Here is a 55125-nt window from a genome sequence, read left to right on the forward strand (position 1 = left end):
GTTCTTCCTTGAGGGGGTTGAGCGTCCGCAATCTACAGGCACTGAGCCCGTGGGAGAGTTCATTCGCGACGCTTTTGCATCGGTGCGTCGAGGCACCTGTAGGGGCGACTTCAGTCGCCAAGCGGTGCGCAGCACCGCCAAAGGCTTCGCGAGCAGAGCTCGCTCCTACGGTCAATTCGGCTTGGGCGGCAGCGGGTCATCGGTGACCTCGAAGCGCAGGGTGCCGATCATCTGCCCGGCTTCGGTGACCACACGCACCTGCCAGCTGCCCACCGGGTTGGCGGGGAAGTTCTGCTTGTGGGTCCAGGCGCGGTAGCCCTTGTCGCGGCCGCCGTGGATGTCCAGGGCGATGCGGTCCACTTCCTTCCCCTCGAAACGCCACAGGTGGTAGATGCGCTCGTTCAGCCCCCGCGGCGCGTTGATCGCGGTGTAGGCGTAGAGGCCATCGCTGCGCAGCTCGGCGGCGGTCACGGTTTCCACGCCCTTGCCCGGGGTGCGCTGGTGGTCGTCCAGCTCCGGGGTCACCGCCACTTCGGTCAGCCACAGGGTGGCCGGCGGCACCATCACCCGGGTCAGCCAGCCGGTGGCGCCCAGGGCCAGGGTCAGGCCGACCAGGGCCAGGCCCCGCCACCAGCGCTGCACGCGGATGGTGCTGTAGAGGCTGAGGAAGGACAGCAGCACGGCGATGCCGAGGGACCACTCGAAGCTTTGCGCGGTGGTCAGGTGGAGGATGATCGGCAGCGCCGTGAGCAGCACCGCGAACAGGGTCAGGGTGTGGTAGGCGAGGAACAGCCAGCGGTGCGGCGCGAGGAAGCGGTTGTACAGCGGGTCGACGATGGAGATCACCGCCGCCACCGCCAGCAGCCCGGTGAACAGCGACTGGCCGCTGTTCCAGCTGGTGGTGATGAGGAAGAAGGGCAGCACGAAGAACAGGCTTTCCTGGTGGATCAGCTGGGTCAGGAAGCGCGTCAGCGGCGGTGGCAGCTCGATCTTGAACAGGCGCTCGATGCTGCTGCGGAACAGGTTCTCCAGCAGCAGCCAGACCCAGCTCACCAGCATGACGATGGCGATCACCTTGGCCAGGCGCGCGCCGCGATCCACCAGCAGGAAGCTGCCGACGCCCGAGCAGAAGCCGTAGAGCGCGATAAGCCGCGGGTGGCGCTGGATCAGCGCGATCAGGGCGAGCAGGCGGTTTTTCCAGATCGACATGGGCAGGTCGGCGAAAGCTGCGGGGGCCGCAGGATACTGCCCGCTCGCCGGACTGAGAAGGCGCACGGCGCCGCAGCCGACGGCCAGTGCATCAGGCGGGCGCGGGGCGCGTGCCCGGGCGCCGGCCGCGCCACAGCAGGGCGGCGAGCAGGGCCAGGCCCAGCAGGGCCGGCAGCAGCCAGGCCAGCTGGTCGTAGCCCAGCAGCGGTTGCTCGACGCGGATGTAGCCCGGTTCGTGGAACAGCTCGCGGGCGATGGCGTTGACCTGCTGCAGGGTCACCGCACGCAGGGCGTCGGCTTCGTTGCCGAAGCGGCCTTCCTGGTAATCGCCCAGGGAGTTCCAGTAGTAGTCGGCCAGCGCCGAGTTGCCCTGTGCCGACCAGGCCTGGCGGCTGATGGCGAGGTTTTTCAGGCGCTCGAAGCTGTCGCGGTCCAGCCCCTGGTCGCGCAGGCGCGTGGTGAGTTTGCCCAGCACCTGCAGCGCCGGTTCCACGTCGCTGCGCTCCAGGTCGGCGTTGAGGCTGAGGAAGGTTTCGCCGCCGAAGGCGCGGCGCTCGGTCCAGGGCCCGTAGGAGAGGCCGTTCTGGATGCGCAGCTGCTGGTAGAGCTCCCAGTCCAGGTAGTCCTTGAGCAGCTCCCAGGCCGCGTAGTCGGCGCCGTCCACCTCCGGCTCGCGGTAGATCCAGTGCAGCGTGGCGCTCTGGCCCACCAGGCCGCGGCGCAGGGTGCGGCGCTCGGCGGCGTTGTCGTTGCTTTCCGGCAGGGCCGGGTGCTCGCGCACCTCCACCGGAGCCAGGGCGCCGAAGCGCCGCTCGATGAAGGCCGGCAGCAGGCGGTCGAGGTCGCCGACCACGATCAGGCTCATGTTGTTGGGGGCGTACCAGTCGCGGCGCAGGGCTTCCAGGGCCTCGCGCTGCAGGTGCTCCACCTGGGGGCGCTCGGCGCAGGCCAGGCCCAGTTCGACGGCGAGCTGGTCGTGGGCTTCGCGGCCGAGGTCCTGGCGGTCCAGCAGGCGTTCCAGGTGCGAGTAGTGGCCGCCGCCCTCGCGTTGCACCACCTGCTTGGCGGTGGCGATGCGGGCGTCGGTCAGCTGGGTGTCGCCGAGCACCTGCAGCAGCAGGTCGAGCACCTTGCGCTGGTTCTGTGCCGGCGCCTCGATGACGAAGGCGGTGTCGCTGGCGCTGGTGAAGGCGTTCCATTCGCCGCCCAGGGCCTGCATGCGCGCTTCCAGGTCCGCCTCGCCGGCGCCGCCCAGGCCACTGAAGAACAGGTGTTCCAGCAGGTGCGGCAGCTCCTTGTCGGGGCAGGCGAAATCGTCGAAACCGACACCCACCACCAGGCGGATGGCGACATGGCCGCGCTCGGGGGTGGGCTTGAGGATCACCTGCAAGCCGTTCTGCAGGTCGTAGCCCTCGACCCGGTCGCGGTCGAACGCCTGTGCCGAGGCACCGAGCAAAAGCAGCAGGCAGAGCAGGTAGCGCATGGCGAGGGTCTGGCTGGGAGGAAGCGCCGAGCATAGCGGATCGCCCCCGCCCTTGCGCAATCACCCCAGGCCGCGGCGGCTGCTCCAGAACTGCAGGGCCAGCTGGCGCAGGTCGGCGGCCAGGCCGGCCACCTCGCCCGCGCTGCGCTGGCTGCACTGGCCGCTGGCGGCATTGTCGTCGGCGGCGCGGCGGATGGTCGCCAGGCTGCGCTGGATCTCCTCGCTGGCGGCGCTCTGCTGCTCCACCGCGCTGGCGATCTGCAGGCTCATGCCGTTGATGGCGCCCACCTGCTGGTTGATCCGCTCCAGGGACTCGGCCGCGCGCTGGGCCTGGGCCAGGCTGCTTTCGGCCTGCACGCAGCTGCGCTGCATGGCCGCAACGGCCTGCTCGGCGCCGCTCTGCAGGCTGTTGATCATCTGGTTGATCTGCGCGGTGGACTGCTGGGTACGCCCGGCCAGGGCGCGCACCTCGTCGGCGACCACGGCGAAGCCACGCCCGGCGTCACCGGCCCGTGCGGCCTCGATGGCGGCGTTGAGGGCCAGCAGGTTGGTCTGCTCGGCCACGCCCTGGATCACGTCCAGCACCTGGCCGATCTCGCTGCTGTGGTCTTGCAGCTCGCGCACCACGCGGGTGGCGTTGCGCACTTCCTCGTCCAGCTCGGCGATGCGCGCGCGGGTGGCGCCCACCTCGTGCTGGCCGATGCGCGCGGCGTCGTCGGTCTGGTCGGCGGCGCAGGCGCTCTGCTGGGCGTTGCGCGCCACTTCCTGGACGCTGCCGGCCATCTGCCCGACGGCGGTGGCCACCTGGTCGGTTTCCAGCTGCTGGCGATGGCTGCCGGCGCTGCCGTGGGCGACGGCGGCGGCCAGTTCCTCGGCGTGCTCGGCGAGCTGGCGCGAGGACTCGGCGATGCGCCCGACCAGCGCGCCGGTTTCCATCTCCAGCATCTGCAGGCAGAAGCCCAGCTGGCCGAACTCGTCGCTGCGCTGCCCGTACACGGCCTGGCTCAGCGGGTTGTCGGCGATGGCCCGGGCGTGGCGCAGCAGGTCGCGCAGGGGGCGCAGCTGGCGGTGCAGGAACAGGCCCGCGCAGCCCAGGGCGATGGCCCAGGACGCGGGGCCTGCGAAGGCGCCCCAAGGGGCCAGCGCCGGGTACAGGAACAGGCCCAGCGCACTGCCCAGGGCGGGCCCGGCGAGCAGGCGCAGGTGCAGCGGCAATTGCGGCGCGCGCAGGCGGAGGGGCGTGCGGCCGGCCTCCAGTTGCCCGTAGAGCTGTTCGGCGCGGTGGATCTGCTCGGCGTTGGGGCTGGTGCGCACGGATTGGTATTCCAGCACCTGGCCGTCGCGCACCACCGGGGTGACGAAGGCGCTGACCCAGTAGTGGTCGCCGTTCTTGCAGCGGTTCTTCACCAGGCCCATCCAGCTGCGCCCGGCCTTGAGCGTCTGCCACAGGTGGGCGAAGGCGGCGGCGGGCATGTCCGGGTGGCGCACCAGGTTGTGGCTGTGGCCGATCAGCTCCGGGCGGCTGAAGCCGCTGACGTCGACGAAGTCCTGGTTGACGTGGGTGATCACGCCCTTGAGGTCGGTGGTGGAGAGGATGTTGGCGTTGGCGGCGAAGGCGATGGCGCGGCCGCTGACCGGCAGGTTGCGTTTCATGAGGTCGCTCTCGTGGTGGCTTCGGGCAGCAGGCACCAGTGCCCGTCGAAACATTCTTCGCCGTTGAACAGGCGTTCCAGGGCCTGGGGCGGGCGCGGCCGGCTGAACCAGTAGCCCTGGGCGTAGTGGCAGTCCTCGGTGGCGAGGAAGTCCAGGTGTTCGGGGCGCTCGACGCCTTCGGCGATCACTTCCAGGCCGAGGCTGGCGCCCAGGCCGATGATGGCGCGGGAGATGGCGCGCAGCTCGGGGTCTTCGGGGGCGCCGTCGATGAAGCTGCGGTCGACCTTGAGGATGTGCAGCGGGAAGCGCTTGAGGTAGCCCAGGGACGAGTAGCCGGTGCCGAAGTCGTCCAGCGCCAGGCGCACGCCCTGGCAGGCCAGCTCGCGCAGGCAGGCGAGGGTGTCGGCGCCGTCCTGCATGAGCAGGCTTTCGGTGATCTCCAGCACCAGGCTGGACGGCGCCAGGCCGGATTCCTGGAGTATCGCCTTGAGCCGCCCGGCGAACCCCGGCTGGTGCAGCTGGCGGCTGGAGAGGTTGACCGAGCAGCGCAGGTGCTGCTGGCCGTCCAGCTGCCAGGCGCGGGTCTGGCGGCAGGCCTCGCGCAGCACCCAGTCGCCGACGGCGATGATCTCGCCGGATTCCTCCAGCGCCGGGATGAACTGCGCCGGCTGCACCAGGCGGTCGCCCTGGCGCCAGCGCAGCAGGGCTTCGACGCCCACCAGCAGCGGCGGGCCCTGGTCGATGCGGCAGATGGGCTGGTAATGCAGCTCGAACTCGTCGCGGGCCAGGGCCTGGGCCAGGGCGCTTTCCAGGTCGAGGCGGTTCTTCGCGGCGGCCTGCAGCTCGCTGCTGTAGCGGGCGATCTGCGCCTTGCCGGCTTCCTTGGCGCGGTACAGGGCGAGGTCGGCGGCCTGCAGGGCATCGATGGTCTGGCCCTCGGCCTGGAGGCCGGTGATGCCGATGCTGGCGCTGACCACCAGGGTGCGCTCGTCGAGGTGCAGGGGCTGGTGCAGGCTGTCGAGCATGCGCTGGGCGACCACTTCGGCATCGCCCAGGCAGGCGAGGTCGTCCAGCAGCACGACGAACTCGTCGCCGCCGAAGCGCGCCAGGTGGTCGCCCGGGCGCAGGCAGCGTTCCAGGCGGTGGGCCACTTCCACCAGCACGCGGTCGCCGACGGCGTGGCCGAGGCTGTCGTTGATCAGCTTGAAGCGGTCGAGGTCGATGAACAGCAGCGCCGCCTGGCGCGCGCCGGGCTTGAGCTGGCGCTGCAGGGCGTGCTGCAGCAGCTCGTCGAGGCGCAGGCGGTTGGCCAGGCCGGTGAGCGGGTCGTGGCGCGCCGCGTGGTTGAGCTGGTGCTCGGTGGCCTTGCGCTGGCTGATGTCGGTCTGCGAGCCGGCCATGCGCTTGCCTTCGGCGACGCCGCGCACCAGCACCCAGAGGTAGCTGCCGTCCTGCTGGCGCATGCGGTACTCGTGGCTGAGCCAGGGGCTGTCGCCCCGCAGGTGGGTGTCGATGGCCTGGCGCAGGGCCGGCAGGTCGTCGGGGTGGACGCGGGCGAACCAGCCGGCGCTGCTCTCGCCGAAGGCATCGCGGGAGCGGCCGAGCATGCTCGCCCAGCGCTCGGAGATGTACAGCCGGTCGTGCTCCAGGTCCCAGTCCCAGAGGCCGTCGTTGGCGCCGCGCAGGGCCCGGGCGAAGCGCGCCTCGCTGTCCTCCAGGGCCTGGCGCTGGGCGGCACTGTAGGTGTCGATGGCCAGGGCGATGTCGAAGAACACCGCCTTCATCAGGCTGCCCAGGGTGCGGGTGGTTTCGCTGTCTCCCAGCAGGCCGGTGAGCATCTGGTCGAGGTACAGGCGGTAGGCGCCCAGGTACCACTTCAGCTCTACGCCCACGCGCTGGTGCACCAGGCCGACCTGCAGGCGGTGCATGACGTAGTCGCGGTTGTAGGGGCCTTTCCACAGGCGCTGGTAGTAGTCCAGCTGGCTGGCCTTGAGGCGCGCCAGGGTGGCCGGGTCGCGGAGGATGCTGGCGGTCGGCTCGAAGTTGTCGAGGTGCGCATAGAGGCTCTCGACGAACACCTTGTGCAGGGCTTCCACCGCTTCCGCCTGGCGGTTCAGGCGTGCGGCGTCGAGCGCCTGCCAGTCCAGGTAGCGGCAGCGCTGGTCGATCTCGCGGCGGCCGAGGCCGATCCTGCCGAGCATCCCTTTGAGTTGTGTTTCCAGCCCCATCCCTCGTCCCTCGTGAAAACCTGCAGGCAATAAAAAAGGCGCCACGGGTGGCAGTTCTGGGTGAACTGCCACGCGTGGCGCCTTGTCTTGCAGGCCCTTGCGTCCTGCCCGGCAAAGCCGGTTCCCGCCCTTGGCGGAACCTTGCAGCGCGAGGTTGTACACCAGTCAGGCCGGGCCCGACAACTCTTCCAGCGCCTGTTCCAGGCGTCGGCGCAAGCGCCCGAGTTCCCGGGACTTGAAGGCGTGGCGGGTGCGGTCGAGTACCGTCACTGTCTCGTCGAGGAGCATGCGCAATCGGGTCGTCTCGCTGAGGGGAGCGTCCTTGAGCCATCGGCACAGGGGCGCCCGCTGGCATTGGCCGGTCTCGGTGAGCACTTCGCAGACGACGCCCATGGCGGGCAGCATCTCGCGCAGCAGGCAGGCGAGCGCAGGATCGGTGATGGCGGCGATCGGCGGATCGGAGCTGTCCATGGTCGGGGCTACGGCTGATGGCAATTGGCTATGAACTCTAGCCATCGCCCGGTTGGCGGGCATTGACCGGCGTCAGTCTGTCGCGAATCGCCACGCCGCCTGGCGGGCTCGGCCACTGCCGGTGCGCCGTGGCTACCGCTAAAGTGGCGGCCATAACAAGAACCACGGGCGCCTTGCCATGAACTACGACGCGAACCAGCAGCTCATCCTCGGGCTGGTGCTGGCGGTAATGATCTTCGGTGTTTCCCTGGAACTGCGCATCGGCCAGTTCTTCGCCGTGCTGCGCCAGCCGCAGCCGGTGCTCGCCGGCATGCTCGGGCAGTGCCTGATCCTGCCCTGGGCCACCCTGGCGGTGACCCTGCTGGTGGACCTGCATCCCGGGCTGGAGCTGGGCCTGCTGCTGGTGGCCTGCTGCCCGGGGGGCAACCTGTCCAACGTGATGACCCACCTGGCGCGTGGCAACACCGCGCTGTCGATGAGCATGACGGCGCTGTCCAGCCTGCTGGCGCTGGTGCTGCTGCCGCTCAACTTCGCCCTCACCAGCGGCCTCAACCCGGAAGCCTCCGCCTACCTGGCCGGACGCCTCAGCGCCTTGCAGATGGACCGCGGCAGCATCCTCGTCAGCGTGGTCCTGCTGCTGGGCCTGCCGCTGCTGGCGGGGATGCTGGTGGGCAACCTGTGGCCGCGCCTGGCCGAGCGGGTGATGCCCTGGTTCAAGCGCTTCTCGCTGGTGGCCTTCGTGGTCTTCGTCGGCGGCGCGGTGGCCGGCAACTGGCGCATGTTCGTCGACAACCTCGGCCTGGTGTTCTTCATCGTGGTGCTGCACAACGCCAGCGCCATCGTCCTCGGCTGGGCCATGGCGAAGCTCGCCCGCCAGCGCGGCGCCAACCTGCGGGCCATGGTCATCGAGATCAGCATGCACAACTCCGGCCTGGCCCTCGGTCTGATCTTCGCCCAGTTCGGCGGTGAGCCGAACATGGCCCTGGTGGCGGCCTTCTGGGGTACCTGGCACCTGGTCAGCGGCCTGCTGCTGGTGGCCTTCTGGCGCAACCGGCCATTGCCAGTCGCCGAGGGGGGTGTGCCATGCGCGTCCTGATCACCGGCGCCGCCGGCTACATCGGCCATCAACTGCTGGAGGCGCTGGCTGCCCGGCATCCCGACTGGAGCCTGGTGGCCGCGGACATCCGCCCGCTGCCGGCGTCCGCCCGCGCGGCGAACGTCGAGGAGGTGCAGCTGGACATCGCCCAGCCCGAGGCGGTGGACGCCTGCATCGCCCACTGGCAGCCCCAGGCCATCGTCCACCTGGCCTCGGTGGTGACGCCGCCGCCGGGGATGAGCGAGGCGACCCTGCACGCCATCGACGTCGAAGGCACCCGCGCGGTGGTCACGGCCGCCGCCGCCCATGGCGTTGGGCAACTGGTGGTGACCAGCTCCGGCGCCGCCTACGGCTACTACCCGGAAAACGCCGAGTGGATCGACGAGGCCGACCCGCTGCGCGGCCATGACGCCTTCGCCTATGCCCGCCACAAGCGCGAGGTGGAGGAGCTGCTAGCCGAGGCACGGGAACGCCACCCGCAGCTGCGCCAGCTGGTGCTGCGCCCTGGCACCATCCTCGGCCGGCGGGTGGACAACCAGATCACCGCGCTCTTCGACAAACCTTCGGTGATGGGCGTGCGCGGCCATGACAGCCGCTTCGTGTTCATCTGGGACCAGGACGTGGTGGCGATCATCCTCCAGGGCCTGGAGCGCGGTGCCGAAGGCATCTACAACCTGGCCGGCGACGGTGCGCTGAGCATGGCCGAGATCGCCGCCATCCTCGGCAAGCCCTACCGGCCACTGCCGGCGACGCTGATCCTCGCCACCCTGGCGCTGCTCAAGCCCCTCGGCCTGACCCGCTACGGCCCCGAGCAACTGGATTTCCTGCGCTACCGCCCGGTGCTCGACAACCGCCGCCTGAAGGAGGAGTTCGGCTACCAGCCGCAGTACTCCAGCCGCGAAGCCTTCCTGGCGTTCCTCGATGCGCGGGGTGTGGCGACCAAGGCCTAACCCCGCCCTGTGAGCCTTCTCCAGGCGTATATGCTCGACCTATATATTTTCAGGGAGGGCCAGCCATGGCATTCGCACGGGTATTCCAGTCAGGCAACAGCCAGGCGGTTCGCCTGCCCAAGGAGTTCCGCCTGGAGGTGGACAGGGTCGAGATCTTCCGCCGTGGCAACGAGATCATCCTGCGCGAGGTGCCGGAGGATGCCACCGTGATCTTCGACACCCTGGCCGAGTTGTCCCGGGATTTCCTCGGGGAAGGCCGCGAGGAGCTACCGATCCAGGATCGAGAAGCGCTTTGATCAAGAAGCTGGAAAGGCTTACCAGCCTGATACGCGTCGAGTTCCTGCCGGAGGTCGCCGCCCATGCCTGCTCCAGGGGCTGGGTGCTGATCACCAACAACGAGCGTGAATTCCTCCGTGTGCCGGGGCTCGTGGAGAACTGGGTCGCGCCCGCTTCTTCGGGGCGCTAGCGGGGCTGCAGGCCCTGGCGATATTCCCCCGGCGTCTTGCCGGTCCACTGGCGGAAGGCGCGGAAGAACACGCTGGGTTCGGAATAGCCCAGCAGCACGGCGATTTCGGCGATGGGCAGGCTGCCCTCCTGCAGGTGGCGCTCGGCCAGTTGCAGGCGGGTGTCGCTGAGCAGCTGCTGGTAGCTGCTGCCCTCTTCGGCCAGTCGCCGTTGCAGAGTGCGCTCGCTGAGGCCGAGGCCGGAGGCGAGGGCGCCGCGGTCCGGCTCGCCATGGGCCAGCTGGGCGCTCAGCAGGGCCACCACGCGGGCCCGCAGGCCTTCGCTGGGCAGTCGCGCGAGCAGGGCTTCGGCGTGCTGGCGCAGCAGTGCCTGGAGGGGCGGGTTGGCCTGGCGCAGGGCGGCGCCGCGCAGTTTCAGCGGCAGCACCAGGGCGTAGTCGGCGGCGTCGAACTCCAGCGGGCAGGCGAAGCAGTCCTCATAGGCGGCCAGGCTTTCAGGTTGCGAATGGATGAAGCAGGCGCGCAGCAGGCGGAAGTCATCCAGCAGCGGTTGCATCAGGCGCATCCAGAAGGCCATCAACGCCAGCACCCGCGCGCGGGTGGCGGGCAGCTGCGGGTGCAGCGGGCGGTAGAGGGTCCAGAGTTCGTCGCCACGGTTCTCCACCGCCAGGGTGCCGCCCTCGCCCACCAGGCGCTGGTAGCGCAGCTCGGCCTCCAGGGCGTCGCCCAGGGTCGGGCTGCTCTGCAGCAGGTAGCCGAGCACGCTGAACTGGCCGGGCGCCAGGGCCTGGCCCAGAACCAGGCCGGGTTCGGGATGGGCGAGGCGCGATTCGATGGCGCTCCACAGCGCTTCCTGGGCGGGAAAGGGGATGCGCGCGTCGGGGTCGCGCAGCTGGGCGTCGTCCAGGCGGCTGGCGGCCAGCAGCTCGGCGCGTGGCAGGCCAAGGCTCTCGGCGGCGTGGAGGATGGCCTGGGTCAGGCTGGCGCTGACCGAGGCCTGGTCGGGTGCTGCGGCGGTTGGGCTCATGGGGGGATTCTGCCCAAGCCGCCGTGACTCAGGAAGGGCCCTGTTCAGCGATGGGAGCCGACATCCGGCTGATAGTCCACATCGTCCTCCACCAGCGGCTCGACGCCACCGTCCTCCAGGGCCACCGGCGGCGCGTCGGGGTTGTCCAGCACCGCATAGGAGATGGCGCAGAACAGCGAGTTGAGGCGCTTCATGTCGCTGATCAGGCCCAGGTGCAGGGCGCTGGTCTCGATGCTCTGCACCACCTGGTGATGCAGGCGCTCGACGTGGGCGTGGGACAGGCGCCGTTCGAGGATGCGGAAGCGCTGCTTGGCACGACGCAGGCGCTTGGCGTTCTCCAGGTCACCGTTGAGGAACACCGAGAGGCTCAGGCGCAGGTTGTTCACCAGTTGCTGGTGCAGCTCGGCGATATCGGCCAGGCCGGCTTCGGAGAAGGAGCGCTGCTGGGAGGTCTTCTTGTGCTGCACGTCGCCGACCATGCGTTCGATCAGGTCGCCGGCCTGCTCCAGGTTGATGGTCAGCTCGATGATCTCGGCCCAGCGGCGGCTGTCGCGCTCGCTCAGGTCTTCCCGCGGCATGCGCGCCAGGTACAGCTTGATGGCGGTGTAGAGGGCGTCGATATCGTCGTCGAGGCGGTGGATCTCCTTGCCCAGCAGGGCGTCGCCGCCGCGCATCAGCTTGAGCAGGTTGTGCAGCATCTGCTCGACGATATCGCCCAGGCGCAGGGTCTCGCGCACGGCGTTGGCCAGGGCCAGGCTGGGTGTGTCCAGGGCGCTCTTGTCCAGGTGGCGGGGTTTGGCCACGTCGGTGGCCTGCTCGCGGTCCGGCAGCAGCCAGTCGCAGAAGCGCGCCATGTAGGGCGTGAGCGGCAGCATCAGCAGGCAGCGCCCGCTGTTGTAGAGAACGTGGAAGGCGATCACCAGCTCGGCGGTGGAGAAGCTCCAGCTGTCCAGCCACTCCGCCGCCGGCCCCACCACCGGCAGCACCAGCAGGCAGCCCACCAGCTTGAACAGCAGGCTGCCGAGGGCCACCCGGCGGCCGGCGGCGTTCTGCGAGGTGGCACTGATCATGGCGAGGATGCCGCTGCCGACGTTGGCGCCGATCACCAGGCACAGGGCGACCTTGAGCGGGATCACCTTGGCCGCGGCCAGGGTCGCGCTGAGCAGCACGGCGGCCAGGCTGGAGTAAGTGACCATGGCGAACAGCGCGCCGGTCAGGGCGTCCAGCATCACGTCGCCCGTGAGCGAGGAGAACAGCACCTTCACGCCCTTGGCGGTGGTGATGGGCTCGGCGGCGGCGACGATCAGCTGCAGCGCGAGGATGATCAGCCCCAGGCCGATGGCCACGCGGCCGAGCTGGCCCACGCGGGTCTGTTTGCGCGAGAGGAAGAACACCACCCCGAAGAAGATCAGCAGCGGCGACAGCCACGACAGGTCGAAGGTCAGCACCCGCGCCATCAGCGCCGTGCCGACGTCGGCGCCGAGCATGATCGCCAGGCCCGAGGACAGCCCCATCAGCCCCTGGGCGACGAAGGAGGTGACCAGCAGCGCCGTGGCGTTGCTGCTCTGCACCAGGGCGGTGACGCCGATGCCGGCGGCGAAGGCCATGGGCGCGCGCTTCATGCTGTGGCTGAGCCAGCGGCGCAGGTCGCTGCCGAAGACCCGGAGAATGCCGGTGCGGACGATATTGGTGCCCCACACGAGCAAGGCCACGGCGGAGAGCAGGTTGAGCAGTGTCAGCATCGGTTCCCTCCTTAAGGTAACGACATGAGCCGCTCCTGGAGGTGGAGCGGCTATTTGGGGGTGGGGTTGTAACATGATCGTCATATTCTGACTTGCCGGCCCGCGTCCCGTTCACCCGTGCCCGTCACCTTTTCTACTTGCAAGTTAAGTCGTAAAACCGCCGCCCTGCCTTGTTCATCGACGGCGACAGGCCTTGTCGCGCGGTGCCGGTAGCCTCGTCGAACTGATAACCTGTACCGACCCGGCGGACGCGACCTCTCGATGCTCAACCTCTACCACGCCAATGACCTGGAAAGCCTCGGCGAGCTGGCCTGCAGCCTGCTCGTGCAGCCCCAGCGCGACCCGCTGGCGCCGTCCCGCGTGGTGGTGCCGAGCCAGGGCATGGGGCGCTGGCTGACGCTGCAACTGGCGCGACGCCAGGGCATCGCCATGCAGCTCGATATCCAGCTGCCGGCGCGCTTCATCTGGGACCTCACCCGCCAGGCCCTCGGCGAGCTGCCGCCGCAGTCCGCCTTCAACCCGGTGACCCTGACCTGGCGCCTCTACGACTGGCTGTGCGAGCCGGACAACCTCGAACGTACCCCGCGTCTTGCCCAATACCTGGAGGGCGGCGACGAGCGCCGGCGCCTGACCCTGGCGGCGCGCATCGCCGACGTGCTCGACCAGTACCTGTTGTACCGCGACGACTGGCTGGCCGCCTGGGAACGTGGCGAGCTGCTCGGCCTGGGCAACGACGAACAGTGGCAGGCGCTGCTCTGGCGTGAGCTGACCGCCGACGGCCACCCGCACCGCGCGCGCCTGCTGGGCGACCTGCTGGCGCGGCTGCGCGACGACGCGCCCATCGACGGCCTGCCGGAGCGCCTCATCGTCTTCGGCATCAGCAGCCTGCCGCCGCACCATATGCGCGTGCTAGAAGGGCTGGCGCGGCATTGCGAGGTCATCCTCTTCGCCCTCAACCCCTGCCGTGAGGCCTGGGGCGATATCCGCGACATCCGCGAACTGGCCGCCCTGCCGGAGCCCGGCATCGACGACTGGTACCTCGACGTCGGCCACCCGCTGCTGGCCAGCCTGGGCAAGCAGGGGCGCGACTTCTTCGACGCCCTGTTCACCCTCGGCGGCCAGGAAGTCGGCATCTACGCCGAGAACGAAGACCTGGCCGACGGCAGCCTGCTGCAGGCCATCCAGAACGACATCCTGCGCCTGCGCACCCGCCACGCCGACGAGCGCCTGGCCCTGCGTGAGGACGACCGCTCCCTGGAAGTGCACGTCTGCCACTCGCCCCTGCGCGAAGTGGAGGTGCTGCACGACCAGTTGCTGGCGCGCTTCGCCGCCAACCCCGGGCTGACCCCCGACCAGGTGGTGGTACTGACCCCCGACATCGAGCGCTACGCCCCCTACATCGAAGCGGTGTTCGCCCCCCGCGAGGGCGTGCCGCGCATCCCCTTCAGCCTGGCCGACCGCAGCCTGCGCGCCGAGCTGCCGCTGGTAGAGGCCTTCCTCGCCCTGCTCGACCTGGCCCAGAGCCGCTTCGCCGCCGAGGAGCTGCTCGGCTGGCTGGAGCAGCCGGCCCTGGCCGTGCGTGCCGGCATCGAGGCCGAGGATCTGCCGCTGGTGCGCGACTGGCTGCGTGAGGCCGGCGTGCGCTGGGGCCGCGATGGTCGCCACCGCGCCCGCCTGGGCCTGCCGGAAGAGGACGCCTTCAGCTGGCGCCAGGGCCTTGAGCGCCTGGTGCTGGGCTTCGCCGCACCGCCGCGGCTGGCCGGCGATGCCCCGCCGCTGCTCGGCGACAGCTGGCCGCTGGATGCGCTGGAAGGCGCCCGTGCTCAACTGCTCGGGCGCCTGGCCGGTTTCATCCAGCGCCTCGGCCATCTCGCCGACGACCTGGCCCGCCCGCGCCCGCTGGCGGACTGGGCCGAGACCCTGCAGGGCCTGATCGACCAGCTGTTCGACGAGCGGGAAGCCGGCGACACCCTGCTGTTGCTGTCCCAGGTCTGCGGCGATCTGCGCAAGCAGGCCGAGGCGGCGGGCATCGAACGGCCCATCGACATGAGCCTGGTGCGCCAGCAACTGGTGGCCGCGCTGGACGCCGGCAGCGGCGCCTCGGGCTTCCTCACCGGCGCGGTGACCTTCTGCACCATGGTGCCCATGCGCAGCCTGCCGTTCCGCCTGGTGTGCCTGCTGGGCCTGGACGACGGCGCCTTCCCCCGCCGCACCCCGGCCGCCGGCTTCGACCTGATCACCCGCAAGCCGCGCCGGGGTGACCGCGCGCGGCGCCTCGACGACCGCTACCTGTTGCTGGAAACCCTGCAATCGGCGCGCGATGGCCTCTACCTCAGCTACGTTGGCCGCGACCCGCGCGACAACGCGCACCTCCCGCCCTCGGTGCTGATCAGCGAACTGCTGGAAACCATCGACCTCACCGCCACCGCCGGTGAGACCAAGGCCAGCCAGCGGGTGCTCATCAGCCACCCGCTGCAGCCCTTCGCCTCCGGCAACTTCGCCGGCGGGCGCCACGCCGGTTTCTCCGCCCCCTGGTTCCGTGCCGCCCAGCGCCTGGCGGAGGTGCCCCGGGAGCCGGATGCACCCTTCGCCCTGCCCTTGCCGGAACCGGACGCCGACTGGCTGACCCTGGAGCCGGCGCAACTGATCCAGTGCTTCCGCCACCCGGCGCGCTTCCTCCTCGAACAGCGCCTGGGCCTGCGTTTGGCCGAAGCCGAGGAGGCCCTGGCCAGCGACGAGCCCTTCGCCCTGGAAGGCCCTGCCTGGCGCGGCCTGCGCCAGCTGGCCCTGGACGCGGTGGAGCGCGGCTGGTCGGAGCTGGACGAACGCCGCATCGCCCGTGCTGCCGGCTGGCTGCCCACCGGCGAGCTGGGCCATGCGCTCTGGGGCCAGCTGCGCGGTCCGGTGCGCGCCTTCGCCCCGCGCCTGTTCGAGGCGCGCCCGGACAGCGCGCCGCAGCCGCTGCTGGTGGACATCAGCCTGGCCGGCGTGCGCATCCACGGCTGGCTGGACGGCGTCACCGAGGACGGTCTGTTCGGCTGGCGCCTCAACCGCCTCGGCGAATGGGAGCTGGCGCCCTTCTGGCTGCGCCACCTGCTGCTCAACCTTTCGGCCACCCCCGGCATCGCCCGTGAAAGCCGCCTGCTCTCGCCCGTCGGCGACTGGCAGGCCGGCCCCCTGGCCAATGCCGCCGCGTTGCTGGAGCCCTGGCTGCATGCCTACCGCGACGCCCTGTGCGAACCCCTGCCGCTGCTGACCAAGGCCAGCCACGGCTTCGCCTCCGGCTGGCGCAAGCCCGGGCGCAAGGAGCCTATCGACGCCGCCCGCAGCAAGGCGCGCATCGCCTGGGACGGCATCGACTTCGGTCCCGTGGGCGAATCCCGCGACCCCTGGTACGCCCTCGCCTTCCGCGACCGTGACCCGCTGGACGAACGCTTCGAGCGCCTCGCCGAAACCCTCCTCGGCCCGGCGCTGGACGCCCTGGCAGATGACGAGGAGGACGACGCGTGAACCGTGGCGACAGTGATGCGTTTGTGCATATCCCTATGCAGGTCAGACGCGACATGTATAGGAATCGGCCCTTTTCTATACGTATGTGTATTGATATGTCGGAAAATCGCGACTTCCTATGCATGAAGGGAGTCGGTCGTCATGACTGATCTGCGCGGGTTGCACGAACTCGATCCGCTCCGTTTCGAGTCTCGGTCGATACTTCGCAAGCTGACCACGGCCAGCCGAGCGTTGGCCGAGCTCAAGGGGGTCGCCTCTTCCATTCCCCACCAAGGCATCCTCATCAATACGCTGGGCATGCAGGAAGCGAAGGACAGCTCGGCCATCGAGAACATCGTCACTACCCACGACGATCTTTTCCGGGACGATGCATTTCCGGATGCCTCCAACAGCCCCGCTGCCAAGGAGGTCCTGCGCTATCGACAGGCCCTCCATGTCGGCTATGCGTCCGTGCGCGATAGCGGGCTGCTGACGACCAACCAGATCATCGATATCCAGGCTGAGCTGGAGCGTAACAACGCAGGGCTGCGTCGCCTCCCTGGGACCACGCTGAAGGACGGACTGGGAAGAGTGGTCTATACGCCGCCGCAAGATGCCGAGCGTGTCATCGAATTGATGCGGGACTTGGAGCGTTTCATCAACGACGACGAGCTGTTCGACGCCGATCCGCTGGTGAAGATGGCGCTTATCCATCACCAGTTCGAAAGCATCCATCCTTTCTACGATGGCAATGGCAGGGCAGGTCGCATCGTCAATGTGCTCTACCTGCTCAAGTGCAAAATGCTCGACATACCGGTGCTCTACCTGAGCCGCTACATCGTTCGCCACAAGGCCGAGTACTACCGCTTGCTGCAGGCGGTGCGTGATGAGGAGCAATGGGAGGACTGGGTGCTGTTCATGCTGGCTGCCGTCGAGGAAACCGCGCGCCAGACAATCGGCACCATTGAGGCGATCAAGGCGGCATTGCTCGATTACAAGCATCGGATAAGGGCGCAGCACAGGTTCTACAGCCAGGACCTGATCAACAACCTGTTCACTCATCCGTACACCAAGATCGAGTTCGTCATGCGCGACCTTGGGGTCTCTCGCCTCACCGCCACTCGTTACCTGCAGGAACTCGCCGATAGCGGTTTCCTTGAGAAGCGCCGAATCGGCCGCTCCAACTACTACAGCAATCTGGCGCTCAACGCGGTACTCACCGGCGACGATCTGAGGGATGGAGCATGAGCCTCGACCTGCTCAACGACCCCTTCACCGGGCGCAGCCTGATCGAGGCCAGCGCCGGCACCGGCAAGACCTGGACCCTGACCGCGCTCTACGCGCGGCTGCTGCTGGAGCGCAAGCTGGGGGTGGGGCAGATCCTGGTGGTGACCTACACCACCGCGGCCACGGCCGAGCTGCGCGAACGCATCCGCGCGCGGCTGGCGGCGTTGCTGGCCATGTACGAAGGCGCACCGGCGCCCGACCCGGTGCTGGCCGGCCTGCATGCGCAGTACCCGGGCGAGGATGCCCACCGCCGCCTGCTGCTGGCAGTGCATGGCTTCGACGAGGCGGCCATCTTCACCATCCACGGCTTCTGCCAGCGCGCCCTGCAGGACGCGGCGTTCGAAGCCGGTGGCGATTTCGACAGTGAGCTGACGGCAGACGACCGCGAGGTGCTCGACGGCCTGCTCGCCGACCTCTGGCGTGCTGAGCTGGCGGCGGCCGAGCCGGCCTGGGCGCGCTTCCTCGCGCAGAAGCGCCTCACCCCGCAGGTCCTGCGCCAGCGCCTGCGTTCGCACCTGGGCAAGCCCTACCTGCGTATCGAACCTCGGGAAACCGAGCTGGGCGACCTGGGCGCGGCCGGCGAGGCCTGGAACCACGCCCGGGATACCTGGCTGCGCGATGCCCAGGCCTGCCTCGCCGACCTGGCGGCCTTCGACGGGCTCAACAAGCGCAGCTACGACGCCGCCAAGTTCGCCCTCTGGCAGGGTGAGCTGGACGCCTATTTCGCCGACCCGGCGGCGCTGTTCGCGGCGCCCACAGGCCTGGAAAAGCTCGGCCGTGAGGCGCTGCTAAAGGCCTGCAAGAAGGGCTTCGAGCTGCCCGAGCACGCCCTCTGCGCTGCGCTGCAGGGGCTGTTCGATGCATTGGAAGAGGCCAAGCCCGCCGGTGAGGCGCGGCTGATCGACCTGCAGGTGCGCCTGCTCGACACCCTCAACCGCGAGCTGCCGGCGCGCAAGGCGGCGCAGCGCATGCTGGCCTTCGACGACCTGCTCAACCGCCTCGACCAGTCGCTGCAGGGCCCCGCCGGCGAAACGCTGGCCGCCGCCCTGCGCGAGCGCTACCCGGTGGCGCTGATCGACGAATTCCAGGACACCGACCCGGTGCAGTACGCCATCTTCCGCTGCATCTACCCGGGCGGCGAGCAAGGCGGCGACCTGTGCTTCGTCGGCGACCCCAAGCAGGCGATCTACGCCTTCCGTGGCGCCGATCTGGCTACCTACCTCAAGGCCCGTGACGAGGCGGCGCGGCAGTACAGCCTGAACACCAACCACCGCTCGGTGCCGGCGCTGATCGCTGCGCTCAATCAGGTGTTCGACCGACCCCTGCCCTTTGCCGAGCCGGGGCTGACCTACCCGCCCGTGGGCGCCAGCGACAAGGCCCGCGCCCAGCTGGTACTGCCTGAAGCGGGGGCGCCGCTGGAGCTGGTGTGGCTGGGCGACGAACCCTTGGGCAAGGGCGAGGCCGGTAACGCCGTGGCCATCGACACCGCCCGACGTATCGCCGCCCTGCTGGCCGCCAGTGGCCGGGGCGAGGCCTATTTCGACGAGGCCGGCGTGCGTGCGCCCCTGCGCGGCGGCGACATCGCCGTGCTGGTGGCCAGCCACCGACAGGCTGGCGATGTGGCCGAGCAGCTGGCCGCGCGCGGCGTGCCCAGCGTGCGCCGTGGGCGTGACAGCGTCTGGCACAGCGCCGAGGCCGAGGAGCTGGCCGCCGTGCTCGCCGCCTATGCAGAGCCCGGCCGCGAAGGCGTGCTGCGCTACGCCCTGGCCACCCGCCTGCTGGGCCGCGACGCCCAGGCCCTGGCGCGCTGCCAGGACGACGAGCACGCCTGGGACCAGGAGCGCGAGGACGCCGAGCGCTACCACCAGTTCTGGCAGCAGCAGGGCTTCATGCGCGCCTTCCGCGCCTGGCTCGACGAGCAGCGCGTGGCCGAACGGCTGATCGCCCTGCCCGACGGCGAGCGCCGCCTGACCAACCTCCTGCACCTCGCCGAGCTGCTGCAGGCCGAGAGCCTCCAGCGCCCCGGCCTGGAACCGCTGCTGGCCTGGTTCAACGCCCAGCGCGCGGCGGAGAGCCACGGCGACGACGCCCTGCTGCGCCTGGAAAGCGATGCCGAGCGGGTGCAGATCGTCACCGTGCACACCAGCAAGGGCCTGGAATACCCGCTGGTGTTCTGCCCCTACCTCTGGGACGGTGCGCTGCTGCGCCGCGACGAAGACATCACCTGCCACGCCGAGGACGGCACGCCGCTGCTGGACCTGGGCGGCGCCGACTACGACGACAACCGCGAGCGCGCCCGCCGTGAACGCTTCGCCGAGCGCCTGCGCCTGGCCTACGTGGCGCTGACCCGCGCCCGGGATCGCCTGTGGCTGCACTGGGGCCCGGTGGCCCTGCCCAAGGCGAAGAAGGACGGCGAGCTGCCCGAGGACGGCCTGCATAGCAGCGCCCTCGCCTGGCTGCTGCACGGCCGCGAACTGCCCGGCGATGCCCTGCTCAGCGAGCTGGGCAGCCACCTCGCCGCGCTGGATGGCGCCGGGCTGCGCCGCGAGTTGCAGGGCCTGGCCGATGCCAGCGGAGGCACCATCGCCCTGGTGGCCTGTCGCGACGCCGAGGCCAGCGCCCAGGGCGAGACCCGCGCTGCGCCGCCGGCCGCCCTGTCGCACCTGCAGCGTGGTTTGCACAGTGCCTGGCGGGTGGGCAGCTTCTCCGGCCTGGCCGCCGGCATGCACATGGAGGCGCCGGACCGCGACGCCTTCTTCGTGCCCCCGGCCACCGATCCGGGAGCCGGCTTCTACGGCTTCCCCCGGGGCGCCCGTGCCGGTACCTGCCTGCACGCCATCCTCGAAGACTGGGTGCGCGGCGAGGGCGAGCTGGAGGCCCTGGTGCCGCTGCACCTGCTGGGCCACGGCCTGCCCGAGGACTGGGCGGCGATCGCCATCGAGCATCTGCGCAAGGTGCTGGATTCCGACCTCGACGGCCAGGGCCTGAGCCTGGCTGCCCTCGAACCGAGCCGGCGCCTGCCGGAGCTGGGCTTCACCTTCCCTGTGGCGCAGCTGGATATCCAGGGCCTGCGCGCGGTGCTGGCCGACCCCGCCCACGGCCTGCCGGAGCCCATGCGCCTGGCCGCCGAGCGCCTGGAATTCGATCAGTTGAATGGCTTCATGAAGGGCTTCATCGACCTGACCTTCGAGCACCAGGGGCGCTGGTACATCGCCGACTACAAGTCCAACTGGCTCGGTCCGGACGCCAGCTACTACGGCGGCGAACGCCTGGAGCAGGCCATCGCCACCGAGCACTACCACCTGCAGTACCTGATCTACCTGGTGGCGCTGCGACGCTTCCTGCGCCTGCGCCTGGACGGTTTCGCCAGCGAGGGGCTGGGCGGCGCCTACTACCTGTTCCTGCGTGGCATGCCGGAGGCCGGCGTGTACTTCCACCGGCCCGACGACGCGCTGCTCGACGCCCTGGACCGCCTGTTCGAGGAGGGCCGCCCATGAGGCTTGCCGAATGGCCCCTGGGCCCGCTGGAGCGTTTCTTCGCCGAGAGCCTGCTGCGCCTCGACCCGGATGCCGGCGAGGCGGTCACCGCCGCCGCCGCGCTGTGCTGCCAGGCCCTGGCCAATGGCGACGTGTGCCTGCCCCTGGCGCGCCTGGCCGGGCAGCGGGTGTTCGACGAAGGCGCCGCCGGGCTCGACCTGCCGGCCCTGCCCACCTGGCTCGCCGCCCTGCGTGCTTCCCCTCTGGTGGCGGAGCCTGGCGGTTATGCGCCGCTGACCCTGGACGGCGAGCGCCTCTACCTCAGCCGTTACCACGCCTACGAAACGCGCCTGGCGGCGAGCCTGCTGGCCATGGCCGGCGCCCGCCCGCCGGTGGATGAAGCGCGGCTGGCGGAATCCCTGGCGCGGCTGTTCGCCCGCAATACCCAGCAGCCGGACTGGCAGCGCCTGGCCGCTGCCCAAGCGGTACGGCGCAACCTGGCGGTGATCTCCGGCGGCCCCGGCACCGGCAAGACCACCACCGTGGTCCGCCTGCTCGCCGCGCTGCTGGAACAACCCGGTGGCGAGCGCCTGGCCATCGGCCTCGCCGCACCCACCGGCAAGGCCGCCGCGCGCATGGCCGAGGCCATCCGCAATGCCAAGGCCGAGCTGCCAGTGGACGATGCGATCAAGGCCCTGCTGCCCGAGGAGGCGCGCACCCTGCACCGCCTGCTGGGCAGTCGCGGCGACAGCCCGCAGGTGCGCCACCACGCCGACAACCCGCTGCCGCTGGACGTGCTGGTGGTGGACGAAGCCTCGATGGTGGACCTGGCGCTGATGGCCAAGCTGCTCGACGCCCTGCCCCCCGGCGCGCGCCTGGTGCTGCTGGGCGACAAGGACCAGCTTTCGGCGGTGGAGGCCGGCGCGGTGTTTGCCGAGCTCTGCGAGGGCCGTGGCCTGGATGCCACCGCCAGTGCCGACCTGGAGCGCATCACCGGCCAGCGCGTGCCGGTGGAGCAGCCGCGCTCGCGCCTCGGTGACGCCGTGGTGCTGCTGACCCACAGCCACCGCTTCGCTGGCGACAGCGGCATCGGCGAGCTGGCGCGGCGCATCAACGCGGGCGACGCGCGGGGCACCCTGGAGTTGCTGCGCGAGGCGCGGCCCGATCTCGGCTGGAACCCCGGCCCGCTGCAGGGCCCGTTGCTGGAACGCCTGGACTCCGGCTACGCGCCCTTTATCGTCGCCGCGCGCACCGGTGATGCCGAGGCCGCTTTCGCCGCCTTCGCCGACTTCCGCGCCCTCACCGCCCAGCGCGAGGGGCCCTGGGGGGTGAACGGCATCAACGAGGCGCTGGAGGCGCGCATCAAGCGGCGCCTGGGCATCGCCAGCCGCGAGCGCTGGTACCCGGGCCGCGCGGTGATGGTGCGACAGAACGACTACGCCCTGGGCCTGTTCAACGGCGACATCGGCATCTGCCTGCCCACGCCCAACGGCCTGCGGGTGTTCTTCGAGGGGGAAGGCGGCCACCGGCCCTTCGCCCCGGCGCGCCTGCCCAGCCACGACAGCGCCTTCGCCATGACGGTGCACAAGAGCCAGGGCTCGGAGTTCCGCGAGGTGCTGCTGGCGCTGCCGGAACAGCCGAGCCCGCTGCTCAGCCGCTCGCTGTTCTACACCGGCATCACCCGCGCCAAGCAGCGGGTGGAGATCTGGGGCCTGCCGCAGCGCCTGGGCGAGGCGGTGAATACCCGCGCCGAGCGCGCGGCCGGGTTGGCCGCGCGCCTGGCCAGTGCGGAGCTGGCACCCGTCATGGCGCCGCCACCCGCCGCACCACCCGCACCTCCGGCGGGTGGGCAGCTGGACCTGTTCTAACGGGTCTCCCTCACAGGGTGACGAAGCGCTGCAGGCCGCCGGCGAAGCTGGCCTGGATGTAGCTGTACACCGCCCCCGCGCGCTTGTAGCCGCCATGGTTGGAGACCACCTTCTTGCAGTTGGCGACGAACACCGTGCTGGTGGCCACTTCGATGTAGGTCTTGTCTTCAGGGCCGTAGAGGCCCAGGGCCAGGTCATGCTCGGAGGAGGCGTAGGCGAAGCGCAGCACCTCGTCCCGCGAGGAGTGGAAGATGTACACCCGCTCGCAGGAGGGGATGGCGTCGGCGAACTCCTCGTCGCTTTCGAAGCATTCGTTATCCACAGCAGGCGCCGTGCAGAAGTAGTTGCGCACGATGCGCCCGGGCGAGCCCTTGAGGGCCTTGAGGGTGACCCGTGCGCCGAGGCTGTGGGACATCACGTCGACGGCGGTGGCATTCCCATAGAGGTTGTCCAGCAGGAAGCGGAACATCCGCGCCACGGCGTTGGCGCGCTTCTTCGCCTGCCACCAGTCGAGCTTCTGGTCGCCGCCGGGCCAGGAGTAGCCGAGCACCATGTCGTAGGCATTGGCGAGGTGGACCATGGCCTGCTGCTCGATCACCTGGTAGGAGTCGAACACCTCGAACTGTTCGTTGTTGTAGCCGTGCACCAGCAGGAGCAGGCGCTTGCCCTTTACCAGGTGCAGCAGGTCCTTGAAGTCCAGCACCGCCGTGACCGTGTCGTTGGCCAGGTCCATCTCGCGTATCAGGTGGCCGGTCTCGGAGAGCTGGTCCGGGTTGGAGAAGTCCTTGCGTGAACTGATGATGATCATGAGCGACTCCGCGTTCCTTGCGGCGAGGGGCCGGCCACGGCCCGGCGATGTGTGGCCGAGACCGGAACCCGTGAGACACCGCAGCGTTGATGAGGGGGTTCAGCACGGGAGGCCGACGGCATCGCACGCCAGCGCCGGGGACCAGGCGCAAGCGAAACGGCGGGTGCAGGTGAACTCTAGATCAGGGATGTGCGGTCAGGGGGAGGTTGAGGCGGGGGATCGATGGAGAGCGGTGGGCTGAAGCGGAGCGCCGCCCGGCCCACCCTACGCCGCACCTACGCCCATCCTGTGCCCAGGCGGGAACGAGAACGGGGCCCGTGGGCCCCGTTTTTCGTAGCGAGTGGCGGGTCAGTCGATGCTGACCACCTTGGCGAGGACGATCTTCGGGCCCTTCATCTTCTTGACGATGATGCGCAGGCCTTCGGTCTCCAGCACTTCCTCTTCCTCGGGGACGCGGTTGAGGGTTTCGTAGATCAGGCCGGCGAGGGTGTCCGCCTCGACGTGGTCGAGGTCGATGCCCAGCAGGCGCTCCATCTTGAACAGCGGGGTGTCGCCACGCACCAGCAGCTTGCCGGGCTGGTAGGCGAGGATGCCGCGTTCGGTCTTGCGGTGTTCGTCCTGGATGTCGCCGACCAGCACTTCGAGCACGTCTTCCATGGTCAGGAAGCCGACCACCTTGCCGTCGGCCTCTTCGACCAGGGCGAAGTGCGCGCCACCCTGGCGGAACTGCTCCAGCAGGCGCGACAGCGGCATGTGCTTGGTGACGCGCTCCACCGGACGGGTCAGCTCTCCCAGGTCGAAGGACTCGGGGAGGCTGTCCAGGGCAGAGAGGGCCAGGAGCAGGTCCTTGATGTGCAGCACGCCGATGAACTCGCCGGTCTGGGCGTTGTGCACCGGGTAGCGGCTGTACTTGTGGCGACGGATCACGCTGAGGATGTCGGCCAGCGGGGCATCGTGCTCCAGGTAGATCAGGTCTTCGCGGGAGTTGGCCCAGTCGACCACTTCCAGTTCGCCCATCTCCACGGCGGAGGCGAGTACGCGCATGTCCTGGTCGCTGGGGTCACGGGCGCGGCTGGAGTGGAGGATCAGCTTGAGCTCGTCGCGGCTGTAGTGGTGCTCGTGGTGCGGGCCGGGCTCGCCCTGGCCGGCGATGCGCAGGATGGCGTTGGCGCTGGCGTTGAGCAGCCAGATGGCCGGGTACATCAGCCAGTAGAAGAGGTACAGCGGCACCGCCGTCCACAGCGACAGCAGCTCGGGTTTGCGGATGGCCCAGGACTTGGGCGCCAGCTCGCCGACCACGATGTGCAGGTAGGAAATGATGAAGAAGGCGGTGAAGAAGGAGATGCCGTGGGCCAGCTTCTCCGACTCGATGCCGAAGGCGCTGAGCAGCGGGCCGAGCAGGTGGGCGAAGGCCGGTTCGCCAACCCAGCCGAGGCCGAGGGAGGCGAGGGTGATGCCCAGCTGGCAGGCCGAGAGGTAGGCGTCCAGCTGGTTGTGCACGGTGCGCAGGATGCTGCCGCGCCAGCCGTGCTTGTCGGCGATGGCTTCCACGCGGGTGGCGCGCAGCTTGACCATGGCGAACTCGGCGGCCACGAAGAAACCGTTGAGCACGACGAGGAACAGGGCGAACAGAACGAGGCCGAAGTCGGCGAAATAGGAAGAGAGTGAACTAGCGGGGGAAGGGTCCATTGGGGGCTTTGGCTGGCGAATGATCGGCTAAGGGTGAAGGCTCGACCCGGAGTTTGCAAGACGCCGGGCCACGTCGCGGCCCGGTGCTGCGTGGCGCGCTCAGGCGCGCTGTACCACCTGGGCGGGCGGGAAATGGCAGGTGAAGGTGCTGCCGTGGTTGAGCACCGAGCTGATGTCGAGGCGGCCGCGGTGGCGGATCAGCACGTGCTTGACGATGGCCAGGCCCAGGCCGGTGCCGCCGGTGTTGCTGGCGCGGCTGGAGTCGACCCGGTAGAAGCGCTCGGTGAGGCGCGGCAGGTGCTTGCTCTCGATGCCGATGCCGGAATCCTGCACCGCCAGGTGCGCGCCCAGTTCGTCGCCCCACCAGCGGATGCGCACGTCGCCGCCATCGGGGGTGTACTTGACGGCGTTGAACACCAGGTTGGAGAAGGCGCTGCGCAACTCGGCCTCGCTGCCGCGCAACTGGTAGCTGGCGTCGGCTTCGAGGGTGATCCTGTGCTGGCGGCTGCCGGACAGGGCGACGGCATCGTTGCGGATGCTCTGCAGCAGGGTGTCGACGGCGATGGGCTGGTTGTCCGAGGGGTAGTCGGTGGCTTCCAGCTTGGCCAGCAGCAGCAGGTCGTTGAGCAGGTTCTGCATGCGCCCGGCCTGGGAGTTCATCTGCTGCAGGGCGCGGGTCCAGCGGGGGTTCACGTCTTCGACGTTGTCCAGCAGGGTTTCCAGGTAGCCGGCGATCACCGTCAGCGGGGTGCGCAGCTCGTGGGAGACGTTGGCGACGAAGTCCTTGCGCATCTGTTCCAGCTGGTGGATGCGGGTGACGTCGCGCACCAGCATCAGGTGTTCGCGGTTGCCGTACTGGGTGATGTGGAACTGCAGGCGCAGGCGGTCGTTGACCGGCGACGGCAGGTCGAGGGACTCGCGGTAGTTTTCCTGCTCGAAGTATTCCTTGAAGCGCGGGTGGCGGATCAGGTTGGTCACCGGCTGGCCGCTGTCCTGGGGCGTCTTCAGGCCCAGCAGGTTTTCCGCGGCGCGGTTCCACCAGTCGAGGTTGCCCTCGCTGTCGAGCATGACCACGGCGTCCTTGAGGGCGGCGGTGGATTCCTGCACGCGGTCGATCACCGCTTGCAGGCGGCCGCGTACGCGCTGATCACGGCGCTGCAGGTGATAGATGCTGTCGAACACTTCGCCCCAGAGGCCGTAGCCATCCGGCGGCGGCTCGTCGGGTTTGTGTTCCTTGAGCCATTTGTGCAGGCGCAGGAGCTGGCTGAGGGTCCAGCCGAGGTAGCCACCGAGGCCGACGGCCAGGGCCCAGCCGTACTCGCCGGTGATGAAACCGCCGAGCAGGCACGCGACGAGGAGGAGGAGCAAACGGCGAATTACGGCGCGACGCCAGTCCTGGTTCAACGGGTGCGTCCTTGTGCGGGGTCAGCCTTTGGTGGAGAAACGATAGCCGGTGCCGCGTACCGTCTGCACCAGGTTTTCGTAGGCGTCGCCCAGCGCCTTGCGCAGGCGGCGGATGTGCACGTCGACGGTGCGCTCCTCGACATAGACGTTGCCGCCCCAGACCTGGTCCAGCAGCTGGCCACGGGTGTAGGCGCGCTCCTGGTGGGTCATGAAGAACTGCAGCAGGCGGTACTCGGTGGGGCCCATCTCGGCGGGCTTGCCGTCGATGGTCACGCGGTGGCTGATGGGGTCCAGCAGCAGGCCGCGGATTTCGATCGGCGCTTCGCTGTCGGTGGGGCCGGCGCGGCGTAGCACGGCCTTGAGGCGGGCCACCAGCTCGCGGGGCGAGAAGGGCTTGGTGATGTAGTCGTCGGCGCCGACTTCCAGGCCCTGGATCTTGTTGTCCTCTTCGCCCTTGGCGGTGAGCATGATGATCGGGATGTCGCCGGTCAGCTCATCGCGCTTCAGGCGCCGGGCCAGCTCGATGCCGGAGGTGCCTGGAAGCATCCAGTCGAGGAGGATCAGGTCGGGTTTGCGGTCGACGATGATGGCGTGCGCCTGTTGGGTGTTCTCCGCTTCCAGGCACTCGTAGCCGGCCATTTCCAGGGCCACCGCGATCATTTCGCGGATGGGCGCTTCGTCGTCGACTATCAGGATGTTCTTGCCAACCATGTATCCGCCTCGGGTCGCTTGTTCAGCTGGTTTGCGCGCATTAGATAACGGAATTATTGCAGCTATATGACACCGGCATGTAGCGGGATGGCCTCGCCCGGGCAGCGACGGGCGGCTCGATGGCCTCGACTATGCTCAACGGGCCACCGGCACACAGCCGGAGCCGGCCTGACGCGGCACCCTGCGAGGGTGCCGGCTGCCTGCCCGCCGCACCCCGTCCCGGGCCGGCGGTTGCCGGGCCGAAGCGGACCCTTGCGAGGAGAAATGCGATGAGCAGAACTTATCCACAGGCGCTGGCCCTGCTGGCCGGGGCGTTGCTGTCCTGGCCGCTGCTGGCGGCGGAGCCGGCGATGGAGAAGGATGGCGTGCTGGTGGATCACCACGGCATGACGCTGTACACCTTCGACAAGGACGCCATGGGCATGTCCCACTGCAGCGGCGAATGCGCGAAGAACTGGCCGCCGCTGATGGCCGAGGCCGGTGCCAAGGCCGAGGGCAAGTGGAGCCTGGTCAAGCGCGATGACGGCACCAGCCAGTGGGCCTATGACGGCAAGCCGCTCTACACCTTCATCATGGACAAGAAGGCCGGTGACAAGACCGGCGACGGCAAGATGCAGGTCTGGCACCTGGCCAAGCCCTGAGCCCGCTCCTGCCCCCGTGACCCGCGACCCGCGTTGCGCTGGTTCAGCGCAGCGCGTAGTCGGCCACCAGGCCGATGAAGATCGCCATCCCCGCCCAGTGGTTGTGCAGGAAGGCATTGAAGCAGGCCTGCGGGTCCCGCGTGCGCGTGCTCCAGGATTCCCAGGCGAAGCAGGCGGCGGCGCCGAGCAGGCCGAGGTGGAACCACAGGCCCAGCTCGAAACGGCTGCCGGCCAGGAGCAGGCACAGCAGCGCCAGGCCCTGGAGGGTGGCGATGATGATGCGGTCGGCGTCGCCGAAGAGGATGGCGGTGGATTTCACCCCGATCTTCAGGTCGTCCTCGCGGTCGGTCATCGCGTAGTAGGTGTCGTAGGCCACGGTCCACAGCAGGTTGGCGATGTACAGCAGCCAGGCCGCTGCCGGCAGCTCGCCGGTCTCGGCGGTGAAGGCCATGGGCATGCCCCAGGAGAAGGCCGCGCCGAGCACCACCTGGGGGTAGAAGGTGTAGCGCTTCATGAAGGGGTAGCAGGCGGCCAGGGCCAGGCCGCCGAAGGACAGCCAGATGGTGGTGGCGTTGGTCAGCAGCACCAGGCCGAAGCTGAGGGCCACCAGCACGGCGAAGAACATCAGCGCCTCGCGCGGCTTGATCGCGCCGCTGGCCAGGGGCCGGGCCTTGGTGCGGTTGACGTGGCCGTCGAAGTTGCGGTCGGCGTAGTCGTTGATCACGCAGCCGGCGGCGCGCATCAGCACCACGCCAACGACGAATACCAGCACGTTCTTCAGGCTCGGACGGCCCTCACCGGCGACCCACAGCGCCCAGAGGGTGGGCCAGAGCAGCAGGTAGATGCCGATGGGCTTGTCCATGCGCGTCAGCTGGATGAAGTCCCAGGCGCGGGGGTGCAGGCGGTTGAGCGATTGCAGGAGCTTGAGGTACATCGGCGGTCTCCGCTGGGCGTGGGCGGATTATAAGGTTTCGATGCCGGCGTGCTGCCACAGGGTTGGCAGGAATATCTCGGCCACCAGCACCGCCAGTTCGCCACGGCGGAAGCAGGAGCGACGCCCCCACAGGCGTTCGGCGCGCACCTCGGCGGGCAACCAGGCAGCGGGATAGCGGGTGACTTCGATGGTGCCGCGGGTGAAGGCGCGGTCACTGAACAGCAGCTCGCCCAGGGAGCGGCTGCCCAACTCACCCAGGGCCAGGCCGGAGCCTTCCAGGGCGCTGCGGGCCGCCACGCTGCGGGCAAATACCCAGGCTTCGCCGTGGCCGCGCAGGTAGACCTCGCGGACCCAGCCCTGGCTGCCCATCGGCACGCCGAGGGCGGTGCATTCGTCGTTGCGCAGGATCTGCCAGCTCTCCACCAGCGGGGTGACGCTGAAGGCGTCGGCCGAGAGGGCGGTGAGGCGGCGGGTCAGCGAGCCCTGGTCGAACAGCCAGTCACGCAGGCCGGCGGCGGGCGCGGGATGCAGTTGCGTGGCGCTGAGCCAGCGGGGCGGATGGGCGAGGGCGGCGTCTGGCACGATGGTCCTGGCGGTTCGGGGCGGCGCGGGAGTCTAACACGGTGCCAGGGGCGTTTCGTGGGGTGGCGGGTTGCCGCAGGCGGGCTTCATCCCGTCGCCCGGCGTCTTGGCGCTGTGCCGCGTTTGGTATAGGTTGCGCGCCAAACCGTGAGTTCCGCCGAGGACGATAATGAAAAAGTGGCAATGCGTGGTCTGTGGTCTGATCTATGACGAATCCCAGGGCTGGCCGGATGACGGCATCGCCGCGGGTACCCGCTGGGAAGACGTGCCGGCCGACTGGCTGTGCCCCGACTGCGGCGTCGGCAAGCTGGACTTCGAGATGATCGAAATCGGCTGATCCATCCCGGGCCCCCCACGTCCTGTGGCGGGCCCGTATCCCCTGCTTCCGGCCCGCGTGGCCGAGGAAGCGCTCAAGGCCCTCGCCCTGTTTGCCCACCACGAAGCCCCCGGGTTCATCGACGCCCATGGTGTCTCCTTTCTCACCGCCACCCGAGCCCAACCTCCGTCGGGCGGGCCGCGCCAAGCCTTGGCGAGGTGTTCGCAATTGGAGTAGGGTCTCAACGGTTTTTCCGCCGGGCGGGGGTGCTTATGCGCAAGTGGCAATGCGTGGTTTGCGGCTTCATCTACGACGAGGCCCAGGGCCTGCCGGAAGAGGGCATTGCCCCGGGCACGCGCTGGGAAGACATCCCCCCGGACTGGGTCTGCCCCGATTGCGGCGTGGGCAAGGTCGACTTCGAGATGATCGAGATCGCCTGATCCGCGACAACCCCCGATATTCAGCGACGGCCCGTGGGCCGTCGCGTCGTTTTGCAGCTGAGGAGTGAGTGATGAGTGCACCCGTGGTGATAGTCGGGACCGGCCTGGCCGGCTACAACCTGGCCAAGGAGTTCCGCAAGCTGGACAGCGAGACCCCGCTGTTGCTGATCAGCGCCGACGACGGTCGCTCCTACTCCAAGCCGATGCTGTCCACCGGCTTCGGCAAGAACAAGGACGCCGACGGCCTGGCCATGGCCGAAGCCGGTGCCATGGCCGACCAGCTGAAGGCCGAGATCCGCACCCACACCCGCATCACCGGCATCGACGCGGGCCACCGTCGCCTGTGGATAGGCGAGGAAGCGGTGGAATACCGCGACCTGGTGCTGGCCTGGGGCGCCGAGGTGATCCGCGTGCCGGTGGAAGGCGACGCCGAAGACGCGGTGTTCCCGATCAACGACCTCGAAGACTACGCCCGCTTCCGCGTGGCGGCGGCGGGCAAGAAGCGCGTGCTGATCCTCGGTGCCGGCCTGATCGGTTGCGAGTTCGCCAACGACCTGACCCTGGGCGGCTTCGAAGTGGAACTCGTGGCGCCCTGCGAGCAGGTCATGCCCGGCCTGCTGCACCCGGCGGCTGCGGCGGCGGTACAGGTCGGCCTCGAAGGCCTGGGCACGCGCTTCCACCTGGGCCCGGTGCTGGCCAGCCTCAACCACGCCGGCGACGGCCTGGACGCGCACCTGTCCGATGGCACCCGCATCGCCTGTGACCTGGTGATCTCGGCGGTGGGCCTGCGCCCGCGCATCGCCCTGGCCGCCGCAGCCGGGCTGGATGTGAATCGCGGGGTGATGGTGGACCGCCACCTGAAGACCTCCCACGCCAACATCTACGCCCTGGGCGATTGCGCCGAAGTGGATGGCATCAATCTGCTCTACGTGATGCCGCTGATGGCCTGTGCCCGTGCCCTGGCGCAGACCCTGGCGGGCAATGCCACGGCGGTGAGCTACGGGCCGATGCCGGTGACGGTGAAGACCCCGGCCTGCCCGCTGGTGGTATCGCCGCCGCCCCGTGGCTCGGAGGGGGCCTGGAGCGTGGAAGGCTCTGGCGCCGACATCAAGGCGCTGTGCCGCGATGCCGGCGGCCGCCTGCTGGGCTACGCCCTGACCGGCGCGGCGGTGCAGGAGAAGCTGGCCCTGAACCGTGAACTGCCTCCCCTGCTGGCGTGAATCGCCGTCCTTCTGTCGGATTAGCCCTCGGGTTCGCGCCCAAAACTGTCGGACAACACTGGCGCGGCCCTTTGCAGCATGCCATCCTCCCTCTGGTCTGCCGCAGCGCAGAGCTGTTGCGGCGCCTTGGGCGCTGTTCTGGATGAACAGCACGGACACAAAAACAACAAACCGTCAAAGAGGCATCTATGCGTAAACCGGAACTCGCCGCCGCCATCGCCGAAAAGGCCGATCTCACCAAGGATCAGGCCAATCGTGTACTCAACGCCGTTCTCGAAGAAATCACCAGCGCGCTGAACCGCAAGGACAGTGTGACCCTGGTCGGTTTCGGCACCTTCCTGCAGCGCCATCGCGGTGCTCGCACTGGCAAGAACCCCCAGACCGGTCAACCGGTCAAGATCAAGGCCAGCAACACCGTTGCCTTCAAACCGGGCAAGTCCCTGAAGGACGCGGTCAACTAAGGCCATGGACGCCCGGGGCCGCCAGGCTCCGGGCGTGATCTGACAGCCCTTTCCACCCATCCCAAGTCTGGCTGTAGTCCTGCTCGCAAACCGCTACAATGCGCCGCCGTTCCATTTTCAGCCGAGGCTCGTGCGCATGAAATTCCGTCTTCTCCTCTGGATGCTGGGCCGCCTGATGGCCAAGGCCAGCCGTGACAACGCCGCTTTTCAGGAGCAGCTCGCCGGCAAGGACCTGGTGTTCCAGTTGCATACCCTGGACGGCAAGGTCGCGCGGCATTTCATCGTCAAGGACCAGCGCGTGACCAGCAAGCGCGGCACCGCCGAGGCTCCGGCCTTCGCCATCGGCTTCAAGGATGGTGCCTACGGTTTCGCCACCATGAACGCCAAGAACAAGCAGCTGGCCTTCATGCAGGGCATCCAGAACAAGGACATCCAGATCCAGGGCAACCCTGCGCTGGTGATCTGGTTCCAGGGCCTGACCAAGTACCTGGTGCCGAAGAAGAAAGCCGCCGCCAAAAAGGCTGCCTGATCCGCATTCGGTCGCTGCGCTGCTGGTCGGCGCGCGGCCCTTTCGCTAGGCTGATCCGTGTGCGCCCTTCTCTGTCGAGGGCGCTCGTCCTGACGGAATCCAGTCCATGCGCGCCCTTCTCGCTCTTCCGCTGCTGCTTGGCAGCCTCGCCGCCTTTGCGGCCCCGAAACCTGACGATCTGACCAAGGCCTTCGAACTGGCCGGCGTGCGCCTGCTCTGCGAGCAGAGCGGGCCGCTGTTGCAGCGCAGCGCACCGGAGCGTTACCTGAAGCAGCTGAACAAGGCCTTCGAGGCCGATGCCATGTGCCGTGACCTGGCCAGCGCCATTGCGCCGAAGGTGAGTGCCGAGCAGCTCGCCCAGGTGGAGGCGGCCCTCGACAGCCCCCTGGCGCAGCGCTTCACCGCCGCAGAGCGCGATGTGGGTGAAGGCCTGGCCGCCTACCGCACCCAACTGGCCGACAAGCCACCCCGGGCCGACCGGCTGGGGCTGGTGCGCCGGCTCGACAAGGCCGCACGGACCACCGACCTGGCGTCCTTGCTGCGCTATGAGGTGGGCAAGACCCTGGCCATGCTGACCCTGCGCCAACGCGGCGAGAAGATCAGCGAGAAAGCCCTGGCCGAGCAGACCGCCAAGCAGGCCGAAGGCATCCGCGCCAGCAGCGAGCAGGCGGTGGAGTCCTTCATGCTCTATGCCTACCGGCAGATGCCCAGCGACCAGGTACAGGCTTATGCGGAGCTCTACGAGCGCCCGGCGGTCAAGCAGCTGCTGGCCTTGAGCCTGGAGGCCTTCCCCGGGGTCTTCGCCAAGCGCCGGGCGTTGTTGAAGTAGTGCGGGACGGGCTGCGGGTGCAGCCAAGGAAATGAACCCATGAAAAAGGGGCCGCGAGGCCCCTTTTCTACAAGCGCTTCACGCCACTCAGTGGGGCGTGAACTGGGAAGCCAGTTCGCGCAGTGCGGCTTCGGCTTCCAGCACCTTGCTCACCGATTCCTCGGCCTTGTCGCGGGTCAGGCCCAGGCGCTCGAACAGCTCGTCAGGGATTTCCACCACCGGGCCGGTGCCGATGCCACGGGAGCGCAGCAGGCTGACCGCCAGGCACACCAGGTTCGGGTAGGCGGCATGGTCGCCGTCGTAGTGCGGGTCGTGCTGGAAGCGCAGGCTGGTGGCCAGTTCTTCGGGCATGTCCCAGAAGCGCATCAGCCAGCTGCCGATCTGCTCGCGGGTGATGCCCAGCAGGTGCTGCTCGACATAGCCATGGGCCAGGTGCGGGTTGACCTCCAGGTGACGGCAGATCAGCGAGAAGTGCGGCGGGAAGACGTGGGCCAGCACCAGGTAGCCGAAGTTGTGCAGCAGGCCGCCTAGGTAGGTCAGGCCGGCTTCGGGACGCTGGGCGCGGGGAATGGCGCGGGTCAGGCCTTCGATCACTGCAGCGGTGTAGATCGCCTGGTGCCAGTAGGGCGTGGCGTGCTGCGGCTGTTCGCGCGGCAGGCTGAGGGTCTTGCCCAGTGCCAGGCCGAGGGCCAGGTTGATCACCAGGTCGAAGCCCAGCACACGGACGATGGCGTCTTCCACCGAGCGGATCTTGCCGGGGGCCGCGTAGTAGGGCGACGCGGCCCAGCTCACCACCTGTGCGGCCAAGGCCGGGTCGGTTTCGACCACGCCGGTGATGTCGTCGACGGTGGCGTTGGGATCGACCCGCAGCTTGATGATCTTCTGCGCGGTTTCCGGCAGCGGCGGAATCTCGATGGTTTCCTCGAGGCGCTGCTGGATGCGGCGGGCGGTGAAGGCCTGGACCGCCTGGGTGATTTCGGCGCGGTCGTCGTCAGGGCGATCGAGGTTGAGGCGGATGCTGCTCAGCGGCACGCCGAAACGGGCGGCGCTGGCCTTGTTGAGCAGCTGGCGGAAGTCTTCGGCGGCCAGTTCCAGCAACACGCCGGCGTGGCCGGATTCGATCAGCAGCAGCGACTCCTGCAGCAGGCGCTCGTCATACAGGCAGGGCGAGCTGGTCAGCGGCGGCAGGGCCGGCAGGGTGTTGAGGTCGTGCTTGCCGAGCATGCGGTCGAAGCGCTCCGGCTTTACGGCCACCAGCTTGCGCCCGGTCAGTTCGGCGAGGCGGTTGAGGTCCAGCAACTGGTTGCGCGGGTAGAACACCAGCAGGGTGCCGACGGCGTCTTCCAGCAGAACTGCCTGTACGCGGCGGGCCGGCTCCAGGGAGGGCTCTTCGAGGCGTATCTGGTAGGGCAGGCCCAGCTTGTCCAGCAATTGCAGGATCACCGACGGGGCTTGGGGTTCTGTATCTGGAGCGAGAGCGACTTCGGTCATGGGTAGCATCCAGCGAAAAAACGACTGCCCGGAGTATAACGAGCGGCCTGGGGGACTGATGGGTCAGGCGACCAGCGCAATGTGCGCTGCGTCACACTTGACCGTATTGCTGGCCGTGTCGCAACCAGCGCTCCAATAAGGGACTCACATGCTGCGGCCAGCGTTCCATCAAGGCTTGCGCGGCGTCGCGCACGGCCGGCAGCAGGTCGGCGTCGCGCATCAGGTCGGCGACCTTGAACTGCAGCAGCCCGGTCTGCCGGGTGCCGAGCATTTCGCCGGGGCCGCGCAGTTCCAGGTCCTTCTCGGCGATGACGAAGCCATCGCTGGTTTCACGCATGATGCCCAGGCGCTCGCGTCCGAGCTGTGACAGCGGCGGGTGATAGAGCAGCACGCAGTGGCTGGCGGCGCTGCCCCGCCCGACACGCCCGCGCAGCTGGTGCAGCTGGGCGAGGCCGAGGCGTTCGGGGTTCTCGATGATCATCAGGCTGGAGTTGGGCACGTCGACGCCGACCTCGATGACGGTGGTGGCGACCAGCAGTTGCAGCTTGCCTTCCTTGAACTCGTTCATCACCGCCGCTTTTTCCGGTGCCTTCATGCGGCCGTGGATCAGCCCCACGCGCAGCTCGCCGAGGGCGGAAGACAGTTCTTCGAAGGTGGTTTCCGCCGCCTGGCAGGTGAGTTCTTCGGATTCTTCGATCAGGGTGCAGACCCAGTAGGCCTGGCGGCCTTCCTGGCAGGCGGCGCGAACGCGTTCGATCACTTCGATGCGACGGTTGTCGGCCACCAGCACGGTGTTCACCGGCGTACGCCCGGGGGGCAGTTCGTCGAGGATCGAGGTGTCGAGGTCGGCGTAGGCGCTCATGGCCAGGGTCCGCGGGATGGGCGTGGCGGTCATGATCAGCTGGTGCGGGCTGAGGCGGCCGTCGATGCCCTTCTTGCGCAGGGCCAGGCGCTGCTGCACACCGAAGCGGTGCTGTTCGTCGATGATCACCAGGGCCAGGCGCTTGAACTGCACCTCGTCCTGGAACAGCGCGTGGGTGCCGACCACCATGGGGGTGCCGGCGGCGATCTGTTCCAGCGCGGCGGCGCGGGCCTTGCCCTTGAGCTTGCCGGCGAGCCAGGCGACTTCGATGCCCAGCGGCTGCAGCCACTTGCTGAAGTTGAGGAAGTGCTGCTCGGCGAGGATCTCGGTGGGCGCCATCAGGGCGACCTGGTAGCCGGCCTCCAGGGCCTGCAGGGCGGCCAGGGCCGCGACCACCGTCTTGCCGGCGCCGACGTCGCCTTGCACCAGGCGCAGCATGGGTTCGGGCTGGGCGAGGTCGTAGGCGATTTCGGCGCTGACCCGTTGCTGGGCACCGGTAGGTGTGAAGCCGAGGTTGGCCAGGTAGCGCTGCGGCAGTTTCTTTGCGGGCGGCAGCTGTGGTGCCTGCTGGGCGCGCTGGGTTTCCCGCAGGCGCTGCAGGGAGAGCTGGTGGGTGAGCAGCTCTTCGAAGGCCAGGCGGTGCTGGGCCCAGTGCTGGCCTTCGGCGAGTTCGTCGAGGTCGGCATCCGGCGGCGGCCGGTGCAGGTAGCGGATGGCTTCGTCCAGGGGGCCGAGGCGGTAGTCGCGGGCCAGCTCCTCCGGCAGCCAGTCCGGCAGGCTCTGCGGCCCCAGGCGTGCCAGGGCCAGCTGGCTGAGCTGGCGCAGGCGCTGCTGGGTCAGGCCTTCGGTGGTCGGGTAGATGGGCGTCAGGGTCTGCTCCACCGGGGCCGGTTCCTCGCCATTCAGCGCGCGGTATTCGGGGTGGTAGATCTCCAGGCCCGAGGCGCCGGGGCGGGCTTCGCCGTAGCAGCGCAGCTGGGTGCCGCGCTTGAGGCCTTCCTTCTGCGCATTGCTGAAGTGGTAGAAGCGCAGGCTGAGCGCGCCGGTGCCGTCGTGCAGACGCACCAGCAGGCTGCGGCGCTTGCCCATGACCACGTCGGCGCCGGTGACGGTGCCTTCGACCACCGCGTCCTGGCCCGGGCGCAGGGCGCCGATGGGCACCACGCGGGTGCGGTCCTGGTAGCGCAGCGGGAGGTGGAAGAGGATGTCCTGAAGGTTTTCCAGGCCGACCTTGGCGAGCTTTTCCGCCAGGGCGTCACCGACGCCCTTGAGCACGGTGACGGGGACTTGCGCGAGCTCGGTCATGCCGGTTGCGGTTCGGCCTGTGCCTGCTCCGGACGTGCGACCGAGCAAAGGCGGATGGAGTCGGCCAGTACTTCGATGGCGCGCGGGCGCGGGAAGCTGGCGCGCCAGGCGATGGCGACGGTGCGGAACGGCACCGGCGGCGTCAGCGGGCGGATCTCGATCACGCCGGGGGCGTAGTGGTGGCTGTCGACGGCGGAGAACGGCAGGATCGATACGCCGAGGCCGGAGGCGACCATGTGGCGGATGGTTTCCAGGGAGCTGGATTCGACCGTCGTGTGCTTGGCGCTGTCCTCGCCGCCCTTGCGCAGGGTGGGGCAGGCTTCCAGCACCTGGTCGCGGAAGCAGTGGCCTTCGCCGAGCAGCAGCAGGCTCTTGTCGTTGAGCAGCTCGCTGTCGATGGTCTTCTTGGCCGTCCAGGGGTGGTTGGCCGGCAGCAGCACGTAGAAGGGTTCGTCGTAGAGCGGCTTGGTCAGCACGTCGGCTTCGGCGAAGGGCAGCGCGATGATGATGGCGTCCAGCTCACCGGTGCGCAGCTTGTCGCGCAGCACGTGGGTGAAGTTTTCTTCGATGTACAGCGGCATCTGCGGTGCGACGCGGTGCAGCTGGGGAATCAGGTGCGGGAACAGGTAAGGGCCGACGGTATAGATGGCGCCGACCTTGAGCGGTGCGGTGAGTTGGTTCTTGCCGGCCTGGGCCAGTTCGCGGATGCCCTGGGCCTGTTCGAGGACCTTCTGCGCCTGGGTGACTATGCCCTCGCCGACCGGGGTGAGGCGCACGGCGCTCTTGCTGCGCTCGAAGATCAGCACGCCCAGCTCGTCCTCGAGCTTCTTCACACCCACCGACAGGGTCGGCTGGCTGACGTGGCAGCGTTCCGCTGCGCGGCCGAAGTGCTGTTCCTGGGCGAGGGTGACGATGTAGCGCAGTTCGGTGAGGGTCATAGTCTTATTCCATTGGAGTGGCCCAAGCATAGCGGCTGCTCTCAATGGAACCAACAGCAAGCCGCCCCGGGTGGGGCGGCGATCGCTTAGCGGCGTAGGCCGGTAAGGTTGAAGTTGAAAGGAGCTCTCACCTGTACTGAGCCGTTGACCAGTATTTCCGGCGGCGGAGGAGGCAGCGGTTGGGCGCGTCGGATGGCCTCCAGTGTGGCGCGGTCCAGAGAGGCGCTGCCGGACTTGCTGACCAAGGTATGGGTCAGGATTTTTCCTTCGGCGTCGACCGTGAACTCCATCATGGTGGAACCCGTAATGTTGCGACGGCGGGCATCCTCCGGATAGCGCTTGTACTGTGCCAGACGTGCCGACACCTTGCTCATCCAGGTCTCGCGTGCCTGGGTCATGGCGCTGGCCATGCTCTCCTGCGGGGCTGCGGGTTCGGCGTCGCTCGGCGGTGCAGGCGTCGTGGGGGCAGCGATCTGCTCTTTGGGCGACTCCTGCTCCTGGGGCTTCTGCTCGGGCTTGGGCTCCGGGGGTTTGGGCATCGGCGGCTTGGGTTTGGATTTGGGCTTGGGCGCGATGGCTATGGTCGGCTTGGGCGCTTCGGCCAGCTTTGGCAAGGGATCGGGTTCCGGCTCCACTTGGGGCGGCGGCGGGGCCGGCGGTGGCGTGGGCGCTGGCAGCGGTTCGAGTTGCACCAGCATGGCAGCAGGGGGTAGTTCAATGGGCTCGGCGCTGACCTTCCAGAACAGGGCCCAGCAGAGCAGGGCAACGTGGAGGCCGAGCACAACCAGCAAGCTGATGGCCCAAGACAGGTTTCGCTTTGCCTGGCTCATTTACTTCCCGACCGTCTCGAGTCCCACGAGGCCGATTTTCAGGTAACCGGCGCCACGCATGGCGTCCATCACTTCCATCAGCTTGCCGTAATCAACCGACTTGTCGCCGCGGACGAAGATGGTCTTGTCCTTGTCGGCGTTGGTCAGTCTGTCCAGTTCGGCGCCCAGTTTTTCCTGCGGGACCTGGATGTTGTCCAAGTACAGGCTCTGGTCTTCCTTGATGCTCAGGTAGATCGGCTTGTCCGGACGGGGCGCGGGTTTGGCGGTGGAGGCCGGCAGGTCGACCTTGATGTCGACCGTGGCCAGGGGCGCCGCGACCATGAAGATGATCAGCAGCACCAGCATGACGTCGATGAATGGGGTGACGTTGATCTCGTGGGTTTCCTGGAGATCGTCACCGCCTTCGTTCAGATGCAGGCCCATCGGATCAGCTCACCTTGACCATGTGCGGGGCCTGGCTGCGGTCGGCAGGCAGGTGGTCGAGGTCGCGGCTGACCAGCAGCAGGACCTGGGCGGAAGCGTCGGCCACCTGGGCCTTGTAGCCGGCGATGGAGCGGGCGAAGACGTTGTAGATGACGACCGCGGGGATGGCCGCGACCAGGCCCATGGCGGTGGCCAGCAGGGCCTCGGCGATACCGGGGGCGACCACGGCGAGGTTGGTGGTCTGGGATTTGGCGATGCCGATGAAGCTGTTCATGATGCCCCACACGGTACCGAACAGGCCGACGAAGGGCGCGGTGGAGCCGATGGTTGCGAGTACGCCGGTGCCCTGGCTCATCTGTCGGCCGCTGGCAGCGACCAGGCGCTCCAGGCGGAAGCTGACGCGCTCCTTGATGCCTTCCTTCTCGCGGGTGTTGGCCGAGAGTTTCATTTCTTCCAGGGCGTCGTGTACCAGGATGCGCGACAGGCTGCCCTCGCGGCTGGCGCTTTCGGCGGCCTCCGGCAGGTTGCGGGCGGCCTTCAGGTTGGCCAGCTCCTGGCGCAGGCGACGCTTGGCGCCCAGCAGTTCGATGCCCTTGGCGATCCATACGGTCCAGGTGAGGACCGAGGCCAGTGCCAGGCCGATCATCACGCCCTTAACCACCATGTCGGCGTTCTGGTACATGCCCCAGGGAGACAGGTCGTGGCCCAGGCCATTGTCGGCTTCCTCGCCGGCCAGCGCACCGTCCAGGGCACCACCGCTCAGGGCGGCGGCCAGGTCCTGGCCGAGCTTCTCGCCTTCGGTGAGGCGGTCCATGGTGGTGGTGATTTCCTCGGGGGAAGCGCCACGTTCCTGCATCTTCTGGCGCGTCGCTTCGCGGATCTGCTCCGGAGTGGCCTGCGGGCCCAGGGTGTCGATCGACTCACGCAGGGCGGTCAGGCCGACGGACTCGGGGGCGGCAACCGGTTCGCCAGCCACCGGGGCGGCGGGCGCCGCTGCAGGGGCCTGGGCTTCGGCAGTTGCCGGTGCCGGTGCAGTTGGCTCCTCTGCGAACGCCGCGCCAGCCGGGAACAGCATCAGGCTGATCATCAGTGCCGCGACGGGGCGGGAAAAGCGGGAGACGATGGTGGGCTGGGCGAGGGATGCAATAGGTTTCATGGCCGGACCTGACAAGAAAATTGCGGTTTCGTCCGTATTCGATAGAGGTGGCACGGACAAAAGGGCGAACATTATTGCAAGTAATTCTTGTTTATAAAAGTGACAATGTAACTTTATTACCTTTATTCGGCCGGGCGGCAGGGGTTTGGCGATTGGTCCGCCGACCCCTATGCTCTGCACTTTTCACTGGAGTCCGCCCCCTATGTCCGCTTCTCCCTCCTTGCTGATCGCCGGTTGCGGCGATGTTGGCAGTCGTCTCGCCCTGCGGATGCTCGAGGCCGGCTGGCCGGTCCATGGGCTGCGACGAAATGCCTCGGCGCTGCCTGCAGGCGTGCTGCCGGTGGCCGGCGACCTGGAAGCGCACGAGCGCCCGGCCGCCTGGCCCGAGGGTCAGCTGGATTATCTGGTGTACTGCGCCGCCGCCACCCAGCACGATGAGGCTGGCTACCGCTCCGCCTACGTCGAGGGCCTGCGCCATGTGCTGGCCTGGCTGGAGCAGTCCGGCCAGCGCCCGCGCCGCCTGTTCTTCGTCTCCAGCAGCGGCGTGTACGCGCAGATGGATGGCGAGTGGATCGACGAGACCTCGCCGGCCGAGGCCGAGGGCTATTCCGGTCGCATCATGCTGGATGCCGAGCGCCTGGCTCGCGAGAGCGGCATTCCGGCCACTGTGGTGCGCCTGACCGGTATCTACGGCCCCGGCCGCGAGTGGCTGCTGAAGCAGGTGCGCATGGGCTACCGCGTGGTCAGCGAGCCACCGCTGTTCGCCAACCGCATCCACGCCGAGGACGCCGCCGGCCTGCTGGCTTTCCTGCTCCAGGCCGATGCCCGTGGCGTCGAACTGGCCGAGGACTACCTGGGCGTCGACGACGCACCGGCACCGCTGCACGAAGTGGTGGGCTGGCTGCGCGAGACCTTGGGCGTCACCGAATGGGCGGAGGAATCCACCGTGCGCCGCTCCGGCAGCAAGCGTTGCAGCAATGCCCGCGCCCGCGCCCTCGGCTGGGAGCCGCTCTACCCCAGCTACCGCGAAGGCTATGCCGCCGTGCTGAAAGGCGCCTGAGGCTGGACGCCAACCGCATGCTCGCCCGCCCCTGGCTGCCAGGGGTGGAGTTGTTCCATGCGGATTTTTCCGGGCAGCCCTTCGGTCGCCACAGCCATGATGCCTTCGCCATCGGCGCCATTCTTGAGGGCGTGGGAGGCTATCAGTGCCGGGGCGCTCGCCATGCGTTGGCCGCCGGCACGCTGTCGCTGATGAACCCCGAGGAGCCCCACACCGGGCACGCCATCAGCGAGCGCCTGGTCTACCGCATGCTCTACATCGAAGAGTCCCGGTTGCCGGCGTTGCTGGGGCGCAAGCGCCTGCCCACCGGTTTCACCGCGCTCAACCCAGTGGACGATGGTGCCGTGGCAGCAGGGTTGGCGCGCCTGGCCGAGGAGTTCGGGCGCAATGACCCGCTGGCCCTGGAGAGCGAGCTGCTGGCGCTGCTGGAGCGGGTCTTCGTGCGCCATGGCGGGCTGCGTGCGGCAGCGCCGGCAAGCCGGGATGGCGGCATGACCGCCTTCCTGCGGGACTACCTGGAGGCCCACCATGCCGAGGCGGTGAGCCTGGAGCAGTTGGCGGCCCTGGTGCAGCGCCACCCGCGCCACCTGATCGAAGCCTTCCGCCGTGCCTATGGCGTGCCGCCCCATACCTACCTGCTGCAACGTCGGGTGCGCGAGGCCAAGCGCCTGCTGCTGGGTGACCAGTCGCCCCTGGAGGTGGCGCTCGGCCTCGGTTTTTACGACCAGGCGCACTTCTCCGGCACCTTCAAGCGCTTCACCGGCGTGACCCCGGGGCAGTTCCGCCGCGCCGCGCGCACCTGAGCTTTCTCCAAGACCGGGCCGCTACCGGGCCCCGACACTGGCGCCTCGTTCCCTGGAGGCCTGTCGATGTTCGCCCTGTTCCTGCTGGTTGCCGGCACCCACTTCGCCGCGTTGCTTTCCCCGGGCCCGGATTTCTTCCTGCTGCTGCGTGCGGCGCTGACCCGTGGCCGCCGCCATGCCGATGGCTGTGCAGCGGGCATCGCCCTGGCCAATCTGGCGAGCATGCTGCTGGTGCTGCTGGCGTTGAGTCTGCTGCCGGCCGATGGCAGCTGGCTGTGGCGAGCCCTGCAGGTGCTGGGCGGTGCCTATTTCCTCTGGCTCGGCGGGCAGGCCCTGATGGCGCACCGACGCCTGCAATTGCCGGAAGGCGGCGAAGCCGGGCACGAGGGTTCCTGGCGGCAGGGGCTGCTGGAGGGGCTGGCGGCGAGCAGCCTGAATCCCAAGCTGCCGATCTTCTATGCGGGGCTGTTCGGCGTGCTGCGCAACTCGGCCATGCCCACGTGGGGGCTGGGGTTGTCCATGCTGTGGATGACCCTGGTGGTGCTGGGCTGGGACATGGGGTTGGTGCGCCTGCTGGGGTACTCGCGCTGGCGACTCTGGCTGCAACGCCGGGTGGCGTTGCTGGACAGGGTCTGCGGGGCCTTGCTGGCGGCGCTGGGCGCCTGGCTGCTGGTTGGCGCCTTCTGAGTCGGCCGGTTACTGGCGTTCCAGCAACCAGGCGCGCTTGCCGGGGGCGTACTCGGGCATCTCGTCGATCTGCGCGCGGTTGCCGGCTTCGAGGATCTCCAGGCGATTGCCGTCGTGGACGAAGATCCACGGGCTGCCCTGGGCGCCGAGTTGCAGCCAGATGCTGTCGTTTTCGCCGCTCATGGCCGCGCAATCGCCGGCCAGGCACAGGGCGAAGCGGTCGGCGCCGGGCAGGCCTTCGAGGCTGCCGTCGGGGTGGAACAGCACCAGGCCGCCCTGGCCCGTGCCTTCGAGAATCTTCCAGGTGCCGCCGAGGTAGGCCTCGTAGAGGGCGTATTCGAAGCTGCTGCCTTCGGGGGCATCGGCTGCGGCGGGCTTGGCCGGGTGGATGAAGCGCTGCTCGGGCAGGTTCTCGCTGGATTTCTGCACCAGCTCCTTGCCGTCGAGGCCGAGTTGTTCGTGGAATTCATCGCCGTAGAAATCGACGCGCCAGTTCGCCTTGCCCTGGCTGACCAGGCGGCCTTCGCCCAGCTCGAAACCGTTGCTGTAGTTGGCGGTGCCGGCCTTGGCATCGATCTGCCATTCCAGGTTGGGGCCGTAGGCGAGAAGGGATTCGCGCAGCTTGCCTTCCTTCGCCGCTTCATCGATGGCGGCCTGGTTGATCCAGACGCCGCTGGGATCGGAGGGGGCGCTGGAGCAGCCGGCGAGTACGGCCGCGGCGATCAGCAGGGCGAGGGTCGAGCGCATGACGGGTTCCTTCATGAAACGGTGGAGCGGCGGGGCCGGAGCCCCGCACGGGTGATCGTTATTCGATCACCAGGATGGCGTCCATTTCCACCTGCGAGCCGCGCGGCAGGGCGGCGACGCCGATGGCGGCGCGGGCAGGATAGGGCTGTTCGAAATAGCGGCCCATCACTTCGTTGACCTTGGCGAAGTGCGACAGGTCGGTGAGGAAGATGTTGAGCTTGACGATGTCCTTGAAGGAGCCGCCTGCGGCTTCGGCCACGGCTTTCAGGTTCTCGAAGACCTGGACGGTCTGGGCTTCGAAGCCTTCCACCAGTTCCATGGTCTTGGGGTCGAGGGGGATCTGCCCGGACATGTAGACGGTGTTGCCGGCCTTGATCGCCTGGGAGTAGGTGCCGATGGCGGCAGGGGCCTTGTCGCTGTTGATCACGGTCTTGCTCATGCGGAACTCCTTGGTCCTGAGGGTTCTGCTACGCGCGCACCCGGGTGATGCGGATCACCCCCTTCAGCGCGCGCAGCTTCTTGATCACGCGGGCCAGATGCACGCGGTCGTGCACGCTGACCACCAGCTGGACGACGCTGATGCGGCCGTCGCGCTCGTCCATGCTGATCTTCTCGATGTTGCCGTCGGCGGCGTTGACGCTGCTGGCCAGCAGGGCGATCAGGCCGCGCTGGTGTTCCAGCTCGACGCGCAGTTCGACGTTGAATTCGCCTGCGACATCCTTGGCCCAGGAGAGCTGGATGCACTTCTCCGGGTTATGGCGGATGTCGCCGATGTTCTTGCAGCTTTCCAGGTGCACGACCATGCCCTTGCCGGCGGACAGGTGGCCGACGATGGGGTCGCCGGGGATCGGCGTGCAGCACTTGGCGTAGCTGAGCACCAGGCCCTCGGTGCCGCGGATGGCCAGCGGGCCTTCGGGGCTGGGCAGCTGCTCGCCTTCGCTGGCCAGCATGCGCCGGGCGACCACATAGGCCATGCGGTTGCCCAGGCCGATGTCTTCCAGCAGGTCCTCGATCACGTCGAGGCGGTACTCGGCGAGCACTGCCTGCACCCGTTCCGGGGCGATGCGGTCGAGGCCGCTCTCGAAGCCGGCCAGCACCTTGTTCAGCAGGCGTTCGCCGAGGCTGATGGATTCGGAACGGCGCTGCAGCTTGAGGGCATGGCGGATGTGGGTGCGGGCCTTGCCGGTGACCACGAAGTTGAGCCAGGCCGGGTTCGGGCGCGCGCCGGGGGCGGTGACGATCTCCACCGTCTCGCCGCTCTGCAGTGGTTCGGACAGCGGCGCCAGGCGGCGGTTGATGCGGCAGGCGATGCAGGTGTTGCCAACGTCGGTGTGCACCGCGTAGGCGAAGTCGACGGCCGTGGAGCCCTTGGGCAGCTCCATGATGCGGCCCTTGGGGGTGAAGATGTAGACCTCGTCCGGGAACAGGTCGATCTTCACGCTCTCGATGAATTCCAGGGAGTTGCCGGCGCGTTGCTGCAGCTCCAGCACGCCTTTCACCCACTGGCGGGCGCGGGCGTGGGTGCCCTTGGGCTGGTCGTCCTCGGCGGACTTGTACAACCAGTGGGCGGCGATGCCGTTGTTGGCCATCTCTTCCATCTCACGGGTGCGGATCTGGATCTCGATGGGCACGCCGTGCATGCCGAACAGCGTGGTGTGCAACGACTGGTAGCCGTTGGCCTTGGGGATCGCGATGTAATCCTTGAAGCGGCCGGGCAGCGGCTTGTACAGGTTGTGCACGGCGCCGAGCACGCGGTAGCAGGTATCGACCTTGTCGACGATGATGCGGAACGCGTAGACGTCCATGATCTCGTTGAAGGCCCGACGCTTGCCGCGCATCTTCTTGTAGATGCTGTAGAGGTGCTTCTCGCGGCCGATGACCTCGCCTTCCATGCCTTCGCGGGCCAGGCAGTGGGTCAGCGATTCCTCGATCTTGTTGACGATTTCCTTGCGGTTGCCACGGGCGCGGCGGACCGCGGCACGGATGCGTTCGGAGCGCATCGGGTGCATCGCCTTGAAGCCCAGGTCCTCGAACTCGATGCGCATGCTGTGCATGCCCAGGCGGTTGGCGATAGGGGCGTAGATCTCGAGGGTTTCCTTGGCGATGCGCCGGCGCTTCTCGCCGGACAGCACTTCCAGGGTGCGCATGTTGTGCAGGCGGTCGGCCAGCTTGACCAGGATCACGCGGATGTCGCGCGCCATGGCCATGGCCATCTTCTGGAAGTTCTCGGCCTGGGCCTCGGCCTTGGTCTCGAAATTCATCTGGGTCAGCTTGCTGACCCCGTCCACGAGCTCGGCGACTGTGTCGCCGAATTGCGCGGTGAGCGCTTCCTTGGCGATGCCGGTGTCCTCGATCACGTCGTGCAGCATCGCGGCCATCAGGCTCTGATGGTCCATGTGCATGTCGGCGAGGATGTTGGCGACGGCAAGCGGGTGGGTGACGTAGGCCTCGCCGCTGCGGCGGCGCTGCCCGTCATGGGCTTGCTCGGCGTAGAAATACGCTCGGCGGACCAGGTTGACCTGGTCATTGCCGAGGTAGGTCGAAAGGCGTTCGGCGAGGGCGTCTATGCTCGGCAAGGCGATACTCCTTCCCAGCTATTGCGGCCCTGCGCCGTACGACGTCGACCCGGCATGGACTTAGAGGGCCTCGTTGGCCTCGTCATCGAATGCAGCGAACAGCGGCTCGTCCTCGACGATGTCGTCCTGGGCGATCACGTCGTAGTCCACCAGGCCGGCAGCGATTTCACGCAGGGCCACAACGGTGGGCTTGTCGTTTTCCCAGGCTACGCGAGGCTCTTTGCCGCCGGTAGCGAGCTGACGGGAACGCTTGGTCGCGAGCATGACCAGCTCGAAGCGGTTATCGACGTTGTCCAGGCAGTCTTCAACGGTAACGCGGGCCATGGTGTTCCTCGTAGCACTAGATTTGGATGCGGACGCTTTTGCCCGAGTGGGCGAGCGGACTGGATAGTCTAAAAAATCACCAGCATTTATGGAAGCGCTGATTTAACAGCGCTTCCAGGCGGTCAGTCCAGCAGCTGCGCCAGCAGCGTGCCGTGGGCCAGTTGCTGCTGCGACTGCTGCAGGCGGTTGGCGCGGAAGATCGCCTTGAGGTCTTCCAGGGCCACGGTGAAGTCGTCGTTGATCACCAGGTAGTCGTACTCGACGTAGTGGCTCATCTCGCTAACGGCTTCGCGCATGCGCTGGTCGATGATCTCGGCGCTGTCCTGGCCGCGGTTGTCCAGGCGCTGGCGCAGGGCTTCCTGGCTCGGCGGGAGGATGAACACGGACTTGGCCTGGGGCATCAGGCGGCGCACCTGCTGGGCGCCCTGCCAGTCGATCTCGAGGATCAGGTCGGAGCCTTCGGCGAGGGTCTTCTGCAGCCAGCGCTGGGAGGTGCCATAGAGGTTGCCGAAGACTTCGGCGTGCTCGAGGAAGTCACCGTGCTCGAGCATCTGCACGAACTGCTCGCGGCTGACGAAGTGGTAGTTGACGCTGTCCACCTCGCCCGGGCGCATGCCGCGGGTGGTGTGGGAGACCGAGACGCGGATCTGCGGCTCGGCGTCGATCAGGGCCTTGACCAGGCTGGTCTTGCCGGCGCCGGAGGGCGCGGAAACGATGTAGAGGGTGCCGGGAGTGACGCTCATTTGTCTGTCTCTTACTCGATGTTCTGCACTTGTTCGCGCATCTGCTCGATCAACACCTTGAGGTTGACCGCCGCCTGGGTGGAGCGCGAGTCGAAGGCCTTGGAGCCCAGGGTGTTGGCTTCGCGGTTGAGTTCCTGCATCAGGAAGTCCAGGCGACGGCCCGCCGCACCGCCGGCCTTGAGTACGCGACGGACTTCGCTGACGTGGGTGCTGAGGCGATCCAGCTCTTCGGCGACGTCGCTCTTCTGTGCCAGCAGCACCAGTTCCTGCTCCAGGCGTTGCGGGTCCAGCTCGGCCTTCATCTCGCCGAAGCGGTCGAGGATCTTCTGGCGCTGGGTGGTGAGCATCTGCGGCACCAGCTTGCGCAGGGCTTCGACCTCTTCGAGGATGCCGTCGAGCCGCTCGTTGAGCAGGCGGGCCAGGTCGGCGCCTTCGCGGGCACGGCCGTTGCGCAGTTCGTCGAGGGCCTTGGCGAAGACCTCCAGGGCGGCGGCGTTCAGTGCTTGCGGGTCGGCCGCATCGGCCACCAGCACGCCGGGCCAGGCGAGGATTTCCAGGGGGTTGAGCGGTGCCGGCTGCTTGACCAGTGCGGCGACGGCTTCGGCGGCTTCGACCAGCTGGGCGGCGCGTTCGCGATCGACCTGCAGGGATTTGCCGGCGTTCTCTTCGGCGAAGCGCAGGGTGCACTCCACCTTGCCGCGGGAGAGGCCCTGGCGCAGGGCTTCGCGCACCGCGCCTTCGAGGTCGCGGAAGGATTCGGGCAGGCGCAGGTGGGGCTCGAGGTAGCGGTGGTTGACCGAGCGCAGTTCCCAGCTCAGGGTGCCGTGGGTGCCGGCCTGCTCGACGCGGGCAAAGGCGGTCATGCTGTGCACCATGGGGTTTCCTCTCGGTGATGGCAGGTTCGAAGAGGGCGATTGTAGCCCAGAGCGGCGGCCCTCCCAACGCGGCGATGTCCCAGTGGCCGGCGGCCCTCTATAATGCCCGGCAGTTTTCCCCCCTGACAGGTATACCCAGATGAAACGTCCCAGTGGCCGAGTGGCTGACCAGCTGCGTTCGATCCGCATCACCCGCAACTACACCAAGCATGCCGAAGGCTCGGTGCTGGTCGAATTCGGGGATACCAAGGTGATCTGCACCGCCAGCGTCGAGTCCGGAGTCCCGCGTTTCCTCAAGGGCCAGGGCCAGGGTTGGTTGACCGCCGAGTACGGCATGCTGCCGCGCGCCACCGGCGAGCGTAACCAGCGCGAGGCCAGCCGTGGCAAGCAGGGTGGTCGCACCCTGGAGATCCAGCGCCTGATCGGCCGTTCGCTGCGCGCGGCGCTGGACATGAGCAAGCTGGGCGAGAACACCATCTACCTGGATTGCGATGTGATCCAGGCCGACGGTGGCACCCGCACCGCCTCCATCACCGGCGCCATGGTGGCCCTGATGGATGCGCTGAAGGTCCTGAAGAAGCGTGGCGCGCTGAAGGGCGAGCCGCTGAAACAGATGGTCGCCGCCGTATCCGTTGGTATCTACCAGGGCGAGCCGGTCCTGGACCTCGATTACCTGGAAGACTCCGCTGCCGAGACCGACCTGAACGTGGTCATGACCGATGCCGGTGGCTTCATCGAGGTACAGGGCACTGCCGAAGGCGCGCCCTTCCAGCCGGAAGAACTGAACGCCATGCTGGCCCTGGCCAAGAAAGGCGTTACCGAGCTGTTCGAGTTGCAGCGCGCGGCGCTGGTCGACTGATCACCCATCCGAGGAAACCCGCATGAATGAGCCAACCCAAGTTCCACAGCCAAACCAGGAAGTTAGGCAATGGGCGATGTTCTGCCATTTCGCCGCTTTCCTCGGTGTGGTGCTGCCCTTCGGCAACCTGCTGGGCCCGCTGATCCTCTGGCAGGTGAAGAAGGATGTCGATCCCTTCATCGACCAGCAGGGCAAGGAAGCGCTGAACTTCCAGATCACCGTCACCCTCGCCGGCCTGGTGTGCATGCTGCTGATGCTGGTGCTGATCGGTTTCGTGCTGCTGCCCCTGGTGGGCCTGGTAGCGCTGGTGCTGACCATCATCGGCGGTATCAAGGCCAACGAAGGCCAGGCCTATCGCTATCCCTTCACCTGGCGTCCGGTGAAGTAGGAACGCGAGAAACGAAAAAGCCGGCATCAGCCGGCTTTTTTACGGGTGCGACTTCTCAGATGCTCAGCAGCCAGTCGTAGTCGACGATCAGCGGCGCGTGCTGGGAGAAGCGCGGCTGACGCGGCAGGCGAGCGCTGCGCACGGAGCGACGCATGCCCGGCGTGAGGATGTGGTAGTCGAAACGCCAGCCGAGGTTGAGCATGTCGGCCTGTTCACTGTCGGGCCACCAGCTGTACTGGTCGCCCTCGCGGCTGACTTCGCGCAGCGCGTCCACGTAACCCATGGTGCCGAACACTTCGTCCATCCAGGCGCGCTCGGGCGCGAGGAAACCGGGCAGCTGCTGGCAGTCGCGCCAGTTCTTCACGTCCAGCTTCTGATGGGCGAGGTAAAGCGAACCACAATAGATGTACTCGCGGCGCTTGCGGCGCTGCTTGTTCAGATAGTGGGTGAAATCGTCCATGAACTTGAACTTGTGGTTCAGGTTCTCATCGCCGCCCTGGCCCGAAGGCAGCAGCAGGGTAGCGATACTCACTTTGTCGAAATCCGCCTGCAGGTAGCGCCCATAACGATCACAGGTCTCGAAACCGAGACCCCAGATCACTGCCTTGGGTTGCAAACGCGAATAAAGCGCCACGCCGCCTTGGCTTGGCACTTCAGCATCGCTGGCATAGAGGAAATAGCCGTCCAGTTGGAAGGCTGGGTCGTCCAGATCAAAGGCAGAGGCACGGGTGTCTTGCAGGCAGATCACGTCGGCATTCTGTGCTTGCAACCAACTGAGGAGTCCTCGTTCGGCTGCGGCATGAATACCATTCACGTTCACACTGATGATCCGCATAAATGGCCCCCAAAAACTCGTGCGTGTATGATACCCGAGCTCTTTCTATTTAGCTAAATCCGTGCCGTCCGGGGCTTTTACATGCAGGCGTATCAACGCGATTTCATTCGCTTCGCCATCGAACGCGGTGTGCTGCGTTTCGGTGAGTTCACTCTCAAATCCGGGCGTACCAGCCCTTATTTCTTCAATGCCGGCCTGTTCAACAGCGGGCTCGCGCTGTCCCAGCTGGGCCGTTTCTATGCGGCGGCGGTAGTCGACAGCGGCATTCCCTTCGATGTGCTCTTCGGGCCCGCCTACAAAGGCATCCCGCTGGCTGCGGCCACGGCCGTGGCGCTGGCCGAACATCACGCGATCGATATCCCCTGGTGCTTCAACCGCAAGGAAGCCAAGGACCATGGCGAGGGCGGCACCCTGGTGGGCGCGCCGCTGGCCGGCCGTGTGCTGATCATCGACGACGTGATCACCGCCGGTACCGCCATCCGTGAAGTCATGCAGATCATCCAGGGCCAGCAGGCCCAGGCCGCCGGCGTGCTCATCGCGCTGAACCGCCAGGAGCGCGGCAAGGGCGAGCTGTCGGCGATCCAGGAAGTCGAGCGCGACTTCGGCATGCCGGTGGTGAGCATCGTTTCCCTGGAACAGGTGCTGGAATATCTCGCAGGTGATGCTGAACTGAAGAAGTACTTGCCGGCAGTGGAAAGCTACCGCGCGAACTACGGAATCTGATTCGCCAACAACGACAGGGTGTCTTCATGCCGAAATCGGGTGCAGTCCGTTTTGCCTTGCTCATGGGTGTGCTGATGCCTGCTCTGGCGCAAGCCGAGCTCTATCGCTACACCAATGACAAGGGCGTGATTGTGCTCGATCGCCTCGGCGTGCCCTCGCAGTACATCGACAAGGGCTATGAAGTCCTCAACGACCAGGGCCGGGTGACCAAGACGGTGCCGCCGGCACCCACCCTGGAAGAGCGCAAGCGCATGCAGGAGGAGAAGGCCCGTGCCGGCTCCGATGCCCAGTTGCTGCGCCTGTACACCAGCGTCGAAGATGTCGACCGCGCCCTGCAGCGCAAGCTGGCGGAGCTCGACGGGGTGATCAGCGTCGCCCGTGGCAACCAGCAGTCCCTGCGTACCCAGCAGGCCAACCTGCAGGCCCAGGCCGCCGACAACGAGCGTGCCGGCCGCCAGGTTCCCGACCAGCTGGTGGCGCAGATCAGCGACCTGCGTGCCGAGCAGCAGCGCCTGGAGCAGGACATCGCCCGCTACCAGCAGGATCGCAAGAAAGCCCAGGCCGGCTTTGCCGCCGACCGCGCCCGCCTGGCCCAGCTGCTGCAGCGCTGAGCCTCATTCCTCGGCGGCGTGCCGCTCGAATGCCCTGACCTTCTCCCGCAGCCAGTCCGGCAGCCGCTTGCTGCTGCGGCTCGTGCCATCCGCGTGGACGTAAACGATCTCGCCGGCCGTCAGCGCCGCTTCGCCGTGCCAGATGCCGATATTGAAGGTGAGGCTCGAGCCGCCCAGCCGCCCTACCCTTACGCCGATGGACAGCTCGTCGTCGAAGCGTGCCGGGGCCAGGTATTCCAGCAGCGTGCGCACGGCGAAGAAGTCGCCACCGTCTTGCGCCAGGTCCTCCGGGTAGCGCACGCCCAGGGCGCGGAAGTATTCGGTGATGCCGACGTCGGCGTAGGTCAGGTAGTGGCCGTTGAAGACGATGCCTTGCGGGTCCACTTCGGCCCAGCGCACGCGCAGCGGCATGAAGAAGGTGAAGTCGTTCGGGGAGGGGGTTGCGGCCATCTCGTGCTCCTTGCAGTGAGCGGTCAGCTTCTGCGCAAGGAGGCGGGCCGGCAAGAGCGGGATGGCTGGATCGCGGATGTGAATAAGCCGGATCGCTCCGGCTTATTCGGGTACCGCCTGGGCCTGCTGAAGGCTCAGTGACGCTTGCGGTTGCTGATCAGGGTGCCGACGCCGCTGTCGGTGAAGATCTCCAGCAGCACCGCGTTGGGCACGCGGCCATCGATGATGTGCGCGCTGGTCACGCCACCCTGCACCGCTTCGAGGGCGCAGCGGATCTTCGGCAGCATGCCACCGTAGATGGTGCCGTCGGCGATCAGCTCGTTGACCTGTTCGGTGGAGAGCCCGGTGAGCACCTGGCCCTGCTTGTCCATCAGGCCGGCGATGTTGGTCAACAGCATCAGCTTCTCGGCTTTCAGCGCTTCCGCCACCTTGCCGGCCACCAGGTCGGCGTTGATGTTGTAGGACTCGCCCTCCGGGCCAACGCCGATGGGGGCGATGACCGGGATGAAGTTGCCCTTCACCAGCATGTTCAACAGCTCGATGTTGACCCCGGTGACCTCGCCCACATGGCCGATGTCGATGATTTCCGGCTGGGTCATCTCCGGCGTCTTGCGGCTGACGGTTAGCTTCTTGGCGCGGATCAGCTCCGCGTCCTTGCCGGTCAGGCCGATGGCGCTGCCGCCGTGGCGGTTGATCAGGTTGACGATGTCCTTGTTCACCTGGCCGCCGAGGACCATTTCCACCACGTCCATGGTTTGCGCGTCGGTGACGCGCATGCCGTCGATGAAGTGGCTCTCGATGGACAGGCGCTTGAGCAGATCGCCGATCTGCGGCCCGCCGCCATGCACGACCACCGGGTTGATGCCCACGGCCTTCATCAGGACCATGTCGCGGGCGAAGCCGGCTTTCAGCTCGTCGCTTTCCATGGCGTTGCCGCCGTACTTGACGACCAGGGTCTTGCCGACGAAGCGGCGGATATAGGGCAGTGCTTCGGACAGGACCTGGGCGACTTGGGATGCGGCGTCACGGCTGAGGGTCATGCAGGGCTCCACGGGCGGATCAGAACGGCAGGTTGAGGTCGGGGGCTACGGTGTAGAGCTGGGCGCGGAACACTTCCTTGATGCGCTCGAGCTCATCCTCGGTATCCGCTTCGAAGCGCAGTACCAGCACCGGTGTGGTGTTGGAGGCGCGCACCAGGCCCCAGCCCTTGGGATAGTCGACGCGCACGCCGTCCAGGGTGGTGAGGTTGGCGTCGCCCCAGGTGCCGTCGCGCTGCAGGCGCTCGATCAGGCGGAACTTGTTCTCGTCGGTAACGGTGATGTTGATCTCCGGCGTCGAGATGTCGCTGGGGAAGGCGGAGAACACGTGCTCGGCGTCGCGCTTGTCCTGGCTGAGGATCTCCAGCAGGCGGGCGGCACTGTAGATACCGTCGTCGAAGCCGAACCAGCGCTCCTTGAAGAAGATGTGGCCGCTCATCTCGCCAGCCAGCAGTGCGCCGGTTTCCTTCATCTTCTTCTTGATCAGCGAATGGCCGGTCTTCCACATCACCGGGCGGCCGCCGTAGCCACTGATCAGGGCGGTCAGGCGACGGGTGCATTTGACGTCGAAGATGATGTCGGCGCCGGGATTGCGCGAAACCACGTCCTTGGCGAAGAGCATCAGCAGGCGGTCGGGGTAGATGATGGTGCCCTGGTTGGTCACCACGCCGACACGGTCGCCGTCGCCGTCGAAGGCCAGGCCCAGGTCGGCCTTCTCTTCCTTCACCTTGGCGATCAGGTCGACCAGGTTCTCGGGCTTGCCCGGGTCCGGGTGGTGGTTGGGGAAGGTGCCGTCCACGTCGCAATAGAGCGGGATGACGGTGCAGCCCAGGGCTTCGATCAGCTGCGGGGCGATCACGCCGGCCACGCCGTTGCCGCAGTCCACTACCACCTTCATGGGCTTGGCCATGGCGATGTCGTCGCGGATCTGCTTGAAGTAGCGGTCGAGTATCTCGACCTGCTCGACACTGCCGACGCCGCTGGCCAGGTCGTTTTCCTTGATGCGGGTGTGCAGCGCGGTGATCTGCTCGTTGGCCAGGGTCTCGCCGGCGACGACGATCTTGAAGCCGTTGTAGTCCGGCGGGTTGTGGCTGCCGGTGAGCATCACGCCGGATTTGCCGGCCAGCACGTTGGCGGCGTAGTAGAGCACCGGGGTCGGCACCATGCCGACGTCGGTGACCTGGCAGCCGCAGTCCAGCAGGCCCTGGATCAGTGCCTGCACCAGTTCGGGGCCGGACAGGCGGCCGTCACGGCCGACCGATACGGCCGGCTCGCCGCGGGCGAGGCTTTCGGAGCCAATGGCACGGCCTACCCAGTAGGCGGTTTCGGCGGTCAGGGTGTCGCCGACCACGCCACGGATGTCGTAGGCGCGGAAGATGCTGGCGGGCAGGTTGGGTGCGGCTTGCGGGGTGCTCATGACGGGGGCTTGCTCCAATCCCAGGAGGTCCTGGTCTTCGTCGAGGATGTCGATATCGAGGATGTCGGTATCTTGGAAAAGCGGATCGGCCAACACGGGTGGCTCGATCATCTTGGCCGGGGCGGGGGTAACCGCCGAGCCGGGTTGCCGATCGCCGTTAGCGCTGCCCGCCGCCGGCTCCGGCTTGCGCCGTGACTGTCGGGCGAGCGACTGGGCCAGGGCGTCAAGCGCCGACAGGCGCAGACTGAAGGCTTTGACGCTTTTGCCGCTGGAGAGTTCTTGCACCAGTTGGTTGAGCTGGATCACGTCCGCGTGCAGCTTGCGATTGAAGCCGCCACGCAGCAGATACAGGCCAATCAGGGCGCCGGCCAGGGCCAGGAGCGCAGCCATTGCCAGCAGGATGGGGGACATGCCCGAATCGCTCAGTTGCGGGCCAGGGGTGAACGACAGTTTCCAGTTGGGGTTGCCGGTGTTCAGGGCGATGGGCGCGCCTTCGGCCTGGGCACCCCGCAGGGTCAGGGTCTGGGCCGGGGCGTTGCCGAACTGCTGGGTGAACTGCAGCTGGCCGACACCTTCGGGCAGCGGTGCGAGGGCGCCGAGCAGGCGGTCGAGGTCGACCACCAGCAGCAGGGTGCCCTGGATCGGCGAGCTGTCGGTCAGGCGCAGCGGTGCGGCGCTGTAGACCAGCCAGCGCTGGCCGACCCGGTAGGCTTCCGGCGCAGGCTTCTGGCCGGCTTCGACACGGCGCAGCATGTCCAGGGCGGCGAAGTTCATCGGTGCCGCGCGCTGGCTGTTCTGCTGGGCCTGGCCGGGCAGGTTGAGGTGGGCGTCGACTACGGCGTTCCAGTAGCCGAGGCCGCGCTCGGCCGCCTGCACCTGGGCGGTGTCGGCGCTGTTGAGCGCTTCCGCTAGCGCCGGGTTGCGGGCGGCGGCGGCGGTGTCGGCGACCAGTTGCGCCAGGGCCTGGCGCAATGCGCT

Annotated in this window: 51 protein-coding genes and 1 pseudogene; 22 read left to right on the top strand and 30 right to left on the bottom strand. The window is 67.9% G+C overall.

Annotation, left to right across the window (positions count from 1 at the left end):
• Positions 1-171: 171 nt before the first annotated feature.
• The 6 genes and pseudogenes from OEJ36_RS02730 to OEJ36_RS02750 all read right to left on the bottom strand — a co-directional run bounded on the left by OEJ36_RS02730 (position 172) and on the right by OEJ36_RS02750 (position 7044).
• A complete protein-coding gene (locus OEJ36_RS02730; RefSeq protein ID WP_263400291.1) occupies positions 172-1209 on the bottom strand; it encodes a DUF2914 domain-containing protein in 1038 nt (345 codons plus the stop codon).
• 91 nt (positions 1210-1300) lie between these two features.
• The gene (locus OEJ36_RS02735) at positions 1301-2692 is read right to left on the bottom strand and encodes a M16 family metallopeptidase (RefSeq protein ID WP_263400292.1); all 1392 of its coding nucleotides are present in this window, start codon (positions 2690-2692) and stop codon (positions 1301-1303) included.
• A 60-nt stretch (positions 2693-2752) separates the two neighbouring features.
• The gene (locus OEJ36_RS30520; RefSeq protein ID WP_411860960.1) at positions 2753-3637 is read right to left on the bottom strand and encodes a methyl-accepting chemotaxis protein; all 885 of its coding nucleotides are present in this window, start codon (positions 3635-3637) and stop codon (positions 2753-2755) included.
• A gap of 24 nt (positions 3638-3661) precedes the next feature.
• Positions 3662-4399: pseudogene (locus OEJ36_RS30525) on the bottom strand (PAS domain-containing protein); the annotation flags it as partial.
• Positions 4342-6573 carry a putative bifunctional diguanylate cyclase/phosphodiesterase gene (locus OEJ36_RS02745; protein ID WP_263400294.1) on the bottom strand — a complete coding sequence of 744 codons (2232 nt, stop codon included), beginning with the start codon at positions 6571-6573 and terminating at the stop codon, positions 4342-4344. The pseudogene OEJ36_RS30525 and the gene OEJ36_RS02745, both read right to left, overlap by 58 nt.
• A gap of 165 nt (positions 6574-6738) precedes the next feature.
• Complete coding sequence (locus tag OEJ36_RS02750; RefSeq protein ID WP_263400295.1) at positions 6739-7044, bottom strand: hypothetical protein; 306 nt, start codon at positions 7042-7044, stop codon at positions 6739-6741.
• A gap of 178 nt (positions 7045-7222) precedes the next feature.
• Between OEJ36_RS02750 and OEJ36_RS02755 the strand changes: the two genes are divergently transcribed.
• The 4 genes from OEJ36_RS02755 to OEJ36_RS02770 all read left to right on the top strand — a co-directional run bounded on the left by OEJ36_RS02755 (position 7223) and on the right by OEJ36_RS02770 (position 9556).
• Positions 7223-8140, top strand: a complete 918-nt coding sequence (locus tag OEJ36_RS02755; RefSeq protein ID WP_263400296.1) for a bile acid:sodium symporter family protein — start codon at positions 7223-7225, stop codon at positions 8138-8140.
• Positions 8128-9090: an NAD-dependent epimerase/dehydratase family protein gene (locus OEJ36_RS02760; RefSeq protein ID WP_263400297.1), complete on the top strand. Its 963-nt coding sequence runs from the start codon at positions 8128-8130 to the stop codon at positions 9088-9090. The genes OEJ36_RS02755 and OEJ36_RS02760 overlap by 13 nt, the downstream gene beginning before the upstream one ends.
• A 65-nt stretch (positions 9091-9155) precedes the next feature.
• Positions 9156-9386 (top strand): antitoxin, encoded by a 231-nt coding sequence (locus OEJ36_RS02765; protein ID WP_263400298.1) that lies wholly within the window; start codon positions 9156-9158, stop codon positions 9384-9386.
• A complete protein-coding gene (locus OEJ36_RS02770) occupies positions 9383-9556 on the top strand; it encodes a hypothetical protein (protein ID WP_263400443.1) in 174 nt (57 codons plus the stop codon). The genes OEJ36_RS02765 and OEJ36_RS02770 overlap by 4 nt, the downstream gene beginning before the upstream one ends.
• Here OEJ36_RS02770 and OEJ36_RS02775 read toward each other — a convergent pair.
• On the bottom strand, positions 9553-10581 hold the full coding sequence (locus tag OEJ36_RS02775; protein ID WP_263400299.1) for an AraC family transcriptional regulator: 1029 nt from the start codon (positions 10579-10581) through the stop codon (positions 9553-9555). The genes OEJ36_RS02770 and OEJ36_RS02775 overlap by 4 nt on opposite strands.
• Positions 10582-10625: 44 nt before the next feature.
• Positions 10626-12323: a Na/Pi cotransporter family protein gene (locus tag OEJ36_RS02780; protein ID WP_263400300.1), complete on the bottom strand. Its 1698-nt coding sequence runs from the start codon at positions 12321-12323 to the stop codon at positions 10626-10628.
• Positions 12324-12584: 261 nt separating this feature from the next.
• On the opposite strand from OEJ36_RS02780, the gene recC reads away from it, so the two are divergent.
• The 4 genes from recC to recD all read left to right on the top strand — a co-directional run bounded on the left by recC (position 12585) and on the right by recD (position 22443).
• Positions 12585-15833, top strand: a complete 3249-nt coding sequence (recC, locus tag OEJ36_RS02785) for an exodeoxyribonuclease V subunit gamma (RefSeq protein ID WP_263400301.1) — start codon at positions 12585-12587, stop codon at positions 15831-15833.
• Between the two features lie 141 nt (positions 15834-15974).
• Complete coding sequence (locus OEJ36_RS02790; RefSeq protein ID WP_263400302.1) at positions 15975-17060, top strand: Fic family protein; 1086 nt, start codon at positions 15975-15977, stop codon at positions 17058-17060.
• Positions 17057-20596: an exodeoxyribonuclease V subunit beta gene (gene recB, locus OEJ36_RS02795; RefSeq protein ID WP_263400303.1), complete on the top strand. Its 3540-nt coding sequence runs from the start codon at positions 17057-17059 to the stop codon at positions 20594-20596. The genes OEJ36_RS02790 and recB overlap by 4 nt, the downstream gene beginning before the upstream one ends.
• Positions 20593-22443: an exodeoxyribonuclease V subunit alpha gene (recD, locus tag OEJ36_RS02800; RefSeq protein WP_263400304.1), complete on the top strand. Its 1851-nt coding sequence runs from the start codon at positions 20593-20595 to the stop codon at positions 22441-22443. The genes recB and recD overlap by 4 nt, the downstream gene beginning before the upstream one ends.
• A 10-nt stretch (positions 22444-22453) precedes the next feature.
• Here the strand turns inward: recD and OEJ36_RS02805 are convergent, their stop codons facing one another.
• From OEJ36_RS02805 to phoB, 4 genes are all read right to left on the bottom strand, one after another.
• Positions 22454-23251 (bottom strand): alpha/beta hydrolase, encoded by a 798-nt coding sequence (locus tag OEJ36_RS02805; RefSeq protein ID WP_263400305.1) that lies wholly within the window; start codon positions 23249-23251, stop codon positions 22454-22456.
• A gap of 348 nt (positions 23252-23599) precedes the next feature.
• The gene (locus OEJ36_RS02810) at positions 23600-24940 is read right to left on the bottom strand and encodes a hemolysin family protein (RefSeq protein WP_263400306.1); all 1341 of its coding nucleotides are present in this window, start codon (positions 24938-24940) and stop codon (positions 23600-23602) included.
• Between the two features lie 99 nt (positions 24941-25039).
• Complete coding sequence (gene phoR, locus OEJ36_RS02815) at positions 25040-26344, bottom strand: phosphate regulon sensor histidine kinase PhoR (protein WP_263400307.1); 1305 nt, start codon at positions 26342-26344, stop codon at positions 25040-25042.
• Between the two features lie 21 nt (positions 26345-26365).
• Entirely contained in the window at positions 26366-27055 is a 690-nt protein-coding gene (phoB, locus tag OEJ36_RS02820) for a phosphate regulon transcriptional regulator PhoB (RefSeq protein ID WP_021218863.1), read from the bottom strand.
• A 269-nt stretch (positions 27056-27324) separates the two neighbouring features.
• Between phoB and OEJ36_RS02825 the strand changes: the two genes are divergently transcribed.
• Positions 27325-27696 (top strand): hypothetical protein, encoded by a 372-nt coding sequence (locus OEJ36_RS02825; protein ID WP_263400308.1) that lies wholly within the window; start codon positions 27325-27327, stop codon positions 27694-27696.
• Positions 27697-27739: 43 nt separating this feature from the next.
• Here OEJ36_RS02825 and ubiA read toward each other — a convergent pair whose 3' ends face one another.
• Positions 27740-28630: a 4-hydroxybenzoate octaprenyltransferase gene (ubiA, locus tag OEJ36_RS02830; RefSeq protein ID WP_263400309.1), complete on the bottom strand. Its 891-nt coding sequence runs from the start codon at positions 28628-28630 to the stop codon at positions 27740-27742.
• Between the two features lie 27 nt (positions 28631-28657).
• Complete coding sequence (locus OEJ36_RS02835) at positions 28658-29212, bottom strand: chorismate--pyruvate lyase family protein (RefSeq protein ID WP_263400310.1); 555 nt, start codon at positions 29210-29212, stop codon at positions 28658-28660.
• Positions 29213-29381: 169 nt separating this feature from the next.
• Here OEJ36_RS02835 and OEJ36_RS02840 point away from each other — a divergent pair, with 169 nt between their 5' ends.
• The 6 genes from OEJ36_RS02840 (at position 29382) to OEJ36_RS02865 (ending at position 33007) form a co-directional block, all read left to right on the top strand.
• Positions 29382-29549 carry a rubredoxin gene (locus tag OEJ36_RS02840; RefSeq protein WP_184488247.1) on the top strand — a complete coding sequence of 56 codons (168 nt, stop codon included), beginning with the start codon at positions 29382-29384 and terminating at the stop codon, positions 29547-29549.
• A 251-nt stretch (positions 29550-29800) separates the two neighbouring features.
• Positions 29801-29968: a rubredoxin gene (locus OEJ36_RS02845; protein ID WP_043240950.1), complete on the top strand. Its 168-nt coding sequence runs from the start codon at positions 29801-29803 to the stop codon at positions 29966-29968.
• A gap of 71 nt (positions 29969-30039) precedes the next feature.
• A complete protein-coding gene (locus tag OEJ36_RS02850) occupies positions 30040-31188 on the top strand; it encodes an NAD(P)/FAD-dependent oxidoreductase (RefSeq protein ID WP_263400311.1) in 1149 nt (382 codons plus the stop codon).
• Between the two features lie 188 nt (positions 31189-31376).
• Positions 31377-31649 (top strand): HU family DNA-binding protein, encoded by a 273-nt coding sequence (locus OEJ36_RS02855; RefSeq protein ID WP_021218870.1) that lies wholly within the window; start codon positions 31377-31379, stop codon positions 31647-31649.
• Between the two features lie 136 nt (positions 31650-31785).
• The gene (locus OEJ36_RS02860; protein ID WP_031287521.1) at positions 31786-32178 is read left to right on the top strand and encodes a hypothetical protein; all 393 of its coding nucleotides are present in this window, start codon (positions 31786-31788) and stop codon (positions 32176-32178) included.
• A 106-nt stretch (positions 32179-32284) separates the two neighbouring features.
• Positions 32285-33007 carry a hypothetical protein gene (locus tag OEJ36_RS02865; RefSeq protein ID WP_263400312.1) on the top strand — a complete coding sequence of 241 codons (723 nt, stop codon included), beginning with the start codon at positions 32285-32287 and terminating at the stop codon, positions 33005-33007.
• Positions 33008-33094: 87 nt separating this feature from the next.
• Here the strand turns inward: OEJ36_RS02865 and OEJ36_RS02870 are convergent, their stop codons facing one another.
• The 6 genes from OEJ36_RS02870 to exbB form a co-directional block, all read right to left on the bottom strand.
• On the bottom strand, positions 33095-34498 hold the full coding sequence (locus OEJ36_RS02870; RefSeq protein ID WP_263400313.1) for an aminoacyl-tRNA deacylase and HDOD domain-containing protein: 1404 nt from the start codon (positions 34496-34498) through the stop codon (positions 33095-33097).
• A 91-nt stretch (positions 34499-34589) separates the two neighbouring features.
• Entirely contained in the window at positions 34590-36665 is a 2076-nt protein-coding gene (recG, locus tag OEJ36_RS02875; RefSeq protein ID WP_263400314.1) for an ATP-dependent DNA helicase RecG, read from the bottom strand.
• Entirely contained in the window at positions 36662-37603 is a 942-nt protein-coding gene (locus OEJ36_RS02880) for a hydrogen peroxide-inducible genes activator (RefSeq protein ID WP_021218904.1), read from the bottom strand. Before OEJ36_RS02880 ends, recG begins: the two co-directional genes overlap by 4 nt.
• 86 nt (positions 37604-37689) lie before the next feature.
• On the bottom strand, positions 37690-38433 hold the full coding sequence (locus tag OEJ36_RS02885; protein ID WP_263400315.1) for an energy transducer TonB: 744 nt from the start codon (positions 38431-38433) through the stop codon (positions 37690-37692).
• The gene (exbD, locus tag OEJ36_RS02890) at positions 38434-38856 is read right to left on the bottom strand and encodes a TonB system transport protein ExbD (protein WP_263400316.1); all 423 of its coding nucleotides are present in this window, start codon (positions 38854-38856) and stop codon (positions 38434-38436) included. It abuts the gene before it with no gap.
• Between the two features lie 4 nt (positions 38857-38860).
• Positions 38861-40012, bottom strand: a complete 1152-nt coding sequence (gene exbB / locus OEJ36_RS02895; RefSeq protein ID WP_263400317.1) for a tonB-system energizer ExbB — start codon at positions 40010-40012, stop codon at positions 38861-38863.
• Positions 40013-40214: 202 nt separating this feature from the next.
• Between exbB and OEJ36_RS02900 the strand changes: the two genes are divergently transcribed.
• The 3 genes from OEJ36_RS02900 to OEJ36_RS02910 all read left to right on the top strand — a co-directional run bounded on the left by OEJ36_RS02900 (position 40215) and on the right by OEJ36_RS02910 (position 42562).
• Positions 40215-41072, top strand: coding sequence for an NAD-dependent epimerase/dehydratase family protein (locus OEJ36_RS02900; RefSeq protein WP_263400318.1), 858 nt, complete (start codon positions 40215-40217; stop codon positions 41070-41072).
• A gap of 2 nt (positions 41073-41074) precedes the next feature.
• On the top strand, positions 41075-41875 hold the full coding sequence (locus tag OEJ36_RS02905; RefSeq protein ID WP_263400437.1) for a helix-turn-helix transcriptional regulator: 801 nt from the start codon (positions 41075-41077) through the stop codon (positions 41873-41875).
• A gap of 66 nt (positions 41876-41941) precedes the next feature.
• On the top strand, positions 41942-42562 hold the full coding sequence (locus OEJ36_RS02910; RefSeq protein ID WP_263400319.1) for a LysE family translocator: 621 nt from the start codon (positions 41942-41944) through the stop codon (positions 42560-42562).
• Positions 42563-42571: 9 nt separating this feature from the next.
• Here the strand turns inward: OEJ36_RS02910 and OEJ36_RS02915 are convergent, their stop codons facing one another.
• The 6 genes from OEJ36_RS02915 to OEJ36_RS02940 form a co-directional block, all read right to left on the bottom strand.
• On the bottom strand, positions 42572-43309 hold the full coding sequence (locus OEJ36_RS02915; protein WP_263400320.1) for a hypothetical protein: 738 nt from the start codon (positions 43307-43309) through the stop codon (positions 42572-42574).
• Positions 43310-43367: 58 nt separating this feature from the next.
• Positions 43368-43748 (bottom strand): RidA family protein, encoded by a 381-nt coding sequence (locus OEJ36_RS02920; protein ID WP_021218912.1) that lies wholly within the window; start codon positions 43746-43748, stop codon positions 43368-43370.
• Positions 43749-43776: 28 nt separating this feature from the next.
• Complete coding sequence (gene spoT, locus OEJ36_RS02925) at positions 43777-45885, bottom strand: bifunctional GTP diphosphokinase/guanosine-3',5'-bis pyrophosphate 3'-pyrophosphohydrolase (RefSeq protein WP_263400321.1); 2109 nt, start codon at positions 45883-45885, stop codon at positions 43777-43779.
• Between the two features lie 60 nt (positions 45886-45945).
• Positions 45946-46209 carry a DNA-directed RNA polymerase subunit omega gene (gene rpoZ / locus OEJ36_RS02930; RefSeq protein ID WP_021218914.1) on the bottom strand — a complete coding sequence of 88 codons (264 nt, stop codon included), beginning with the start codon at positions 46207-46209 and terminating at the stop codon, positions 45946-45948.
• A gap of 122 nt (positions 46210-46331) precedes the next feature.
• A complete protein-coding gene (gmk, locus tag OEJ36_RS02935; RefSeq protein ID WP_263400322.1) occupies positions 46332-46952 on the bottom strand; it encodes a guanylate kinase in 621 nt (206 codons plus the stop codon).
• Between the two features lie 11 nt (positions 46953-46963).
• A complete protein-coding gene (locus OEJ36_RS02940) occupies positions 46964-47827 on the bottom strand; it encodes a YicC/YloC family endoribonuclease (protein ID WP_043240974.1) in 864 nt (287 codons plus the stop codon).
• 139 nt (positions 47828-47966) lie between these two features.
• Between OEJ36_RS02940 and rph the strand changes: the two genes are divergently transcribed.
• Entirely contained in the window at positions 47967-48686 is a 720-nt protein-coding gene (gene rph, locus OEJ36_RS02945; RefSeq protein WP_021218917.1) for a ribonuclease PH, read from the top strand.
• Between the two features lie 22 nt (positions 48687-48708).
• Positions 48709-49074 carry a DUF4870 domain-containing protein gene (locus OEJ36_RS02950; protein ID WP_031287525.1) on the top strand — a complete coding sequence of 122 codons (366 nt, stop codon included), beginning with the start codon at positions 48709-48711 and terminating at the stop codon, positions 49072-49074.
• A gap of 55 nt (positions 49075-49129) precedes the next feature.
• On the opposite strand, the gene OEJ36_RS02955 is transcribed toward OEJ36_RS02950, so the two are convergent.
• Positions 49130-49909: an exodeoxyribonuclease III gene (locus OEJ36_RS02955; protein WP_031287526.1), complete on the bottom strand. Its 780-nt coding sequence runs from the start codon at positions 49907-49909 to the stop codon at positions 49130-49132.
• 81 nt (positions 49910-49990) lie between these two features.
• Here OEJ36_RS02955 and pyrE point away from each other — a divergent pair, with 81 nt between their 5' ends.
• Together pyrE and OEJ36_RS02965 are read left to right on the top strand one after the other, a co-directional pair.
• On the top strand, positions 49991-50632 hold the full coding sequence (pyrE, locus tag OEJ36_RS02960) for an orotate phosphoribosyltransferase (protein WP_021218920.1): 642 nt from the start codon (positions 49991-49993) through the stop codon (positions 50630-50632).
• Between the two features lie 26 nt (positions 50633-50658).
• Positions 50659-51243 carry a DUF4124 domain-containing protein gene (locus OEJ36_RS02965; RefSeq protein WP_263400323.1) on the top strand — a complete coding sequence of 195 codons (585 nt, stop codon included), beginning with the start codon at positions 50659-50661 and terminating at the stop codon, positions 51241-51243.
• A gap of 3 nt (positions 51244-51246) precedes the next feature.
• On the opposite strand, the gene OEJ36_RS02970 is transcribed toward OEJ36_RS02965, so the two are convergent.
• From OEJ36_RS02970 to algC, 3 genes are all read right to left on the bottom strand, one after another.
• Positions 51247-51693 carry an acyl-CoA thioesterase gene (locus tag OEJ36_RS02970; RefSeq protein ID WP_263400324.1) on the bottom strand — a complete coding sequence of 149 codons (447 nt, stop codon included), beginning with the start codon at positions 51691-51693 and terminating at the stop codon, positions 51247-51249.
• 134 nt (positions 51694-51827) lie between these two features.
• Positions 51828-52733, bottom strand: coding sequence for an acetylglutamate kinase (gene argB, locus OEJ36_RS02975; protein ID WP_021218923.1), 906 nt, complete (start codon positions 52731-52733; stop codon positions 51828-51830).
• Positions 52734-52752: 19 nt separating this feature from the next.
• Positions 52753-54147 (bottom strand): phosphomannomutase/phosphoglucomutase, encoded by a 1395-nt coding sequence (gene algC / locus OEJ36_RS02980; RefSeq protein ID WP_263400438.1) that lies wholly within the window; start codon positions 54145-54147, stop codon positions 52753-52755.
• Positions 54148-55125: the final 978 nt, after the last annotated feature.

It is taken from the genome of Pseudomonas sp. PDM13, assembly GCF_025685765.1.
In the GTDB taxonomy this organism is placed as follows: domain Bacteria; phylum Pseudomonadota; class Gammaproteobacteria; order Pseudomonadales; family Pseudomonadaceae; genus Metapseudomonas; species Metapseudomonas solani.

Excerpts from the sequence above, each read along its gene's own strand:
- OEJ36_RS02730 (WP_263400291.1), bottom strand. The coding sequence starts at position 1,209 with ATGTCGATCTGGAAAAACCGCCTGCTCGCCCTGATCGCGCTGATCCAG.
- OEJ36_RS02735 (WP_263400292.1), bottom strand. The coding sequence starts at position 2,692 with ATGCGCTACCTGCTCTGCCTGCTGCTTTTGCTCGGTGCCTCGGCACAG.
- OEJ36_RS30520 (WP_411860960.1), bottom strand. The coding sequence starts at position 3,637 with ATGCTGGAGATGGAAACCGGCGCGCTGGTCGGGCGCATCGCCGAGTCC.
- OEJ36_RS02745 (WP_263400294.1), bottom strand. The coding sequence starts at position 6,573 with ATGGGGCTGGAAACACAACTCAAAGGGATGCTCGGCAGGATCGGCCTC.
- OEJ36_RS02750 (WP_263400295.1), bottom strand. The coding sequence starts at position 7,044 with ATGGACAGCTCCGATCCGCCGATCGCCGCCATCACCGATCCTGCGCTC.
- OEJ36_RS02755 (WP_263400296.1), top strand. The coding sequence starts at position 7,223 with ATGAACTACGACGCGAACCAGCAGCTCATCCTCGGGCTGGTGCTGGCG.
- OEJ36_RS02760 (WP_263400297.1), top strand. The coding sequence starts at position 8,128 with ATGCGCGTCCTGATCACCGGCGCCGCCGGCTACATCGGCCATCAACTG.
- OEJ36_RS02765 (WP_263400298.1), top strand. The coding sequence starts at position 9,156 with ATGGCATTCGCACGGGTATTCCAGTCAGGCAACAGCCAGGCGGTTCGC.
- OEJ36_RS02775 (WP_263400299.1), bottom strand. The coding sequence starts at position 10,581 with ATGAGCCCAACCGCCGCAGCACCCGACCAGGCCTCGGTCAGCGCCAGC.
- OEJ36_RS02780 (WP_263400300.1), bottom strand. The coding sequence starts at position 12,323 with ATGCTGACACTGCTCAACCTGCTCTCCGCCGTGGCCTTGCTCGTGTGG.
- recC (WP_263400301.1), top strand. The coding sequence starts at position 12,585 with ATGCTCAACCTCTACCACGCCAATGACCTGGAAAGCCTCGGCGAGCTG.
- OEJ36_RS02790 (WP_263400302.1), top strand. The coding sequence starts at position 15,975 with ATGACTGATCTGCGCGGGTTGCACGAACTCGATCCGCTCCGTTTCGAG.
- recB (WP_263400303.1), top strand. The coding sequence starts at position 17,057 with ATGAGCCTCGACCTGCTCAACGACCCCTTCACCGGGCGCAGCCTGATC.
- recD (WP_263400304.1), top strand. The coding sequence starts at position 20,593 with ATGAGGCTTGCCGAATGGCCCCTGGGCCCGCTGGAGCGTTTCTTCGCC.
- OEJ36_RS02805 (WP_263400305.1), bottom strand. The coding sequence starts at position 23,251 with ATGATCATCATCAGTTCACGCAAGGACTTCTCCAACCCGGACCAGCTC.
- OEJ36_RS02810 (WP_263400306.1), bottom strand. The coding sequence starts at position 24,940 with ATGGACCCTTCCCCCGCTAGTTCACTCTCTTCCTATTTCGCCGACTTC.
- phoB (WP_021218863.1), bottom strand. The coding sequence starts at position 27,055 with ATGGTTGGCAAGAACATCCTGATAGTCGACGACGAAGCGCCCATCCGC.
- OEJ36_RS02825 (WP_263400308.1), top strand. The coding sequence starts at position 27,325 with ATGAGCAGAACTTATCCACAGGCGCTGGCCCTGCTGGCCGGGGCGTTG.
- ubiA (WP_263400309.1), bottom strand. The coding sequence starts at position 28,630 with ATGTACCTCAAGCTCCTGCAATCGCTCAACCGCCTGCACCCCCGCGCC.
- OEJ36_RS02840 (WP_184488247.1), top strand. The coding sequence starts at position 29,382 with ATGAAAAAGTGGCAATGCGTGGTCTGTGGTCTGATCTATGACGAATCC.
- OEJ36_RS02845 (WP_043240950.1), top strand. The coding sequence starts at position 29,801 with ATGCGCAAGTGGCAATGCGTGGTTTGCGGCTTCATCTACGACGAGGCC.
- OEJ36_RS02850 (WP_263400311.1), top strand. The coding sequence starts at position 30,040 with ATGAGTGCACCCGTGGTGATAGTCGGGACCGGCCTGGCCGGCTACAAC.
- OEJ36_RS02855 (WP_021218870.1), top strand. The coding sequence starts at position 31,377 with ATGCGTAAACCGGAACTCGCCGCCGCCATCGCCGAAAAGGCCGATCTC.
- OEJ36_RS02860 (WP_031287521.1), top strand. The coding sequence starts at position 31,786 with ATGAAATTCCGTCTTCTCCTCTGGATGCTGGGCCGCCTGATGGCCAAG.
- OEJ36_RS02865 (WP_263400312.1), top strand. The coding sequence starts at position 32,285 with ATGCGCGCCCTTCTCGCTCTTCCGCTGCTGCTTGGCAGCCTCGCCGCC.
- OEJ36_RS02870 (WP_263400313.1), bottom strand. The coding sequence starts at position 34,498 with ATGACCGAAGTCGCTCTCGCTCCAGATACAGAACCCCAAGCCCCGTCG.
- recG (WP_263400314.1), bottom strand. The coding sequence starts at position 36,665 with ATGACCGAGCTCGCGCAAGTCCCCGTCACCGTGCTCAAGGGCGTCGGT.
- OEJ36_RS02880 (WP_021218904.1), bottom strand. The coding sequence starts at position 37,603 with ATGACCCTCACCGAACTGCGCTACATCGTCACCCTCGCCCAGGAACAG.
- OEJ36_RS02885 (WP_263400315.1), bottom strand. The coding sequence starts at position 38,433 with ATGAGCCAGGCAAAGCGAAACCTGTCTTGGGCCATCAGCTTGCTGGTT.
- exbD (WP_263400316.1), bottom strand. The coding sequence starts at position 38,856 with ATGGGCCTGCATCTGAACGAAGGCGGTGACGATCTCCAGGAAACCCAC.
- exbB (WP_263400317.1), bottom strand. The coding sequence starts at position 40,012 with ATGAAACCTATTGCATCCCTCGCCCAGCCCACCATCGTCTCCCGCTTT.
- OEJ36_RS02900 (WP_263400318.1), top strand. The coding sequence starts at position 40,215 with ATGTCCGCTTCTCCCTCCTTGCTGATCGCCGGTTGCGGCGATGTTGGC.
- OEJ36_RS02910 (WP_263400319.1), top strand. The coding sequence starts at position 41,942 with ATGTTCGCCCTGTTCCTGCTGGTTGCCGGCACCCACTTCGCCGCGTTG.
- OEJ36_RS02915 (WP_263400320.1), bottom strand. The coding sequence starts at position 43,309 with ATGCGCTCGACCCTCGCCCTGCTGATCGCCGCGGCCGTACTCGCCGGC.
- OEJ36_RS02920 (WP_021218912.1), bottom strand. The coding sequence starts at position 43,748 with ATGAGCAAGACCGTGATCAACAGCGACAAGGCCCCTGCCGCCATCGGC.
- rpoZ (WP_021218914.1), bottom strand. The coding sequence starts at position 46,209 with ATGGCCCGCGTTACCGTTGAAGACTGCCTGGACAACGTCGATAACCGC.
- gmk (WP_263400322.1), bottom strand. The coding sequence starts at position 46,952 with ATGAGCGTCACTCCCGGCACCCTCTACATCGTTTCCGCGCCCTCCGGC.
- OEJ36_RS02940 (WP_043240974.1), bottom strand. The coding sequence starts at position 47,827 with ATGGTGCACAGCATGACCGCCTTTGCCCGCGTCGAGCAGGCCGGCACC.
- rph (WP_021218917.1), top strand. The coding sequence starts at position 47,967 with ATGAAACGTCCCAGTGGCCGAGTGGCTGACCAGCTGCGTTCGATCCGC.
- OEJ36_RS02950 (WP_031287525.1), top strand. The coding sequence starts at position 48,709 with ATGAATGAGCCAACCCAAGTTCCACAGCCAAACCAGGAAGTTAGGCAA.
- OEJ36_RS02955 (WP_031287526.1), bottom strand. The coding sequence starts at position 49,909 with ATGCGGATCATCAGTGTGAACGTGAATGGTATTCATGCCGCAGCCGAA.
- pyrE (WP_021218920.1), top strand. The coding sequence starts at position 49,991 with ATGCAGGCGTATCAACGCGATTTCATTCGCTTCGCCATCGAACGCGGT.
- OEJ36_RS02965 (WP_263400323.1), top strand. The coding sequence starts at position 50,659 with ATGCCGAAATCGGGTGCAGTCCGTTTTGCCTTGCTCATGGGTGTGCTG.
- OEJ36_RS02970 (WP_263400324.1), bottom strand. The coding sequence starts at position 51,693 with ATGGCCGCAACCCCCTCCCCGAACGACTTCACCTTCTTCATGCCGCTG.
- argB (WP_021218923.1), bottom strand. The coding sequence starts at position 52,733 with ATGACCCTCAGCCGTGACGCCGCATCCCAAGTCGCCCAGGTCCTGTCC.
- algC (WP_263400438.1), bottom strand. The coding sequence starts at position 54,147 with ATGAGCACCCCGCAAGCCGCACCCAACCTGCCCGCCAGCATCTTCCGC.